This is a genomic window from Kineococcus sp. AC630, from assembly GCF_979255925.1.
This window is the reverse complement of record NZ_CEEDMJ010000017.1, coordinates 55,172-111,062: the sequence shown is the minus strand read 5'-3', so window position 1 is coordinate 111,062 and position 55,891 is coordinate 55,172. Positions and strand designations below refer to the sequence as shown.

Annotated in this window: 60 protein-coding genes (2 of these 60 cut by a window edge); 32 read left to right on the top strand and 28 right to left on the bottom strand. The window is 71.9% G+C overall.

What is annotated here, in order from left to right; all coding sequences use genetic code 11:
• From AC0I8G_RS18295 to AC0I8G_RS18275, 5 genes are all read left to right on the top strand, one after another.
• Positions 1-390, top strand: the 3' portion of a protein-coding gene (locus AC0I8G_RS18295; protein ID WP_471731215.1) for an Asp23/Gls24 family envelope stress response protein. The gene continues 24 nt to the left of window position 1, outside the view; only the last 390 of its 414 coding nucleotides appear in the window; the start codon falls outside the window, past its left edge; it ends in the stop codon at positions 388-390.
• A gap of 49 nt (positions 391-439) precedes the next feature.
• Positions 440-601 (top strand): hypothetical protein, encoded by a 162-nt coding sequence (locus tag AC0I8G_RS18290; protein WP_471731214.1) that lies wholly within the window; start codon positions 440-442, stop codon positions 599-601.
• An 83-nt stretch (positions 602-684) separates the two neighbouring features.
• Positions 685-1,398: an aquaporin Z gene (gene aqpZ / locus AC0I8G_RS18285; protein ID WP_471731213.1), complete on the top strand. Its 714-nt coding sequence runs from the start codon at positions 685-687 to the stop codon at positions 1,396-1,398.
• A 17-nt stretch (positions 1,399-1,415) separates the two neighbouring features.
• Positions 1,416-2,252, top strand: a complete 837-nt coding sequence (locus AC0I8G_RS18280) for a phosphotransferase (protein ID WP_471731212.1) — start codon at positions 1,416-1,418, stop codon at positions 2,250-2,252.
• Between the two features lie 4 nt (positions 2,253-2,256).
• On the top strand, positions 2,257-3,126 hold the full coding sequence (locus AC0I8G_RS18275) for a GNAT family N-acetyltransferase (RefSeq protein ID WP_471731211.1): 870 nt from the start codon (positions 2,257-2,259) through the stop codon (positions 3,124-3,126).
• Positions 3,127-3,151: 25 nt separating this feature from the next.
• Here AC0I8G_RS18275 and AC0I8G_RS18270 read toward each other — a convergent pair whose 3' ends face one another.
• Entirely contained in the window at positions 3,152-3,979 is an 828-nt protein-coding gene (locus tag AC0I8G_RS18270) for an alpha/beta fold hydrolase (RefSeq protein ID WP_471731210.1), read from the bottom strand.
• Between the two features lie 101 nt (positions 3,980-4,080).
• Between AC0I8G_RS18270 and AC0I8G_RS18265 the strand changes: the two genes are divergently transcribed.
• Positions 4,081-4,650 carry a TetR/AcrR family transcriptional regulator gene (locus AC0I8G_RS18265; protein WP_471731209.1) on the top strand — a complete coding sequence of 190 codons (570 nt, stop codon included), beginning with the start codon at positions 4,081-4,083 and terminating at the stop codon, positions 4,648-4,650.
• A 3-nt stretch (positions 4,651-4,653) separates the two neighbouring features.
• Positions 4,654-5,100 (top strand): Lrp/AsnC family transcriptional regulator, encoded by a 447-nt coding sequence (locus tag AC0I8G_RS18260; protein ID WP_471731208.1) that lies wholly within the window; start codon positions 4,654-4,656, stop codon positions 5,098-5,100.
• Positions 5,101-5,117: 17 nt separating this feature from the next.
• Here AC0I8G_RS18260 and AC0I8G_RS18255 read toward each other — a convergent pair whose 3' ends face one another.
• Together AC0I8G_RS18255 and AC0I8G_RS18250 are read right to left on the bottom strand one after the other, a co-directional pair.
• On the bottom strand, positions 5,118-6,695 hold the full coding sequence (locus AC0I8G_RS18255; RefSeq protein ID WP_471731207.1) for a GGDEF domain-containing protein: 1,578 nt from the start codon (positions 6,693-6,695) through the stop codon (positions 5,118-5,120).
• 39 nt (positions 6,696-6,734) lie between these two features.
• Positions 6,735-7,106 (bottom strand): hypothetical protein, encoded by a 372-nt coding sequence (locus AC0I8G_RS18250; protein WP_471731206.1) that lies wholly within the window; start codon positions 7,104-7,106, stop codon positions 6,735-6,737.
• A 220-nt stretch (positions 7,107-7,326) separates the two neighbouring features.
• On the opposite strand from AC0I8G_RS18250, the gene AC0I8G_RS18245 reads away from it, so the two are divergent.
• Together AC0I8G_RS18245 and AC0I8G_RS18240 are read left to right on the top strand one after the other, a co-directional pair.
• Positions 7,327-7,635 (top strand): hypothetical protein, encoded by a 309-nt coding sequence (locus AC0I8G_RS18245; protein WP_471731205.1) that lies wholly within the window; start codon positions 7,327-7,329, stop codon positions 7,633-7,635.
• 116 nt (positions 7,636-7,751) lie between these two features.
• Positions 7,752-8,024, top strand: a complete 273-nt coding sequence (locus AC0I8G_RS18240; RefSeq protein ID WP_471731204.1) for a MafI family immunity protein — start codon at positions 7,752-7,754, stop codon at positions 8,022-8,024.
• A gap of 117 nt (positions 8,025-8,141) precedes the next feature.
• Here the strand turns inward: AC0I8G_RS18240 and AC0I8G_RS18235 are convergent, their stop codons facing one another.
• Entirely contained in the window at positions 8,142-8,681 is a 540-nt protein-coding gene (locus AC0I8G_RS18235; protein ID WP_471731203.1) for a DUF7684 family protein, read from the bottom strand.
• 120 nt (positions 8,682-8,801) lie between these two features.
• Between AC0I8G_RS18235 and AC0I8G_RS18230 the strand changes: the two genes are divergently transcribed.
• The 9 genes from AC0I8G_RS18230 (at position 8,802) to AC0I8G_RS18190 (ending at position 14,072) form a co-directional block, all read left to right on the top strand.
• Positions 8,802-9,113, top strand: coding sequence for a hypothetical protein (locus AC0I8G_RS18230; RefSeq protein WP_471731202.1), 312 nt, complete (start codon positions 8,802-8,804; stop codon positions 9,111-9,113).
• Positions 9,114-9,364: 251 nt separating this feature from the next.
• Entirely contained in the window at positions 9,365-9,667 is a 303-nt protein-coding gene (locus AC0I8G_RS18225) for a hypothetical protein (RefSeq protein WP_471731201.1), read from the top strand.
• Between the two features lie 35 nt (positions 9,668-9,702).
• Positions 9,703-10,329 carry a hypothetical protein gene (locus AC0I8G_RS18220; protein ID WP_471731200.1) on the top strand — a complete coding sequence of 209 codons (627 nt, stop codon included), beginning with the start codon at positions 9,703-9,705 and terminating at the stop codon, positions 10,327-10,329.
• A gap of 65 nt (positions 10,330-10,394) precedes the next feature.
• Positions 10,395-10,613 carry a ribbon-helix-helix domain-containing protein gene (locus AC0I8G_RS18215; protein WP_471731199.1) on the top strand — a complete coding sequence of 73 codons (219 nt, stop codon included), beginning with the start codon at positions 10,395-10,397 and terminating at the stop codon, positions 10,611-10,613.
• A complete protein-coding gene (locus AC0I8G_RS18210) occupies positions 10,610-10,960 on the top strand; it encodes a type II toxin-antitoxin system PemK/MazF family toxin (RefSeq protein ID WP_471731238.1) in 351 nt (116 codons plus the stop codon). Before AC0I8G_RS18215 ends, AC0I8G_RS18210 begins: the two co-directional genes overlap by 4 nt.
• Positions 10,961-11,049: 89 nt before the next feature.
• On the top strand, positions 11,050-11,673 hold the full coding sequence (locus AC0I8G_RS18205; protein ID WP_471731198.1) for a hypothetical protein: 624 nt from the start codon (positions 11,050-11,052) through the stop codon (positions 11,671-11,673).
• A gap of 405 nt (positions 11,674-12,078) precedes the next feature.
• Positions 12,079-12,294 (top strand): hypothetical protein, encoded by a 216-nt coding sequence (locus tag AC0I8G_RS18200; protein WP_471731197.1) that lies wholly within the window; start codon positions 12,079-12,081, stop codon positions 12,292-12,294.
• Between the two features lie 675 nt (positions 12,295-12,969).
• On the top strand, positions 12,970-13,602 hold the full coding sequence (locus AC0I8G_RS18195) for a hypothetical protein (protein WP_471731196.1): 633 nt from the start codon (positions 12,970-12,972) through the stop codon (positions 13,600-13,602).
• Between the two features lie 176 nt (positions 13,603-13,778).
• Complete coding sequence (locus AC0I8G_RS18190) at positions 13,779-14,072, top strand: hypothetical protein (protein WP_471731195.1); 294 nt, start codon at positions 13,779-13,781, stop codon at positions 14,070-14,072.
• A 205-nt stretch (positions 14,073-14,277) separates the two neighbouring features.
• Here the strand turns inward: AC0I8G_RS18190 and AC0I8G_RS18185 are convergent, their stop codons facing one another.
• A complete protein-coding gene (locus AC0I8G_RS18185) occupies positions 14,278-14,958 on the bottom strand; it encodes an LGFP repeat-containing protein (protein WP_471731194.1) in 681 nt (226 codons plus the stop codon).
• A 424-nt stretch (positions 14,959-15,382) separates the two neighbouring features.
• Positions 15,383-16,291 (bottom strand): CARDB domain-containing protein, encoded by a 909-nt coding sequence (locus AC0I8G_RS18180; RefSeq protein WP_471731193.1) that lies wholly within the window; start codon positions 16,289-16,291, stop codon positions 15,383-15,385.
• A 364-nt stretch (positions 16,292-16,655) separates the two neighbouring features.
• Between AC0I8G_RS18180 and AC0I8G_RS18175 the strand changes: the two genes are divergently transcribed.
• Positions 16,656-17,174 carry a GNAT family N-acetyltransferase gene (locus tag AC0I8G_RS18175; protein ID WP_471731192.1) on the top strand — a complete coding sequence of 173 codons (519 nt, stop codon included), beginning with the start codon at positions 16,656-16,658 and terminating at the stop codon, positions 17,172-17,174.
• Between the two features lie 299 nt (positions 17,175-17,473).
• On the opposite strand, the gene AC0I8G_RS18170 is transcribed toward AC0I8G_RS18175, so the two are convergent.
• Positions 17,474-18,001, bottom strand: coding sequence for a MarR family winged helix-turn-helix transcriptional regulator (locus AC0I8G_RS18170; protein ID WP_471731191.1), 528 nt, complete (start codon positions 17,999-18,001; stop codon positions 17,474-17,476).
• Positions 18,002-18,079: 78 nt separating this feature from the next.
• On the opposite strand from AC0I8G_RS18170, the gene AC0I8G_RS18165 reads away from it, so the two are divergent.
• Together AC0I8G_RS18165 and AC0I8G_RS18160 are read left to right on the top strand one after the other, a co-directional pair.
• A complete protein-coding gene (locus AC0I8G_RS18165) occupies positions 18,080-19,369 on the top strand; it encodes an FAD-dependent monooxygenase (protein ID WP_471731190.1) in 1,290 nt (429 codons plus the stop codon).
• Positions 19,370-19,689: 320 nt separating this feature from the next.
• Positions 19,690-20,772 (top strand): DUF475 domain-containing protein, encoded by a 1,083-nt coding sequence (locus AC0I8G_RS18160; protein ID WP_471731189.1) that lies wholly within the window; start codon positions 19,690-19,692, stop codon positions 20,770-20,772.
• Here AC0I8G_RS18160 and AC0I8G_RS18155 read toward each other — a convergent pair.
• Complete coding sequence (locus AC0I8G_RS18155) at positions 20,729-21,253, bottom strand: VIT1/CCC1 transporter family protein (protein WP_471731188.1); 525 nt, start codon at positions 21,251-21,253, stop codon at positions 20,729-20,731. The two genes, AC0I8G_RS18160 and AC0I8G_RS18155, sit on opposite strands and share 44 nt — an antisense overlap.
• 17 nt (positions 21,254-21,270) lie before the next feature.
• On the opposite strand from AC0I8G_RS18155, the gene AC0I8G_RS18150 reads away from it, so the two are divergent.
• Complete coding sequence (locus AC0I8G_RS18150; protein ID WP_471731187.1) at positions 21,271-21,810, top strand: GyrI-like domain-containing protein; 540 nt, start codon at positions 21,271-21,273, stop codon at positions 21,808-21,810.
• Positions 21,811-22,129: 319 nt separating this feature from the next.
• Here AC0I8G_RS18150 and AC0I8G_RS18145 read toward each other — a convergent pair whose 3' ends face one another.
• The 12 genes from AC0I8G_RS18145 to melA form a co-directional block, all read right to left on the bottom strand.
• Positions 22,130-23,059, bottom strand: a complete 930-nt coding sequence (locus tag AC0I8G_RS18145) for an aldo/keto reductase (RefSeq protein ID WP_471731237.1) — start codon at positions 23,057-23,059, stop codon at positions 22,130-22,132.
• A 109-nt stretch (positions 23,060-23,168) separates the two neighbouring features.
• On the bottom strand, positions 23,169-24,431 hold the full coding sequence (locus AC0I8G_RS18140) for a flavin monoamine oxidase family protein (protein WP_471731186.1): 1,263 nt from the start codon (positions 24,429-24,431) through the stop codon (positions 23,169-23,171).
• Between the two features lie 11 nt (positions 24,432-24,442).
• The gene (locus tag AC0I8G_RS18135) at positions 24,443-25,624 is read right to left on the bottom strand and encodes an aminotransferase class V-fold PLP-dependent enzyme (RefSeq protein WP_471731185.1); all 1,182 of its coding nucleotides are present in this window, start codon (positions 25,622-25,624) and stop codon (positions 24,443-24,445) included.
• Positions 25,600-26,112, bottom strand: coding sequence for a hypothetical protein (locus tag AC0I8G_RS18130; RefSeq protein ID WP_471731184.1), 513 nt, complete (start codon positions 26,110-26,112; stop codon positions 25,600-25,602). Before AC0I8G_RS18130 ends, AC0I8G_RS18135 begins: the two co-directional genes overlap by 25 nt.
• A gap of 53 nt (positions 26,113-26,165) precedes the next feature.
• Positions 26,166-27,008 (bottom strand): class II fructose-bisphosphate aldolase, encoded by an 843-nt coding sequence (locus AC0I8G_RS18125; RefSeq protein ID WP_471731183.1) that lies wholly within the window; start codon positions 27,006-27,008, stop codon positions 26,166-26,168.
• The gene (locus AC0I8G_RS18120) at positions 27,005-27,913 is read right to left on the bottom strand and encodes a 1-phosphofructokinase family hexose kinase (protein ID WP_471731182.1); all 909 of its coding nucleotides are present in this window, start codon (positions 27,911-27,913) and stop codon (positions 27,005-27,007) included. The genes AC0I8G_RS18125 and AC0I8G_RS18120 overlap by 4 nt, the downstream gene beginning before the upstream one ends.
• Positions 27,910-28,857 (bottom strand): N-acetylglucosamine kinase, encoded by a 948-nt coding sequence (locus AC0I8G_RS18115; protein WP_471731181.1) that lies wholly within the window; start codon positions 28,855-28,857, stop codon positions 27,910-27,912. The genes AC0I8G_RS18120 and AC0I8G_RS18115 overlap by 4 nt, the downstream gene beginning before the upstream one ends.
• A complete protein-coding gene (locus AC0I8G_RS18110) occupies positions 28,854-29,990 on the bottom strand; it encodes an SIS domain-containing protein (RefSeq protein WP_471731180.1) in 1,137 nt (378 codons plus the stop codon). Before AC0I8G_RS18110 ends, AC0I8G_RS18115 begins: the two co-directional genes overlap by 4 nt.
• 55 nt (positions 29,991-30,045) lie before the next feature.
• Positions 30,046-30,909 carry a carbohydrate ABC transporter permease gene (locus tag AC0I8G_RS18105; protein ID WP_471731236.1) on the bottom strand — a complete coding sequence of 288 codons (864 nt, stop codon included), beginning with the start codon at positions 30,907-30,909 and terminating at the stop codon, positions 30,046-30,048.
• A gap of 5 nt (positions 30,910-30,914) precedes the next feature.
• Positions 30,915-31,853 (bottom strand): carbohydrate ABC transporter permease, encoded by a 939-nt coding sequence (locus AC0I8G_RS18100; RefSeq protein WP_471731179.1) that lies wholly within the window; start codon positions 31,851-31,853, stop codon positions 30,915-30,917.
• A gap of 9 nt (positions 31,854-31,862) precedes the next feature.
• Positions 31,863-33,155: an extracellular solute-binding protein gene (locus tag AC0I8G_RS18095; RefSeq protein WP_471731178.1), complete on the bottom strand. Its 1,293-nt coding sequence runs from the start codon at positions 33,153-33,155 to the stop codon at positions 31,863-31,865.
• Between the two features lie 23 nt (positions 33,156-33,178).
• Entirely contained in the window at positions 33,179-34,495 is a 1,317-nt protein-coding gene (melA, locus tag AC0I8G_RS18090) for an alpha-galactosidase (protein WP_471731177.1), read from the bottom strand.
• Positions 34,496-34,587: 92 nt separating this feature from the next.
• Between melA and AC0I8G_RS18085 the strand changes: the two genes are divergently transcribed.
• Positions 34,588-35,421 (top strand): DeoR/GlpR family DNA-binding transcription regulator, encoded by an 834-nt coding sequence (locus tag AC0I8G_RS18085; protein ID WP_471731176.1) that lies wholly within the window; start codon positions 34,588-34,590, stop codon positions 35,419-35,421.
• 219 nt (positions 35,422-35,640) lie between these two features.
• Positions 35,641-37,074: an HNH endonuclease signature motif containing protein gene (locus tag AC0I8G_RS18080; RefSeq protein ID WP_471731175.1), complete on the top strand. Its 1,434-nt coding sequence runs from the start codon at positions 35,641-35,643 to the stop codon at positions 37,072-37,074.
• Positions 37,075-37,104: 30 nt separating this feature from the next.
• Here the strand turns inward: AC0I8G_RS18080 and AC0I8G_RS18075 are convergent, their stop codons facing one another.
• Positions 37,105-39,666: a DEAD/DEAH box helicase gene (locus AC0I8G_RS18075; RefSeq protein ID WP_471731174.1), complete on the bottom strand. Its 2,562-nt coding sequence runs from the start codon at positions 39,664-39,666 to the stop codon at positions 37,105-37,107.
• A 138-nt stretch (positions 39,667-39,804) separates the two neighbouring features.
• Between AC0I8G_RS18075 and AC0I8G_RS18070 the strand changes: the two genes are divergently transcribed.
• The gene (locus AC0I8G_RS18070; protein WP_471731173.1) at positions 39,805-40,485 is read left to right on the top strand and encodes a PAS domain-containing protein; all 681 of its coding nucleotides are present in this window, start codon (positions 39,805-39,807) and stop codon (positions 40,483-40,485) included.
• A 9-nt stretch (positions 40,486-40,494) separates the two neighbouring features.
• On the opposite strand, the gene AC0I8G_RS18065 is transcribed toward AC0I8G_RS18070, so the two are convergent.
• The 5 genes from AC0I8G_RS18065 to AC0I8G_RS18045 form a co-directional block, all read right to left on the bottom strand.
• A complete protein-coding gene (locus tag AC0I8G_RS18065) occupies positions 40,495-40,896 on the bottom strand; it encodes a helix-turn-helix transcriptional regulator (protein ID WP_328294014.1) in 402 nt (133 codons plus the stop codon).
• Between the two features lie 174 nt (positions 40,897-41,070).
• Positions 41,071-42,540 (bottom strand): MptA/MptB family glycosyltransferase, encoded by a 1,470-nt coding sequence (locus AC0I8G_RS18060; protein ID WP_471731172.1) that lies wholly within the window; start codon positions 42,538-42,540, stop codon positions 41,071-41,073.
• On the bottom strand, positions 42,533-43,285 hold the full coding sequence (locus tag AC0I8G_RS18055; protein WP_380257315.1) for a glycosyltransferase family 2 protein: 753 nt from the start codon (positions 43,283-43,285) through the stop codon (positions 42,533-42,535). Before AC0I8G_RS18055 ends, AC0I8G_RS18060 begins: the two co-directional genes overlap by 8 nt.
• A gap of 9 nt (positions 43,286-43,294) precedes the next feature.
• Complete coding sequence (locus AC0I8G_RS18050) at positions 43,295-45,421, bottom strand: SpoIIE family protein phosphatase (protein WP_471731171.1); 2,127 nt, start codon at positions 45,419-45,421, stop codon at positions 43,295-43,297.
• A gap of 113 nt (positions 45,422-45,534) precedes the next feature.
• On the bottom strand, positions 45,535-45,963 hold the full coding sequence (locus AC0I8G_RS18045) for an ATP-binding protein (RefSeq protein ID WP_471731170.1): 429 nt from the start codon (positions 45,961-45,963) through the stop codon (positions 45,535-45,537).
• Between the two features lie 305 nt (positions 45,964-46,268).
• Between AC0I8G_RS18045 and AC0I8G_RS18040 the strand changes: the two genes are divergently transcribed.
• Complete coding sequence (locus AC0I8G_RS18040) at positions 46,269-47,216, top strand: glucosyl-3-phosphoglycerate synthase (protein ID WP_380257309.1); 948 nt, start codon at positions 46,269-46,271, stop codon at positions 47,214-47,216.
• A gap of 61 nt (positions 47,217-47,277) precedes the next feature.
• Positions 47,278-47,991: an alpha/beta fold hydrolase gene (locus AC0I8G_RS18035; protein WP_471731169.1), complete on the top strand. Its 714-nt coding sequence runs from the start codon at positions 47,278-47,280 to the stop codon at positions 47,989-47,991.
• Here AC0I8G_RS18035 and AC0I8G_RS18030 read toward each other — a convergent pair.
• Positions 47,970-48,317 (bottom strand): rhodanese-like domain-containing protein, encoded by a 348-nt coding sequence (locus tag AC0I8G_RS18030; RefSeq protein WP_471731168.1) that lies wholly within the window; start codon positions 48,315-48,317, stop codon positions 47,970-47,972. The two genes, AC0I8G_RS18035 and AC0I8G_RS18030, sit on opposite strands and share 22 nt — an antisense overlap.
• 61 nt (positions 48,318-48,378) lie before the next feature.
• Here AC0I8G_RS18030 and AC0I8G_RS18025 point away from each other — a divergent pair, with 61 nt between their 5' ends.
• Positions 48,379-49,317 carry a ribose-phosphate diphosphokinase gene (locus tag AC0I8G_RS18025; protein ID WP_471731235.1) on the top strand — a complete coding sequence of 313 codons (939 nt, stop codon included), beginning with the start codon at positions 48,379-48,381 and terminating at the stop codon, positions 49,315-49,317.
• 17 nt (positions 49,318-49,334) lie between these two features.
• Here AC0I8G_RS18025 and AC0I8G_RS18020 read toward each other — a convergent pair whose 3' ends face one another.
• Positions 49,335-51,377, bottom strand: a complete 2,043-nt coding sequence (locus AC0I8G_RS18020) for a HelD family protein (RefSeq protein ID WP_471731167.1) — start codon at positions 51,375-51,377, stop codon at positions 49,335-49,337.
• 230 nt (positions 51,378-51,607) lie between these two features.
• Between AC0I8G_RS18020 and AC0I8G_RS18015 the strand changes: the two genes are divergently transcribed.
• From AC0I8G_RS18015 to AC0I8G_RS18000, 4 genes are all read left to right on the top strand, one after another.
• Entirely contained in the window at positions 51,608-52,123 is a 516-nt protein-coding gene (locus tag AC0I8G_RS18015) for an SSI family serine proteinase inhibitor (RefSeq protein ID WP_471731166.1), read from the top strand.
• A gap of 192 nt (positions 52,124-52,315) precedes the next feature.
• Positions 52,316-53,251: a ferritin-like domain-containing protein gene (locus tag AC0I8G_RS18010; protein ID WP_471731165.1), complete on the top strand. Its 936-nt coding sequence runs from the start codon at positions 52,316-52,318 to the stop codon at positions 53,249-53,251.
• Between the two features lie 34 nt (positions 53,252-53,285).
• Positions 53,286-54,317: a cell wall-binding repeat-containing protein gene (locus AC0I8G_RS18005; RefSeq protein WP_471731164.1), complete on the top strand. Its 1,032-nt coding sequence runs from the start codon at positions 53,286-53,288 to the stop codon at positions 54,315-54,317.
• Between the two features lie 220 nt (positions 54,318-54,537).
• A protein-coding gene (locus AC0I8G_RS18000; RefSeq protein ID WP_471731163.1) for a hypothetical protein crosses the window boundary here: on the top strand, positions 54,538-55,891 show its 5' portion. The gene runs 29 nt beyond the window's last position; 1,354 of the gene's 1,383 nt are visible here — the first part of the coding sequence; its start codon is at positions 54,538-54,540; its stop codon lies beyond the right edge, outside the window.

The following is a 55,891-nucleotide window of genomic DNA, read 5'->3' as shown; positions in this document are numbered from 1 at the left end:
TGGGCCGCGACCCCTGAGGGGAGCACCACGATGGCCGACGACGTGGTCGCCACCATCGCCGGCATCGCCGCCCGCGAGGTGCCGGGGGTGTTCGCCCTGGGCGGCAGCGCGGCCCGCGCCGCCGCCGCCGTGCGCGAGCGCACCCCCCGCAGCCGGTCGGATCTGACGACGGGTGTCCACGCGACGGTCGGCGAGACGCAGGCCGTGGTCGACGTCGTCGTCGTCGTGGAGTACGGCAGCGACGTCGTCGACGTCGCCGCCGGGGTGCGGCGCGAGGTGGCCGCCGCCGTCCGGCGGATGACCGACCTGACGGTCACCGAGGTCAACGTCACCGTCCGCGACCTGCACCTGCCCGTCGGGGGCGAGGACCCCGCCGAACAGGTCCGCTGACGACCGCCCCGCCACCCCGGCGCTGCACCACCACACCGAGGAGAACTCCGTGCCCTTCCTGATCGACACCGTCCTGCGGCGGTGGCTGCTCACCACCGTCGCCGTACCCCTCGTGGCCTCCGGGGCCCACCGCCTCGCCCGCCGCCTCGAGGCGCGACGCGGCGGCGCCACGTCCGCGCGCCGTCAGGGTCTGCTGCGGGGCCGACGGTGAGCGCGACGGGTCGTCGCGGCGCCTCCGCGCGCGCACTCCGGGCGGCTGACACGCCGGGCGCGGCCGAGGAACCGAGGCCGGCCGTGAAGTTGGCGGCCGAGGTGATCGGGACCTTCGTCCTCGTCCTGGGCGGGTGCGGGGCCGCCGTCCTCGCCGCCTCGACGACGACCACGGACGGCGCCGCCGTGGGCATCGGCTACCTGGGGATCGCCCTGGCCTTCGGACTGACGGTGCTCGTCATGGCCGCCGCGCTCGGAGGAGTGTCCGGCGGGCACTTCAACCCGGCCGTCAGCCTCGGCCTCGCGGTGGCGGGTCGCCTCCCGTGGCGGGACCTCCCGGGGTACGCGCTGGCGCAGGTCGTCGGCGCCGTCACCGGGGCGGCGGTCCTGTTCACCGTCGCCTCCGGGCGCCCGGGTTTCGACGCGGCGGCCTCGGGGTTCGCCACCAACGGCTACGGCGAGCGTTCCCCGGCCGGCTACTCCCTGCTCGCGGCGCTCGTGGTCGAGGTCGTCCTCACCGCCGTCTTCGTGCTGGTCGTCCTCGGCGCCACCGCACCCCGCGCACCGAAGGCCCTCGCCCCCGTGGCGATCGGGCTGGCCCTGACGCTGATCCACCTGGTGTCGATCCCGGTCGACAACACTTCGGTGAACCCCGCGCGCTCCCTCGGCCCGGCCCTCTTCGCGGGAGGACCGGCATTGCAGCAGCTCTGGCTGTTCGTCCTCGCCCCGCTGGTGGGCGCGGCGCTCGCCGGTGCCCTGCACGTGGGACTCTTCCGAACCCCCGGGCACCGCGACTGACCTGGTGAGGAAACCGGGTGCGCGACGGCAGGGCCGTGCTGCACGGTGGGCCCGTGACCGGCACCCCGCCCGACGAGACCGTTCTCACCGGCGGTGGCCGCAGCACCGTCACCCGGCGGGGTGACGCCGTCCTGCGCCCGGCGCGTCCCTGGTCGCGCAGCGTCGCGGCCCTGCTGCGCCACCTGGAGGACGTCGGGTTCGAGGGTTCTCCCCGCCTCGTCGGTGACGGTTTCGCCGCCGACGGGCGCGAGGCGGTCGAGTTCGTCCCGGGCGGGTTCGTGCACCCGCACGCCTGGTCCGACGACGGGACCGCCGCGGTCGGCGAACTCCTCCGCCGGCTGCACGAGGCGACGGCGACGTTCGTCCCCCCGCACGACGCGGAGTGGCAGCCCTGGTTCGGCCGGGACCTCGGGCGGACTCCCCGCGTCCTGGGGCACTGCGACACCGGACCGTGGAACATCGTCGCGAGGGACGGCCTCCCGGTGGTGCTGATCGACTGGGAGACAGCGGGTCCGGTCGACCCCCTGCTCGAACTCGCGCAGGCGGCGTGGCTCAACGCGCACCTCGTGGGCGACCGGGTCGCCGAGCTCCAGGGTCTCGGGTCGGTCGACGACCGCGCCCGAGGGTTGCGGCTGCTCGTCGACGGCTACGGGCTGGCGCGCACGCACCGTGAGGCCCTGCTGGACCACGTGATCACCGTGATCGTCGCGGACGCCCACACCCAGGCCGTGGAGGCCGACGTCACGCCGACGAGCACCGATCCGGCGCCGTTGTGGGCGATGGCGTGGCGCACGGCCAGCGCGGACTGGGTGCTGCGTCACCGTCGCCGGCTGCTCGCGGCTCTGGTGGACTGAGCCCGTGACGACGTCCTGGCGCATCGCGACCCACGCGGAGGAACCACTCGACCCCTCCGCGGTGCTCGCCCTCTTCGCGGCCGAGGGGTGGTGGCCCGAGCGCACCCCGTCGGCCGTGCGTGACGTCCTGGACCGCGGGCCTGCCGTCGCGGCCCGGGCCGGCCGGCGGGTGGTGGGGTTCGCCCGGGCGGTCTCCGACGGGGCGTTCCGCGCGTACGTCGAGGACGTCGTCGTCGACCGGGAGTTCCGCGGCCGCGGTCTCGCCCGGGAACTCCTGGACGCGTTGCTCGCGGAGCTCCCGGACGGTGCGACGACGAGCCTGTTCTGCGACCCGGAACTCGTCGAGCTCTACCGAGGGGCGGGTTTCTCCGACACCGGCCAGGTCGTGCTGCACCGGCGTCCCCGGGTCGAGTTCGTGCTGACCCACCCCACCGAGGCGGACGACGTCCTCACGGCGTACTACGAGGACATCGTCACCCGCTGGTACGGGCGGCCCGCGACGCCCGCCGAGGTGAGCCGGGCGATGGCGGAAGGTCCCAGCCACGACCTCACGGGTTCGACGGGCGCGCTGTTCGTGGTCCGTGACGGCTCGCGGGAACTCGGCTGCGGCGGGCTCCGCCACGTGGACGCGGACGTCGCGGAACTCACCCGGGTCTGGATCACCCCCGCCGCCAGGGGACGGGGTCTCGGCAGCCGGCTCGTTCGGCGCCTCGAGGGTTTCGCCGCGGAGAGCGGACGGACGAGAATCCGCCTCGACACCCGCGACGACCTCGTCGAGGCCCGGGCGATGTACGCCCGGCTCGGTTACGTCGACGTCGAACCCTTCAACGACGACCCGTACGCCCACCACTGGCTGGCCCGCGACCTGCCCTGAACGTCAGGTCGGGTTCAGGCTGGGTTCAGGCCTGGACGAAGGGCAGCAGGATCGCGTTGAGCTCCTCGGCGTGGGTCCAGCCGAGCCCGTGCGGAGCACCGTCGATCTCGTGGTAGTCGGCCTCGGGGAACGCGGCGTGGAACGGACGACCGGTGGCCTCGATCGGCAGGATCCGGTCCGCGGTGCCGTGCACGATGAGGGCGGGCTTCCCGCTGGCGCGCACCGCGGCGACGTCGGCGGTGAAGTCCTCGATCCAGCTCGGGACGACGGCGTAGGCGGCGACCGGGGCACTGCCGGCGGCGGTGTTCCAGCTGGCGTCCACGGCCTGCTGGGAGATGCGCGACCCGAGGTTCTCGTCGAGGTTGTAGAAGTTCGCGTAGAAGTCGGAGAACCAGGCGAAGCGGTCCTTCTTCGCCGAGGCCGCGATGTCGTCGAACACCGACTGCGGAACCCCCTGGCCGAGCATGCCGGGTTCGACGGAGGCGAGGAACGCGAACTTCGCGACGCGGTCGGCGCCGAAGAGCTTGGTGTAGCGGGCGAGTTCACCGGTGCCCATGGAGAACCCGACGAGGATGACGTCGTTGAGGTCCAGCGTGGTGAGGACGGCGTTCAGGTCGGCTGCGAAGGTGTCGTAGTCGTAGCCGGTGCCCACCTTGGAGGACCGGCCGAAACCGCGGCGGTCGTAGGTGATGACGCGGTACCCGGCGGCGAGCAGTTCGCGGCTCTGACGTTCCCAGGAAGAGCCGTCGAGCGGGTAGCCGTGGATGAGGACGACCGGCTGCCCCGTGCCGTGGTCCTCGTAGTACAGCTCGATGGAGGTCGAGTTCTCCTGGCCGACGGTGATGGTGCCCATGGTCGTCTCCTGTGGTCGAGCCGTTGAGAACGGTCGTTCTCTGGCGATGGCCCTACAGTAGAGAACGACGGTTCTCAGCGCAACCCCCCAGGAGGCACGAGATGACGACCGACACCGCAGCAGACCGCGACCGCATCGTGCAGGCCGCCGACCGGCTGTTCAACCGCAGCGGCGTGCAGGCCGTCGGGATGGACGCCGTCCGCGCGGAGTCCGGGGTGCCGCTCAAGCGCATCTACGCCGCCTTCCCGTCGAAGGACGCCCTCCTCCTCGCCGTCCTGCACCACCGCAGCGGCAGCTGGGACGCCGGCCTCGCCGGGGCGGCCGCCACCGCGACGACCCCTCGCGAACGCCTGCTCGCCGTCTACGACTTCCTCGACGAGTGGTTCCGCGGCAACGACTTCCGCGGCTGCGGGTTCATCAACGCCTTCGGTGAGCTGGGCGGCGTCTCCCCGGAGGTCGTCGACCTGGTGCGGGCGCAGAAGGCGTCCTTCCAGGCCTACGTGGCCGACCTCGTCGACGAGCTGGGCGCACCGCAGCTGCTCGCACCGCAACTCGCCCTCCTCGCCGAGGGCGCGCAGACGACCGCGGCGATCAGCGGCGACCCGGTCGCCGCGGCACACGCCCGCTCGGCCGCGGAGACCCTCATCGACGTCGCGCTGACGGGACGCTGAGCGGTGCCCCTCGACCTCGACGCCACCGATCACCGCATCGTCGAGCAGCTGCAGCTCGACGGCCGGATCTCCGTCGCCGACCTGGCCCGGACGATCAACCTCTCCGCCAGCGCCACCGCCGAACGGCTGCGCCGCCTCACCGAGGGGGGCGTGGTCACGGGCTACAGCGCGGTCGTCGACCCGCAGGCCCTCGGGTACGCGATCACGGCGTTCGTGCGGCTGGCCTACCCGACCGGCAACTACAAACCCTTCCACGCCGTCGTCGACACGACCCCGGAGATCGTCGAGGCGCACCACGTGACGGGCGCGGACTGCTTCATCGTCAAGGTCGTGGCCCGCTCGATGCCGGACCTGGAACGGATCGCCGGTCGGTTGGCGACGCTCGGTGGCATCACGACGAACGTCGTGTACTCGAGCCCGCTCCCGAGGCGCCGCCTGCCACCGGCCTGAGACCTCCCGCGCCGGACTCAGCGACCGGAGCCCCGAGCGTGCGGTGCGGGTGGGCCCTGCGGACCGAGAACCCGGTTGCGTCCGGCGCGCTTGGCTTCGTAGAGGCGGGCGTCGGCACGGGCCACGAGGTCGGACCAGGTCGTCAGCGACTCGGCGACGGTCGCGGCGAAACCGACGCTGACCGTGATGGGAATCCCTGCTGCAGAGGGGAACCAGTCGTGTTGCTCGATCCCGGACCGCAGCGTCTCCGCCGAGAGTTCGACGGCGCTGACGGACCACCCCTCCCACACGACGACGAACTCCTCACCGCCGAGGCGCGCGCAGAACTTCCCCGGGGCACCGTCGACGTAGTGCCGCAACAGGATCCCCAGCTCACGCAGGACGGCGTCACCGGCGTCGTGGGAACGTTCGTCGTTGACGCGTTTGAAGTGGTCGAGGTCCACGATGGCGACGGTGACGGGGCCGGGCCCGTCGAGCACCTCGCGGACGTGCTCCTCGACCGCGCGACGGTTGGGCAGGCCCGTGAGGGAGTCCGTGAGCGCGAGAGTGCGGAACCTGTCCCGGTCGCGTCGGGCGGTGGAGGCGTCGAACTGCACCTGGGCGAGCAGGGCTCGTGCGGCGTTCTGACGGTCCTTCAAGCGCACGTGCTCCCGGTGGAAGCGGACGTGCGCGCGGTAGGCCCCCTCCCAGTCGCCCGTCGTGGCGCGGTAGGTCGCGTCCGCCTCCTCGACCTCGGCAAGCACCCCCGGGAGGTGCCGCTCGGTCGCCAGGGTGCGGGCGGTCTGGAGCTGCTCGAACGCCGCCTCGGTCCGCTCGAGACCGATGAGGATCCGGAACGCCGTGAGGCGCGCGATGGGTTCGTGGTCGGCGCCGTTGTCGGGACAGCCCGGCTGGAACGCCTCGGTGATGGCCGACCAGGCCTCCTCGAACCGCCCCGCCCGCAGTTCGACCGTGGCGACGGTGTCGAGGTCGGCCATGCGCAGCGGGATCCCCGAGGCGGTGGCGACGCGGCGCATGCGTGCGGCCAGCCGGACGGCCTCGTCGACGTGCCCGACGTCGGCGTGCTCCCAGGCGGTGTTGTTCAGCGCGAAGAGTTCCAGCGCCGGGTCGTCCTCGCTCGCGGCGATCGCCAGGACCTCCGCGATGACGGCCTCGTGGGAGTCGACCGCACGGTCGAGGACGACGGTGAGCGCGAGGAGGTGCTCGGCGCGCAGCCAGGCCGGGGCGGCCGCGGGGAGGACCTCGACGGCGCGGATGGCGTGCCAGCGGGACTCGGCGACGTCTCCCGCCTGCAGGTGCAGCTGGAACCGCAGGAAGTGGGTGCGGGCGAGGAGTTCGTCGTCGCCGGTCTCCTCGGCGACCCGGACGGCGCTCTGCACGATCAGGCCGGCGGTCTCCACGTCGCCCGTCGTGCCGATGACGTCGGCCCGCACGAGGGCGGCGCGGACGGCGGCGACGCGGTCCCCCGCGGCCTCGGCCGCGGCCTCGATCGCCGCGGCGGCCTCGCCCTGGCCCAGCAGTTCGTACCCGCGGGCGCGCTCGAGCGCACGCACCTGGTCCACCAGGGGCGTGACGCGCACCGCGGGGATCGCCACGTCGTGGACATCGGCGTGTCCGGCGGCGACCCTGAGCCTTCAGCCCTCGAGGAAGTAGCGCCGCGCCCCGCCGACGGGCTCCAGGGTCAGGAACCGCTGCGGCAGGCCGGCCCTGGTCCGCAGCGCGGCGTAGCGTCCCAACGGGCCGTCGCAGGGTTCCACGACCCAGTCGCGGTCGGGGTGCTCGCGTTCGAAGGCGTCGACGTCGTCGAGCAGGTAGACGCCGCCGGCGCCCAGTTCCAGCTCGACGTCGTGCACCTCGAGCAGGACCGCGGCCGTGCTCGTCCCGGGCGCGGCCAGCAGCACGGAATCCCGGTCCGGGTGCCACAGCACCGTGAACCCGGACCGTTCGAAGCCGGTCAGCGCCTGCTTGAGGTTCGTCACCGGGTGCTTCTCGAACCCCAGCCTCACCGCACCACCCCTTCGTCGTGTGCGGTCATCCTGCCGCAGCCGGGAGGTGGTGTCCCAGAACTCCGGCGACAGTCGATCTGTCAAGACGTCGGTGACGGTTGCGGAGTCATCAGGTGCGGCCGCCCCGACAGCACGCACTCCGCGGGATGACGGTGCGTTCCGAGACGGGTGATGCCGATGATCGTCTGACACCACCTCCTCGTATCGCTACGGTCCGAAGATGCACACAGCAGCGATGGTCCGAGCTCTGCAGGTGGGAAGTGCCATCGCCTTGGGAGGTGGTCTGATCTTCGGCGCCATGCCCCTCCCGCTGCACAACTACGGTTGCACCTCCGCTTTCGCTGGCAACGTCAACGACAGCACTGATCTCTGGCCGGCGTGCTCTCAGCAACGTGCGGACCGGCAGAACCTGGTGCTCGAGCTGATCGTCGTCTCCCTCGGTCTCGCTGCTGGGGCTGAGACGTACTTGCGACTCACGCAGCAGGAGGTCGCACGGCGGGCCGAGGAAACGGCCGCACCGGCAGAGTGAGGCGTCCGCGGACCTTCTCGGCGATCGCTCGATCATCGCCACGATCGCGACGTCGCCGACCACCGGTGACACGCACAACGCGGGATGACCGTGAAGTCACCTGGCAGCATCGAACCGTGGAGCCGGACTACCTCGTGCGGGTCGCCGCCGAGCTGCGCGAGCTAGCCAGCCGGCTGGGTGGGCGTCTATCGGACGATGAGGACAGGCTGGTGGAGGAGTACGTCAGCGTGAACGAGCTCGGCCTCGCCCTCGAGTCCCTGGTCGATGCACTTGCTGAGGCAGAGCAACCCGTCTCCGCCGATGAGCGAGCGACCATGTTGGCCCTGGCCGGTCCGATGGGCTTGGAGGACGAGGTCACCCGAGCCCTCGTCTTCTGTCCGTTGTCCTGAGGCTTGCTGGCTCCTGAAGACTGAGACTCGTTGCCCTGCAGGACAGCGCTATCGCGCGCATCGCGGGATGACCGTCAAGGGCCACCGGCATCGGAGGCGACGCAGCGACACCATCGCCTACGCCCTGCGCAGGCAGTCGATCGCGGCTCGGACCTCATCACCCGCGCGGGGCATGGCCATGGTGATGAGCAGGCGCAGACCGCTGTCCTCCTGCCCGCCCGCCGGCGATGCGCAGGTCCAGAAGAATTCCAACGTCTCGCTCAACGGCTCCTCGTCGTGCCAGGTGGTCATCACCAGGCCGCGGTCGGGGTTGAATTCAGGAGCGGACTCGGGCGCGCCGGCACGGTCTCGATCGTCGAGGTGGAGGTCCAGGTCGACGATGTCGGCGTCGACGATGTCGTGGACGCGTTCGCAGTCCGGGCCCCAGGCGCTGAAGTAGTGCATGCCGGTGCGCAACGCGGTCTTGGACAGGGCGCTGATGTCCTCAACGGGTAGGGACCGGGCGTCGCAGGCCAGGAGGAGGGCGTAGCTGGATCCGGTGGGGCTGAGCTCATGCAAGACCTCGGCCGCTGCGGTCAGGGTGTTCACCTCGGCCAGCACCAGTTCGGCGTCGATCCCAGTGCTGGTCGTGCCGGTGAGCACCTGCTGGGTGGGCATGGAGCGAAGGCTAAGCCTGCCCGGGTGGGGGTGGTCGCCGTGGCCGCGCTCATCGGCAGGATGACTGTGAGGTTCCTTGAGAGCCGATCCGCCCTGCTCACCACGTGCCAGCATGTCGACGTGACGATCGAGAACGGTCAGCTCGTCCTTGAGCGGCCGACGCCCGCTCACCGCGATCTCCTGCGCAGCTACGTCATCGAGGTGGACGGCCAGCGGCAGGGTCGGCTGCGACCAGGACGCGAGCTCCGCATCACCATGCCCGCAGGGCGACACCGCGTTCAGGCGCGGATCGACTGGTCCGGTAGCGATGTCACCGAGGTCGATGTCACAGCCGGCGCGGAGGTCCGGTTGGTCGTCGAACCGACTGGCACTGCTCTCGCGTTCTGGCAAGCCTTCACGCGATCTGGCTACCTGCGGCTTCGACAGGTCTGACAACAGCCACCACGGGATGTTCTGAGGGCGCCTTCACCCGGTGGCTCAACGGCAGTTGGATCAGTGTTCCGCTCATCCGCGCTTCGGCAAGACCGCGACGTCGCCGGCCCCAGCAACAGCGCGCACAACGCGGGATGACCGGACGTGTCCGAAGCGAAGGAGCTGTGCATGAGGGCAAGATCGCCGGTTGACGCGTGCTGCCCCTGCCATGGTGAGGACGTGCAGGTCGTGTCGGGGCAAGGGGCTGACCCGTGGGATTGATCAACACTGTCGGTCCGGGACTGGTGGCCCTGGGCGTTCTGGGGTTGCCGGTGCTAGCTGCCGTTCGATGGCGCTGCTGGAGCGTGTGGGCGGTAGGGCTGTACCTGCTCAGCGTGGGGTTGCTGGTGGTGTGGACGGCGAAGAGCGCGGTGATCGCGGACAGCAGCTACGACAACCCTCCGGCGTGGCCGGCTCTGCCGTGGATGCTGGCTGCGGTCGTGGCCGCGGGGGTCACCGGGGCGGTGCTGTGGGCTCGTCGGGGGCGTGGGCGGACGTCCTGGCCAGCGGGATGACCGTGACGTCGACCGGTCAAGGCACAGTGACGGTCATGAGCGAAGCGGTAGGGGTGGACTTCGGGACCCTGGACGCGCTGCCGCTGCCGCCTGGGCTGCAGGTCCTGCTGCAGTCCTTCCGCCCCGGCCGCGCGCACACTCCCTCCTATCCCGGCTCGCTGGCGCAGCTGTACCACCGTCACGAACGCGAACAGACGCAGCAGGTTCTGGGTTTTCCGCTGCCGAGGCTGTCCGCGTTGCTCGAAGCCGGGCAGGTGGAACTGGTAGCCACCGCAGGTGTCGCAGAGGTGGTCGCACCAGGTGCGCGGGGCGGGAGTGGTCCGGTCACGGTGCTGTACCTGCCGGACGAGGAAGTGCTGCAGTCGTCCCTTGAGGAAGCACAGGAGCGTGGGCTGAGCACGGTGGAAGTGGACTACGGGGTGCCCTGGCCGGAGACGCGGCCGGAGACGCTGCGTTCACCGGGCAGCGGAGACGCCACGATGATCGATGTGCGCGGGCAGCATGTGGGGGTCCAGCACGCGCGGAGAGGACGGACCCGCTTGGCCTGGCAGCAACGGTTGGGCGAGGTCGAGTGCAACGTCGCGGTGCATCTGCCGCACCCGCCTGTGCCGGCGGTCGAGCTTTTGGTGCGGTGCGACATCCCGAGCGCGTCACACCCGTGACTTCACCCGCAGCGCGGGATGACCGGATGGTGGCATCACCGGTACTACCCGGGTAGCATCGCTGCGTGAAGCTCAGCATCAGCCTCTCCGAAGCCGACGTCGCCGCCCTCGACGAACACGTCCGCGCGGCCGGTCTGCCGTCTCGATCCGCCGCGGTCCAGCGGGCCGTCCGGGCACTGACCCACCAGCAGTTGGAGCAGGACTACGCCGCCGCGTGGAAGGACTGGGACGACTCCGGGGACCGTGAGGTGTGGGAAGGCGCCGGTACCGACGGACTGCGCTGATGCGCCGCGGGGAGGTTCGCCTCGTCGATTTCGACCCGGTCCAGGGCAGCGAGGCGAACAAGCGCCGACCGGCGGTCGTGGTCAGCAACGACCGGGCCAACGCGGTCGCCGAGCGTTTGGGGCGAGGAGTGGTCACCGTGGTCCCGGTGACCAGCAACACGGCCAGGGTGTTTCCCTTCCAGGTGTTGCTCGCGGCAGAGGACACCGGACTGCACCTCGACTCCAAGGCTCAAGCCGAGCAGGTCCGCGCTGTGTCAGTCGATCGCCTGGGGCCGGCGCTGGGGCGGTTGCCGTTCGAGGCGTTGGACGCCCTCGACGACGCCTTGCGGCTGCACCTGGATCTCTGAGGCTGGCGACGAAGACGACCTCCATCACGGGATGACCGTGAACATGGCGGGCGTTGTGCAGCGCTCACCCCGACGGCAAGACTGCCCGGATGCCTCTCCCCACGAGCGTGGCCTCCGCCTTGGCCGCACTCGTTCCCCACGACGCGCTGAGCAACGCCTTCGGAGGAGGCAGCCGGAACCCAGGCAGCTTGTCCTGGCACCACGAACTCATCAACGAACCAGAAGCGGCGACGCTGCTGGGCGCTGCGGTGCCCACCCTGCCCATCCTGCGGGCGCCTGAGGTGGTGGAACGCATCTCCGTCCATCGGGGCCTACCCACCGAGTCGCTGCAGTCTCAGCTCGCCGCGGGGTTCCTGCTGCTGCACGTGCGCGTCACCTACCTTCCCGGGGAGCAGGCGTGGGAGCGGGCGCTCACGTGGCCGGTGCTGCGCCGGGGTGGCTCGGTCCTGGACATCCGCGAACAGGACCCCGATCCGCAGCGGCGCCGGCCCTGGCCGCAGCGGGTAGCCAGTAGCCGTGACGCCGGCAGTGGGGACTACACCGTGGTCACGGTGGAGGGGGTGGAGGTGGGGGTTCAGGTCGATACCTCTGGTGTGGTCCACCTGTCGTGGCTGGTCTCGCGTGGGGATCGGGTGCTGCTGGTGGGGTTGCTGACGCGTCGGGGTCCGCGGGCTGCGGTGGAGCTGGTCGCTGACGGTGGGTTGCTGGGCTGAGGGGTGATCGGGACCCGTCCGGATTGCGGGGATGTGCGGGTGTTCTTCGCGCTCGCTCTGCATCCGGTCATCGTCAAAGGCGTGACGTCGCCAGCCGACGGCGGGCGGCCGGACAGCGGGATGACCGTGAATTCGACTGAGGGTGTCCACGCGCAGCCGGCGATGTCGGAGCGGTCGTCTCTCGCCTCTGCACTCGCACGCGACGGTGTCCCACCTCAAGCGCGAGGCGGCAGCGGGCGACGCCCGATGACCACGGATCGCACGGGCTCAGGCCATGACCCCTCCAAGGAGGGACAGCCTTGCCCTGGCCCGGTCGGGCGGGGAGCCCTAACGTGATCACGCCCAGGAAATTTCGGGCCGGTGTGCCTGGGTAGCGGCCCGCACCCGTTGAGCATTGGAGACGCCATGCCCAGTGAACCCTCGATCGAGACCCAGCAGACCCCGCAGACCGCGCGGAGGACGCAGCGGGGGGTGGCGCTGGTCACCTTCGTGGTGGTGATGGCTGTGCTCACAGTCGTCTTCGGGATGCTCTTCGACAGCTATCTGCTGGGGATCGGCCCTGCGTTGATCATGGCGGGTGCGATCACGGGTGGCGGGGTGTTCGCCCGCCGGCGCCGCTAGGTAGGGCGACACCTCTCCGTTTCGGTTCGCTCGTCTTCCTGCACCCGCTTCGCGGGGATGTGCGGGTGATCTTCGCGCTCGACCTGCCCCCGAACATCGGCAAGAGCGCGACATCACCGACCGACGACGATCACCCGTATCGCGGGATGACCGTGACGTCGGTGCAGCGGGGCGACCCCCGTCGTGGGGGAAGACGTGGGTGCGCCGATCTGGTCGCCCGGGTGACCAGATCGGTTCACCCACGGGTGACCTCATGTGGTGACAGCGGTGGGTGCGACGGTCAGGGCTGAACGCCCGAACATCGGCATGTGCGGAAGATCGCTGGGCACGGTCGAGGGCTTCGACGTTCCGGTACTCGCGGGCTGGGGCATGGTTTCTGCGGGTGGTCACCTCCGGCTGGTGCTGAACGCAGGGCGGTGCGGGGGTGCACGCCCAGGTTCTGCCGGTGCAGGAATCGGCGGTGGGAGAACGTGCGCCGTGCGATGTGGTGACCGAGGCGGTTCTCGCTGGCAGGATCGTGCTGTGCCTCGTCGGTGGACGGTGTCCTGTGCGCGGCGGCTGGCCCGCGCCGGTGCACGGCCTGGTCCGCGATCTGGTCTGCGCCGACGTCGCGGGCGGGGCCGGGGGTTGGGGCGTGAGGTGGGTCGGCGGGCGCTGATCTTCACGATCGCCGCGGTGATCGCCTTCCCGGTCGCACTGGGGGGTTTGTTCTTCAGGGCACCGGGGCAGGAGCGGGTGCGAGCATCGCATCCGCCTGGCGTAGTGGTTCACGACTGTGAGGTCACTGAGGTCAGCGTGGTGCAACTCAGTGCCCGGCTGAGCCAGGTGCCGGCTGGGTCATCGCCGCAGTCGTCGACCACAGTGGTGACAGGACTGGCGGATGTGGTGCTCACAGCGCGGATCGCGGACGCGGACGCGGCTCTGCAGGTGGGGCCGCAGGTGGCGGTGCTGCTGCGTCCGTGTGAGGCGGCGGCGATCGGGGTGGGCCTTTCGGTGCCGCGCGGCGTTGGGGATGTGGACGGGAGCAGGCACGACCCGTCGGCCGCTGCGGGATTGGTGGTGCAGGGCCTGTCACGGCGGGTGCACGCTGGAGAGGCCAGTTTGTACCTCAGTGACCCCTCGCAGGTGCGGTGCCGGGACGGTGGTGTGTGCGGGACGTGGACGGGCTGGTGCCTGACGCTGGAGTCGGCCGGTTCTGGGCAGGTGAGTTTCTCGGTGCCAGTGCGGTGGGGCGCGCGAAGTCGTGACCTGACTGGTCCGGGTGGTTGGGGTGTCCTCGACGTGACCGTCTGGGTCAAGGGAGGGTGAGCACCGGTACGGGCGCCGGGGCTTCTGTCGGTGCCGTCGAGCCTGTGCAGGCGCACCTCCTCGCGGCATGAACCGCGACGTCGACATCACGGAACGATCATGGGGTCGCCAACCAAGATCGTGGTGGTTCCTTCGTTCCCTGCTCCGTGACGTGTAGTCGTTGCCATGATCTGGGCATGGCTGGTCTCAGCGCAGATCACCCGTGGTCCGATGCCGACGCGGGGAGGTTCTCCGAGGTGGAGCGGCGGGTCGCGCTGCTGCAGATGTCGGCCTCCATGACCCTTGGCCTAGCGGTGGTGGTCGCCTTCATCGGGGCACTTCTGTTGTCCCGAGCTGAGACGACGGTCGATACCTCGATCTGGCCCGGGGTGGTGACCTCGGCACTGGGTTTGGTGTTGGTCGTCTGGGCGGGTTTCTCGGCCACTGCCTACTGGGCATGCACAGCGTTGTCGGGATCGGAGTCGGAGTGAGTCAGGGCGCAGGTCTCGCCCGTAGTGAGTGTTCAGTGACGGAGTTGCAGGATGACCGTGACGTCACGTGCAGCGAGGGATGACCGTGACGTCGAGTGCGGAGCAGGACTGCCGTCGCTACGACGTAGCGGTAGGGCGGACCCACCGGACCTCGCGCACGCCGTTCTCGCTCTTGCTTCGCCCGTCGGGGCAGACCCATGCGCTGCTAGCCTGCGCCCAGCACCCCGAGCTGGCAGTAGCGGTGGCTGAGTCCGGCGTAGTCGCACTCCGGTGGGTAGTCGTCGAACCCCCGCAGGTCGCCCTCACCGGAGGCGAGGGCGACCGCATTCAGCACCGCGCCACTGATCGTCTCGCGGCCGGTGTTGGTGACCGTGAACTGCGACACGACCGCCTCCCCGGCACGCACCTCGGGACTGACACTCAGGTCCACCCGCAGTGGTGGCGCGATGACCCCCGTGCTCGGACTCCAGAGCAACGTCCCGCCTTGGAAGTCCTGCGCCACCTCACCGCTGAGCCCAGCTTCCTCGGTGATGGGGCGCTCCTCGCTGAGGGGGTAGCCCAGCCAGGAGCGCTCCCAGCCCTGACTGGCGTAGTAGGTGAAGAAGTCGCCGTGCACTGCGTGGGCGCCGGTGGTGGGGCTCCAGTAGATCGGGGCGCGCTCGAAGTGGTCGAAGGTCCCCGCCTTGGTGGGGGTGGGAAGTTCGTCGGTCAGTGGTGCACCGGGTTGGAAGGCGCCCAGGTCGGCGCGCAGGTGCAGCCACTCCTGTTCGATCGCCCCGTGCACATCGCGGGGGCCCTGCGGTCCTGGGTAGGTCGTGGCGTGCGCAGTTCCCGTTCCGCACGCGAACGCAGCAGCGGCCGCCACCGCTGCCAGGGTTGTGGTCACTGCCGTGCGCGGTGTTGTCGTCTGCATGTCGTCACTCCTTCAACCCGCTCGTTCGTCATCACCGTCCGGGTTTCTCACCCCGTCGATCTGGAGCGGCCGGGTCGATCTGGGGCGGAGAACCTGCACGAGGCGGCCAGCGAGAGAACACACGAGCCCTCCCTGCCCGGTTGAGGTGGGACACGAGCGGGAGCCACCGCCCCGGGCATCCCTTGCGGCGGGGTTCGGCGTCTCAGGAGCACATCGCCTCAACCGCCGCTCCTGCTGACCGCGAGGGGTGCCGCCCGCTCGTGCGTCCCGTCCAGCGGGGTGCATCGCGCCGCCGTCCGCTCATCGTGCGAGTGGACGGCGACGACGTCACGACACTGCCCGGATGCGCTGCTCCGAACGGACTGAGTTGCTGGTGGGCCGGTGTCCCCGTGCCGGCTCAGATCGCCAGGATCGTGTCCAACGGTTTCGTCACCTGCGCCAGTTTCGGCCCCGACGTTCCCAGTTCCCCGGGCCAGCGCGTCACCGTCACCGAGCCGGCGTGGAAACCCGTCCATCCCGGCGTGGTGCCGGCGGCGCAGCCCAGCACCCAGGGGTACTGGATCTGGTTGGCGTAGATCATCCGGGAGAAGTCGACGTCGACCTGCTGCCGCGTCACGCCCGCTGCGACCGAGCTCATCCCGTCGAAGAACTTGCCGCCGTAGTTCGGCACGTCGCGACCGACGGTGGAGGTCGTCACGAACCGTTCGCCGCCCTCCGTCAAGGACCCGTCAGCGGCGAAGCAACCGGCGTAGGCGTCGCCGGTGACGCTCGTCGTCAACAGCGTGGGACCGGGCGACTTCGCCATCTGCACCAGGAAACCCCCGGCGGGGGTCTGCACGCTCAACCCCGCCGCGACGTCGAAGGTGACGCTCCGGGTGTTGTTGTCCTCCCGGGCCTCCTTGATGCGGGCTGCGTCGTCGACGAAGGCCCGCAGGGTGTGTCGGCCGGCGGTGGCCTGCCAGGTGGGGGAGGCGGTCGGTCCGCTGTTGGCGGTGACCTTGACCGATTGCCCAGGCTGGATGGCGGAGGTCGTGGTGTCGGACCACGTCTGCAGCTTGCCGTCGACGGCGAAGGCCACTCCGTTGATGACACCTTCCGGGGTCGGGGACTTGCCCTTGTTCGTGATGGTCGCGGTGAAGCGGACCTGCTGTCCCGCCACCGCCTGCACCGGAGCCCACTGGGTGGAGGTGACGACCAGGTCGGGTCCGGTGGTCGCGGCATCAGCGGTCGCGGGGAGGGCCACGGCGGCCACGAACGCGGCCCTCACCACCACCGCCGCCACCGCCGCCTTCTTCCTCGTCCTCACCTGCACCGCCGCGGTGCGGTGGGTGACGCGGTCGCGTCCTCGTCCGTGTCCTCGCCGAGACGGTTCCGGCGGTGTGACGGCAGGCTGGAACTGGTCGTTCACGTGGTGTCCCCCACCGGTTCTCGGATCCCGCAAGCGCGTGACCACGGGACGAGGTAGCCCCGGTCCGCTCCCGGTGAGTGATCTTCGCGGAATCGACCCGTGACGACAGTTCAGCGGCGGAGCCCACACCGCGCGCAGGTTCTCCGGGCAACACCAGGCCCTTCGGACGGCAGCAGGACCGCAACGTCACGATGCTGCTGTGGATCGCCGCGTCTCGCGGGACGACCGTGCGTTCGTGGCGGTGACTTCGTAGGCTGGGCCGGTGCCTGAGCTGACGACGGAGCGGTTGGTGCTGCGCACCTTCACCGCGGAGGACTTCGAGGCGGTGCACGCCTACGCCGCTGATCCGGAGGTGTGCCGTCACGTGTCCTGGGGGCCGAACACCGTGGAGCAGACCCGCGCCTTCCTGGAGGAGATGGTCACCGCCGGCGGACTGGAGGACCGGTCCTCCTTCACCTGGGCGGTCACGGTCGCCGGCGCCGTCGTGGGTGCGTGTTCGGTGACGGTGAGCAGCGCCGAACACCGCCGTGGCGAGATGGGGTACGCCTTGGCGCGGACGGCGTGGGGTCACGGGTACGCCACCGAGGCGGCGGCCGTGGTGCTGGAGTTCGCGCAGACGAGGCTGGGTCTGGCGCGGGTGGAGGCGACGTGCCGGCCGGGCAACGCGGCCTCAGCCGGTGTGCTGCGCAAGATCGGCATGCAGCAGGAGGCGCTGATGCGCAGCCACCTGCTCATCCGCGGGCGGCGCGAGGACAGTCTGCTGTTCGCTGCAGTCAGCTGAGACGCCAGGAACCCCTCGTCCTCGAGGGGAAGCCGGGCCGGTCGGCGTCGAGGTGACCATGGTGCTGCAGAACCCCTGAGGCGTCGGTCCAGTCGATGAGGACGCGTTCCTCGTCGCCGGCGACGAGGAAGCCAGGACGACTGGGCTGCACCAGCGGAGGTGGAGGTTGCGGGGCCACTCCTGCAGGCGGGGGGTGGGCGCGGGGGGTCGGTGTGTGGTTCACCGGTGATCTCCTTGCCGTCCCGGTCCGGTCGGGCAGCGCGCGCACCGCGGGACGACCGGCGGACCGGGCTCGCACCTCAGGAACTGCGGCGTTCGCCGACGCCTGAGCCGGCTGAGCGCAGCCGCTCGTTGTGAGTCTCGGTCGCCGCGACCACTCCGGTCAGGAGACGTTCCACCTGCTCCAGGGCGACGTCGTCGTAGTCGTCCAGCACGTCGTCCAGCGCGTGGCCGGTGCGTTCGAAGAAGGCGGTGGTCGCAGCACGGGCGGCAGGGGTCAGGCGGAGTCGGATGATCCGGCGGTCGGTGTCCTCCCGGTTGCGGACCACCATCCCCGCGTCCTCGAGGCGGTTGAGCAAGCTGGCGGTGGCACCGGAGGTGAGCCCGATGCGCTCCGCCAACCGCGCCGGCGTCAAGGGCGTCCCACCGGCCTCTGCCCACAGCACCTCCGCCACGGCCACCGCGTCGCTGCCGTGGACCCCGAGCGCCCGCGCCAGGTGACGGGTCAGCTCGATGTGGGTGTCGGTGTAGGCGCGCAGCAACTGCAGCACCCGCGCACGTCGCCCCGGCGCGAACAGGGTGTCCGCCCGGTCGTTCGCGCGTGCCATGTCCCCGAGGTTACTCCGCCGTGCAGTACCTTGAGCGTGAAGGTACTTGATGGTCAAGCAATCGAGGAGATGATGGCGATGGGAACGGACGTCCAGACCCGAGTGCTGGTGACCGGAGGCAGCATCGCCGGGCCCGCGGTGGCCCACGAGCTGTGGCGGTCCGGCTTCACGCCGACCCTGCTGGAACGAGCACCACGACCCCGCACCGCCGGCCAGAACGTCGACGTTCGCGGTCCGGCGCGGGAGGTGCTGCGCCGGACGGGGTTGTACGAGGCGGTGGCCGCCGCGGGGACCAGAGAGGTCGGCACGCGGTTCCTGCGACCCGACGGCTCGGCCTACGCCTCCTTCCCCGTCCGCGATCACCCCCACCGCCCCGGGGTCGACCGCGCCGGGGACGGGCCCACCGCGGAACTGGAGATCCTGCGCGGCCGGCTCTCGCAGCTGCTGCTGGGAGCCACCGGCGGGGACGTCGAACACCGCTACGGCGAACACCTCGTCCACGTCGAGCACGACGCTCCCGGCGGGGGCGTCGACGTCGTCACCTCCCGTGGATCACGGGAGCACTACGACCTGCTCGTCGTCGCGGAAGGCAAACGCTCGGCGACCCGCGACCTCGTCTTCACCGACGGCGGGCGCAGCGAGGTCACCTGCACCGACCGGGGCCAGTACGTCGGCTACGGCAGGATCGAACCCAGCGGCGACGACGACCAGTGGTGGCGGTGGCTGACGGCTCCCGGTGGTCGCATCGTCTCCCTGCGCCCCGACGACGTCGGGACCACGCGCGCGACGCTGGCCTTCACGGCACCACCGATGGGCCTCCACCGCCTCGGTGTCGAGGCTCAGCTCACGGTGCTGCGCGAGCGGTTCGCCGACGTGGGCTGGCAGACGCAGCGCGTCCTCGACGGGTTCGCCGCCGCTCCGGAGGAGTTCTACCTCGAACGTGCCGAGCAGGTGCGCGCTCCGCGCTGGTCGCGCGGGCGGGTGGTCCTGCTCGGGGACACCGCGTGGGGCGGGCCGACAGGCATGGGGACCAGCCTGGCCCTGCTGGCCGCTCACGTGCTGGCCGGCGAGCTGGCGCTCGAGCGTGACCGGGCACTGTCCCGGGGAGCTTCGGTGGAGCCCGAACGAGCTCTCGCCGCCTACGAGCAGCGGCTCCGCTCCTACGTGGACGAGACCCAGCGGGTGAGGCCGGGGATCCCGGCACTGGCCTGCCCGAAGAGCCACTGGGGTCTGGCTCTCCTGCACGGGGCCCACCGCCTGGCCGCCACCCCCTTGCTGCGCGGAGCGGCCGAACGCGCCCTGCTCGCCTCCACCTCGGACACCGTCGAACTACCGGACTACCGATCAGCGACCAGCCGGGCATCGTGACGTCCGTGACCGTGGAGCGGGGGCAGAGGCGGGACGAGTCACCACCGAGGCGGCTGGAAGCACCACCGGTGTCCTGCGCCCCGACACGGCCGCAGCCAGGAAGGGCGTGCATCGTTCGAACACCTGTGCGAACATGGTCTCGGGTCGGCCGGACGGTGTGGGGAAGCTCCGCTCGGCCGACCCACCCTGTGGAGCGCCGGGTCACCCTCCCTCCGCCGGATCTTCACCCTCCGACGGCACCCGTGCACTCGCGGATCCGCACCCGGGCGTGCGACGGTTGAACCGTCCGAGACCCCGCCCCGCGAGATCCCGGGAGACCCGTGAGCTCCACCCTGAGCACGACCACCCCCCTGCGCCGGCGCGACGTCATCGGCCTACCCGTGGCCCTCGCGCTCCTCGGCGGAGCCGCCGCCTGGGTCCTCGAGGGACCCCACGCCGCCGCGGCCCTCGTGACGCTCGCCGCGTACGAGGTCGCCCTCAGCGTCGACAACGCGGTACCGATGGCCGGGGTCGCCGGCCGGCTGCACCCGAGGATGCGTCAGGTGTTCCTGACCGCCGGGCTGTTCGTCGGCGTCGTCGTCATGCGGTTGTTCGTCCCCCCGGTGGCGGTGGCGACGGCCGGGGGCGAGGACGTGGCGGAGACGACGACGGCGATGGTCGCAGACCCGTCGCACTACGCCGCCGACCTCGCCGGTGTCCGTCCGGGGCTCGCCGCCTTCGGCGGGGTGTTCCTGTGGATGGTGTTCACCGAGTACCTGTTCAACTGCGAACGCAAGGACCGGCCGTTGTGGATCGCGCCGCTGGAGCGGCCGTTCTTCCGCCTGGCCCGGCCGCGACTCGTGCAGTTCTGCACCGCGGCCGTCCTGGCCGGCGGCGCGATCGCCTGGGCCCCGACGGGGAACCGCACGACGGTGGCCGTCGCCGGCGCTCTCGGGATCGCCGGGTACGCCCTGGTGAAGGCCGGGGCGCGGCACGTGTGGACGCACGCGGCGGCCGTCGTCGTCGAGCGCGCGCTCGCGGTGTTCCTGCTGCTGGAGATCCTGGACGGGACGTACTCCTTCAGCGACACCGGAGCGGGGCTCCCGGCCTGGGAGCGGCTCGTGATCGCCGTCGTCGGGGTCAGCATCGGGGCGGTGTTCCTCGTGCGGCTGACGCGTCGCCTCGACTCCGGGGAGGCGCTGAAGCGCTACGAGCACCTCCCCGCCGGAGCCGCCTACGTGCTGGGCGTCCTCGGTGTGCTGCTGTGGGTCTCGCTGGTCGCGCCCATCCCGGGACTGCTCGCCGGCTGGTTCGGCGCGGTCGTCATCGGGACCTCGCTGCTCACCTCGCTGGTCCACAACCGGCGCCGCGGTCGCACGGTCAGTGGGTCAGCAGTGCCTTCGCCACGGCGACCCCGGCGCTGACCGCTGCGAGGACGATCCCGCCCCACAGCGCCGTGGCGGAGGGGTCGCGACCGCTGAGTCGCTCGGTCACCACCCCCGTGATCGCCAACCGCAGCACGACGAAGGCGATGCCGATCCACAGCGCCAGCTGGGCCGGGAGGATCTCGAGGGTCCCCAGCAGCACCAGGAGGACGGGGATCACCCCCGACGTCGCGATCGGGGTGGCGTCCCGCAGCTCCTCCGCGAGCTCCTCCCGGGGCCTGCCCGGGAGGTGGTCGGGGCGGACGCGTTCGGAGACGAGGTCCGCGGCGATGTGGGCGATGAACGTCGCGACCGCGGTCGCGGCGACGGCGATCGCCGCGTGCCCGGTCTCGACGGCACGGGAGTCCACGGCGACGAGCGCCCCGAGCACCGTGATGTTGCCGTAGACGAACGCCGAGGTGCGGTGCCGGGCGCGGACGACGTCGAGCCCACCGTCGCGACGGTGCCGGAAGCTGGCCATCGCGGCAGCCTAGGGCGATGAGTCCGCGGCCCCCGACGAGTCCCTCCACCGTGCACACCACGCTGACCCACGACCCTGTCGTCGTCGATCGCCCGGCGCAGCCCTACCTCGGGACCCGCCGCCCGGTGACCATGGCGACCATCCCTGAGATCGCCGACCGCCTCGGCGATCTCGTCGCGGCGGTCCTGGCCGCGGGGCGGGTGACCGCCGGGGCCCCGTTCCTGCGCTACCTGGTGATCGACATGGACGCGACCCTGCTCGTCGAGGCCGGGGTACCCCTCGACGAACCCCTCGGGGTGCAGGCCGGTGACGTCTACGACGGCGAACTCCCGGCCGGTCGCTTCGTCACCGTCACCCACGTCGGCCACCCCGACACCCTCGTCGGTGCCACGGGGGACCTGTTGCGCTGGGCCGACTCCCAGGATCTCACGTTCGACCGCCGACCGGGCCCGGACGGGGACGTGTGGGGGTGCCGGCTGGAGAACTACCTGACGAACCCCGCCCAGGAACCGGACACGGGCCGTTGGGAGACCGAGCTCGCCTTCCGGTTGGCCTGAGTCGAGGGTTCCGCGTGCGGTGGCGGTGACCACCGGCGGGCCGCAACGACGAGCGCCACCACAGCGGACGCGGTGGTGGCGGACGGACGACGTGGCTCGCTGCAGGCGACGGACGGGCCGCCGGCGACCCCTCCCCCGCAGGCGCGGCGTCTGGTGGTCAGCCCCCCGACCACCAGACGCGACACCGCGTTTCCCCCCTGAGACCAGACGTCGCTCGCAGGCCCCCCGGCCTCCGAGCCCCGCTCCCCCCGGACTCAGGGGCCTTATCGGCGTCACCCGTTCGGGCGTTACAGATCTGCCGGAGAAGTTTCCGGGCGCTTCACCAGCGGTCGTGCACGTGCTCGGCGACGAGGTCGCGGTAGACCTCCTGGACGGCGTCGAGCTGGGCGGCGGTGGGCGCCGCGACGTCGGCCGCCGCGGCGTTCGCGCGGGCCTGCTCGGGGTTGCGCGCACCGGGGATGACGACGCTGACCCCGGGCTGCTCGACGATCCAGCGCAGCGTGAAGGCGGCGAGGGGGACGTCCCCGGCGACCCCGGCCAGCCGCTTGGCCGCCTGGACCCCGGCCCCGAGCGGGACCCCGGCGAAGGTCTCCCCGACGTCGAAGGCCTCGCCGTTCCGGTTGAAGGTGCGGTGGTCGTCGGCGGCGAAGGTCGAGTTCTCGTCGATCTTGCCCGTCAGCAGGCCCGAAGCCAGCGGCACCCGGACGACGACGCCCACGCCGGCCTCGGCCGCGGCGGGCAGGAACTCGGCGACGGGCTTGAGCCGCAACGGGTTGAGGATGATCTGCACGCTCGCCACGTTGGGGCGGGCGACCGCGTCGAGACCCTCGGCGACGGTCTCGACGGAGACGCCGTAGGCGCGGGTGCGGCCCTCGGCCACGAGGGTGTCCAGCGCCTCGTAGACCGCGTCGGTCGTGAGGACGGGCGGCGGCGGGCAGTGCAGCTGGACGAGGTCGAGGGTGTCGACACCGAGGTTCTCGCGACTGCGGTCGTTCCAGGCCCGGAAGGCGTCCAGCGTGTAGGCGGAGGCGTCGTGCGGGTCGGCCCGCCGGCCCATCTTCGTGGCGACGAACACGCCCTCGGGTGCCGTCGGCAGGAAGCGGCCGAGCAGCTTCTCGCTGCGACCGTCCCCGTAGACGTCGGCGGTGTCGAAGAAGGTCACGCCGGCGTCCGCCGCGGCCTGCAGCGTCTCCAGCGCCGCGTCCTCGGCGACGTCGCCCCAGCTCCCGCCGATCTGCCAGCAACCCATCCCGATCGCCCCGACCCTGCGGCCGGTCCTGCCCAACACCCTGGTCAATCCCATCGTCTGCACAGCGTGAGACTACGAGCGGAGGACGCCGAGCACTCCCTGGAACGGCTCAGGGGCCGAGGGCTGCGGTGACCACGCCCAGGGCTGCTCGCGCGACGTCGTCGTCCTCCCCCGCCCACAGCTCCTCGACCCACGGCCCCGCGAACAACCCGACGAGGGTGGGCCGCCCGTCCGCCTCCGTGGCGTCGAGCCACTCGCTGACGGACCCGGCCCCCGGCCCGTGGACGCGGTAGTAGCCGGCCGCGTGCTCGGGCCAGAAGCGCCGGTCGAGGCGCAGCACCACCTTCTCCACCCGTCCGGTGGGCAACCGCGCCAGCGCGTCCCGGTGCCCGCCCGGCAACGGGGGGACGAACTCGACGGCGTCGGCCGCGAGCACCGCGAACGGCACCGTGACGATCACCGCGTCGGCGTGCACCTCGCCGTCGTGCACCCCTTCGTCGGCGCCGGCCACCAGCACCCCGTCGTCGCGGACCTCCACCCGGCGCACCGGCCGCCGCAGCCGGACGTCGACCCCGTCGGCGAGGTGGTCGAGCAGGCGGCGGTAGCTGCCGACGATCCACCGGTCCCCTTCGCCGACGCCGGCCTCGAACCCGTGCCGCGCGCTGAGGGAGGACAGCGGAACCCCGGTGTCCATGACGACCTCGGCGTCCACGAACCGGCGGACGACCTCCCCGGTCCACGGTCGCGGGTCCCGCAACCACCCCTCGACGACCTGCCCGATCGAGGTCCCCGGCGCCGCGGTGGCGAGCCGCTCCCGGAGTCCGCGCGCCAGGCCCTCCGGACGGGGCACCCCGCCCGTGGGTGACCCGAGGACGAGCGGATCGGTGAAGTCGGTCGCCACGGTCCGCAACCCCAGCGCCTCGGCCGTGCGCGCCAGGACGTTCTCGTCGAACTGCTGCAACCAGTTGGCCCCCAGGTCGAAGGTGGACCCGCCGACCTCCACCCCGACGGCCCGGCCCCCGACGCGGTCGCGCGCCTCCCACACCTGCACGTCCACACCGTGTCCGCGGAGTTCCTGCGCCGCGGCGAGACCGGCGATCCCGGCGCCCACCACGACGACCCGCCGGTGTCCGAGCGCCGCGGCCCACTCCCCCGCCTGCACGCCCTGTTCGTGGGCGCCGTGGGTCATCCCGGCCCGGGTGGGGTGGGTCCCCTCGCCCGCGATCCGCAGCCGCGTCCCGACGGGAGAACCCACGGTGGTCCGGTCCGCGGGCGTCCCGTCCACGCCGATGAGGCTCCACGCACCGCGGGACCACTCGTCCTCCCCCCACCGGGAGACCGCGGAGGCGAGCAACTGCACGGGTTCCGGCACGGAACGGGAAGCTACGCCGCGCGGGACCACGCGACCAGCGCGGGGACGCAGCGGCGCGCGAAGTCGTCGTAGTCGTCGGGGGTGTTGTAGGCGTGGGCCGAGAGCCGGACGAAACCCTGGTCGCCGAACGCGGTGAACGCGGCCTCGACCCCCAGTTCGGCCAGTGCGCGGTCCCGCACGGCGTTGCCGCCACCCTCCCCCAGCCCCAGCCGGCCGGGCAGCCTCACCAGCCGCAGCGGACCGGCCGGCATCCCGACCTCGACGTGGTGGTCCTCCCCCGTCAGCGCCGAGAACGCGTCGGCGACGACGTCCACGCCGTACCGGGCCAGTTCGGCGACCTGCACCCGGAGCGCGGCCCAGCCGATCTCCGACTCGACGGCGTCGAGGGCGTCGGGGGCCGCGAGCCAGCTCGTGAAGTCGAGGGTCCCCTGCTGGTCGAAGCTGGCGGGGAACTCCTGCTCGGCTCCCCAGGAGTCGATGAGCGGGTTGAGTTCCCGGCGGAGGTCATCGCGGGCGACGAGGACGCCGGAACCCCGCGGGGCGCACCCGAACTTGTGCAGGTTCCCGACCCAGAAGTCGCAGTCGACGCCCGCGAGGGGTTCGGCCAGTTGCAGCGGGACGTGCGCGCCGTCGACGAGGACAGGGATCCCGCGTTCGTGGGCGGCGGCGCTGATGAGGTCGACGGGCAGGAACCGCGCCGTCGGGGAGGTGATGTGGTCGAGGACGACGAGGGCGGTCCGTTCGGACAGTTCCGCGACGACGGCCGCGGCGGCCTCCTCCGGCCCCGCACCCAACGGGACGTGCGCGGTGCGGATCCGTCCGCCCCAGCGCCGGACGAGCCGACGCGCGCCCATCGTCACCGCGCCGTACCCGTGGTCGGTGACGACGACCTCGCACCCCGGCCGCACCGGGAGCGAGCTGAAGACCACGCTCGCCCCGGCGCTGGCGTTCGGCACGAACGCGAGGTCGTCGGCGGACACCCCGAGGTAGGGGGCCACGCGTTCCCGGGCCGCCGCGATGCGTTCCGGCACACCGACGAAGAACCGGACCGGCGCGCCCTCCATCTCCGCGCGGTAGGCCGCCTGCCGTTCCAGGGCGAGCGTCGGGACCGCGCCGAAGGAACCGTGGTTGAGATGGCGGAGGGTCGGGTCGAGGGAGAACGCGAGGGTCACCCCGGCAGTGAACCAGTCCACCGCCGCACCACGAGGACGGCCCCGCCGAGGAACGCCGCGGCCGCCAGGCCGGACGGCAACCCCGCCCGGAGCCCTTCGAGGAGCCACCCGTGGTGCAGGGAGTCCACCGGCAGCCCGAGGACGGAACGGTCGCGTGGATCGACGGCGACGTCGATGCGCTGGCCCTTCGCGGTGACGGGGGTCGGGCTCCAGGTCGCGTCGACGAAGAACTGCTCACCCTGGACCGGCGTGCGTCCGTCGGGGGCTTGCACCCCGTAGGAGGTCATGCTGCCGTCCGGACGGGTCAGGCCCTCCTCGACGACCAGGCCGGTGAACCGGGTCCCGTTCTCCCGCAACCAGTGCATTTCGTGCACCTGGCCCGCGACCCCGGCGAGGCGCCAGCCGCACCACACCGCCAGCAGGATCCCGCAGAGGGCCAGGACCCAGGCCGCGGCCACGCGCGCGTCGACGTTCCGAGAGGTGGACACCGACGTGTCCAGGGTCGTCATGGCGTGACGCTAGCGGAGGACCAGCGTGCGCCACCCGGTTTCCCTGGAGGTCGTCACGCGGTCCCCGCGAGCAACCGCAGCAGGCGCTCGGTCTCGTCCTCCAGCGCGGTGCGGCCCGCGGCGACGTACTTCCGCGGGTCGGTGAGGTCGGGCCGGTCGGTCAGCACGGCCCGCACGGCCCGGGTGAACACCCCGTTGAGGTGCGTCGAGATGTTGACCTTCGTCATGCCGACCTCGACGGCGGCGCGGAGTTCCTCGTCGGACAACCCCGACGAGCCGTGCAGGACCAGGGGGACGGGGACGCTCGCGGCGAGCCGGGCGATGAGGTCGCGGTCGACGCGGGCGACGCGGGTCTGCATCGCGTGCGACGTCCCCACGGCCACCGCGAGGGCGTCGACCCCCGTGGCGGCGACGAACTCGGCGGCCTCGTCGGGGTCGGTGCGCGCACCCGGGGCGTGGACGCCGTCCTTGCCGCCGACCTCGCCGAGTTCGGCCTCCAGCGCGATCCCCGCGGCGTGGGCCTCCTCGGCCAGGGCCCGGGTCGCGGCGACGTTCTCCGCGTAGGGCAGTTTCGACCCGTCGTACATGATCGAGTCGACGCCGAGGTCGATGCCGCGCCGGGCCAGCTCCGGGTCCTCCACGTGGTCCAGGTGCACCAGGACCTCGACGTCGACGGCGCGGGCGATCGCCTGGGTGGCGACGGTGAGGGGTTCCAGACCACCGTGGTACCTGATGCAGTTCTCGCTGATCTGCAGCACGACCGGCAGACCGGCGCGCGCGGCTCCGGCGGCCATGGCCTCGGCGTGCTCGAGCAGGACGACGTTGAAGGCCCCGACCCCGCGACCTGCCGCACGGGCGGCGCCGAGGAGTTCCACGAAGGGGGGACGAGTGCTCATGCGGGACTCCCGGTGGTGTCGAGGAAACGGGCGGCGGCGGCCCGGTCGATCTCACCGGCGACCGGGCGCAGGACGGCGGCGGCGCCGAACGCCGCGGCCCGGCGCAGGGCGTCGGGCAGCGGGGAACCGCCGGTGAGGGCGAGGACGAGACCGGCCGTCGCGGCGTCCCCGGCGCCGGTGGCGTTCCCGCTGACGCCCGGGACGGCGGGAACCTCGCACACCCCGTCGCGGGTGTGGGCGGCGATCCCGTGGACCCCGCGGGAGACCACCACCGCACCGGCCCCCCGGGCCAGCAGGTCCGCGGCGCCCTCGGCCTCGGAACCGGCACCGGTCGCGCCGAGGAGTTCCTCGACGTTGGGCTTGCAGACGGAGGCCGCGGCGTCGGCGGCCGCCAGCAGGGCCGGACCGGACAGGTCGGCGACGGTCAGGACCCCGGCGTCGCGGGCCGTGCGCACCCAGTCGCCGACCAGGCCGGGGTCGCTGCCGAGCGGGAGCGACCCCGCGACGACGAAGGCCGACGCCCCGCGGAACGCCCCGGCGAGGACGTCCCGCACGGCGGCCCACTCCGCGGGGGTCACCGCGGGGCCGGGTTCGCCGAACATCGTCGGGTGGGCCACGTCGTCGACGACGGTCACCGTCGTGCGGGTCTCACCGGCCAGGGGAACGGCCGCGGGTTCCAGCCCCAGGTCGCGCAGCGCCTCCTGCACCCACGTCCCGGCCGTCCCGCCCAGGGGCAGCACGCACCGGGTGGGAACCCCCTCGGCGTCCAGGACGCGGGCCACGTTGACGCCCTTGCCCCCGGGACGTCGGGAGACCCCCAGCACCCGCTGGGTGGTTCCGACCCGTTGCCGCTCGACGCGGTACGTCACGTCGAGCGCCGGGTTGGGGGTGAGGACGACGATCACGCGACCACCCCGCGGGCCCGTGCCGCCCGGACGGCGTAGAGGGCACCACCGAGTTCCGGACCGTGCTGCGGTGTCACGAGCTCGATCCGGAAGGGGCTGCGGCGCAACGCCTCCTCGAACTCCGACCGCACCACAGGGGCGTTGAACAGGCCCCCGGACCAGGACACCGCCACCTCGTCCTGCGGGCCGTGGCCCAGGGCGGTCGCCGTCGTCGTCACCAGGGCGGCCAGTTCCGCGGCCGCGGCGCGCACGATCCCCAGGGCCCGGGCGTCGCCCGCGGCGGCCGTGGCGGTGACGACGCGGGCGAGGCCCGCGATCCGGCTGCGGTCCCCCTGCCAGCGGTCCACGACGACACCGATGACGTCGAGGTCGTCCACGACCTCGAGGGCCTCCCGGACCGCGCCGTGCAACGCCGTCCGGGGTTCACGGCCGTCGGCCATGCGGGAGAACGCGTTCAGTCCCTGGACGGCCACCCAGTACGCGGACCCCTCGTCGCCGAAGAGTTCGCTCCAGCCGCCGGCCCGGTGGGCGCGGTCACCGCGTTCGCCGTAGGCCACCGAGCCGGTACCGGCGACGACGTTGATGCCGTCCCGGCCGGCGAGGGAACCCGCCCAGCCGCTGAGCATGTCGTTGCCGCAGCGGTAGCGGTCGTGCCCCAGGACGCGGGCGGGCATCGCGTCCAGGTGGGCGACGTCGGCGCTGGCCTCGCCGTAGCCGGGGATGGCCAGGAACGCGAAGGTGAGGTCCTCGACGTGGATCCCGGCCGCCTCGACGACGGCGCCGACCCCGGCGCGCAGGACCTGCTCGACGAGGTCGATCCCGCTCTCGCTCCCGAAGTAGTAGCTGGAGGGTTGCCGGTCCTCCGCGACCACCGTCCCGTTCCCGTCGAGCAGGACGAAGGCGGTCTTCGTCCCGCCCCCGTCCATGCCGAGGAAGTACGTCACGGCTGCTCGCTCCGGCCCGGGAGGTCGTGGATCGAGACCCCCTGGACGACCCGGTTGACGGTGCCGCCCGGGAAGGGGTTGTCGGGGGTGCAGCCGCGCCGGACCGACGCGCCCAGCGCGAGCAGCTGGGCGAAGGCGACGAGGGCGACGCTGCGCAACCCGTCGTCGAGACCGTCGAGCTGCGGGAGGGCGAGGTCCAGCGCAGAACCGTCCGCCCCGCCGACGTGCACGACCTGCGCGGGGCGGTCACGACGGAGTTCGGTGACGATGTCGGCGTCGTAGTGGGCGGTGTAGGGGTCGGCGGAGGCGTACACGACGACGAGGGTGCGGTCGTCGACCACCGACTTCGGGCCGTGGCGGAACCCGAGCGGGGAGTCGTGGAAACCCGCGACTCCCCCCGCCGTCAGTTCGAGCAGCTTCAGCGCGGACTCCTGGGCGAGGCCCTGCAGCGGGCCGGAGCCGAGGTACACGACGCGTTCGGGGTCGGCGTCCAGCAGGGCCTCGACCTGCCCGCTCCGTTCGATCAGCGACGACGCGGCGGCGCTCAGGGCCTCGACGTGTCGGGCCTGGTCGGGCCGGAACACCAGGAGCGCGGCGAGCAGCATCGTGGAGAAGCTCGACGTCATGGCGAAGCCGGTGTCGTTGGTCTGTTCCGGCATCACCAGCACGAACGAGTTCGCCGCACCGCGGTGCTCCCGGGCCAGGGCCCCCTCGGCGTCGCAGGTGATGACGAGGTGGTGCGCCCGCGGGGCGAGGTCGTCCACGATCCGGGTCGCCGCGACGCTCTCGGGGCTGTTCCCGGACCGCGCGAAGGACACCAGCAGGACGGAGCCGCCCTCCGCCAGCAGGCCGAAGGGGTCGGCGACGAGGTCGGTCGTGGCGAGGGCGTCGACCCGGCGGCCCAGGTGGCGGCGCAGCGACGCGCTCGCGATGTCACCGGCGAAGGCGGAGGTCCCCGCGCCGGTGAGGACGATGCGCAGGTCGTCCTGCGCCAGGACCGGGGCGAGGAAGTCGTCCAGCGCGTCCCGGTGCCCGGCGAGCAGGGTGACCAGGTCGCGCCACGCGCCCGGCTGCTGCCGGATCTCGTGGTGGGTCGCGGACCCGCTCGTGGGAGCGGCGACGTCGGTGTTCACGGGAGGTACCTCCGGTCGGTGGTGCGGGTGGTGGTCGCTTCGGTGCGCACGGGGCTCAGCCTTTCAGCCCGGCCGAGGCCATGGTCGCGACGAACTGCCGCTGGGCCAGGAGGAAGAGCAGCATGAGCGGGAGGGTGGCGACGACGTTGCCGGCCATGAGCAGCGACCAGTCGGTCCGGCGGGCGCCCTGGAAGTTCGTCAGCCCCAGCTGCAGCGTGAAGTTGTGCTCGTCGTTGATGGCCACCAGGGGCCACACGAGGTCGTTCCACGAGCCGAGCAGGGTGAAGATCGCCAACGTCGCCAGGGCCGGCCGGGCGAGCGGCAGCACGATCCGGAAGAACACCTGCAGGCGGGAGCACCCGTCGATCCTGCCCGCCTCCTCCAGCTCGGTCGGCAGCGACAGGAAGAACTGGCGCATGAGGAAGATGCCGAACGCCGAGGCCAGCCAGGGGACGATCGCGGCCCCGAGGTGGTCGACGAGGCCGAGCCGGGCGAACATGACGTAGGTCGGGATCATGAGCAGCTGCGAGGGGACCATGATGGTCGCGAGGATCGCCAGGAACCCGAACGTCCGGCCCGGGAAGCGCAGCCGGGCGAACCCGTAGCCGGCCAGCGAGCAGAGCACCAGGTGCGAGACGATCGCCGACGCGGACACGACGGCCGTGTTCAGCAGCCACCGCAGGATCGAGGAGTCGGCGAACAACCGGGTGTACCCGCTGAGGGTGAAGTGCGTCGGGACGAAGGCGGGCGGGAACTTGTTGATCTCCGAGGCCGGCTCCAGGGACGTGAGGAACATCTCGAGGAACGGCAGCAGGAAGAGGAACGAGACCGGCACCAGCAGCAGGTGCCACGGACTGAACGGCAACCCGCGACGGCGCGGCGCGGTCGAGGTGCGGGAGACGGTCGGGGTCGGGGTCACGGTCGTCACGGGTTCCTCCCGGCGCGGCGCTGGCTGATGGTGACGACGATCGTCACGACCAGGGTGGCGAAGAACAACGCGTAGGCGACGGCCGATCCGTAGCCGAACTGCAACCGCTGGAACGCGAGGTGCCAGACGTAGTAGACGATCGTCTGGGTGGCGTCGAGCGGCCCGCCGCGCGTGGTGGCGTAGACGAGGTCGAACAGCTGGACGGCCTCCAGGGTCTGGTAGACCGCGACGAACGACGTCACCGCCCCCAGCTGCGGCCATACGACCCGCCAGAAGACCTGCCGCGAGTTCGCCCCGTCCATCCGGGCGGCCTCGATGGTGTCACCGGGGATGTCCTGCAGCGCCGCGAGGTAGATGACCGTGGTGAAGGCGGCCTGTCCCCACAGCGACATGATGGTGATGACCACCATGGCCTGGTTGGCGTCCTCCAGCCAACCCTGCTGGGGCAGGTGCAGGACGCGCAGCACGTTGTTGACCAGCCCGAACTGCGGGCTGAAGAGGTAGGTCGTGAGGATGCCCGTCGCGGCGGCGGAGGCGACGAACGGCACGAACACCGCGGTGCGGTACAGGCCGATGAACCGGATCCGGCGGTTCAGCGCGACGGCCAGGAACAGTCCCAGCAGCACCGACGCCGGCACGAACAGCACCGTGTAGAGCGCGGTGTGCAGCGCGGCGCTGCCGAGCGCCGGGTCGACGACGAGGTCCCGGTAGTTCTGGGTCCCCACCCCCCTCGGCGGGCTGAACCCGTCCCACGTCCGGAAGGACAGCACGAGAGCCCAGATCCCCGGGAAGAGGGTGAGCCCCCCGACCACGATCAGGGCCGGGGCGACGAAACCCCAACCGGCCAGCGCCTCCCCCACGGCACGGCGGGGCCGGGAGGCACCCGTTCCCGAAGTACCCCGGCGCTGCGGCTTGCGCATCTCAACGGTCGTCACGTCACGTCCTCAGCTCTGGCGCAGTGCCTTGTCGGCAGCGGTGGCGGCGTCGGCGAGGGCGCCCTGCGGCGACCCCTCGCCCTGCAGCACGTGGGCGGTGGCGCTCCCGACGGCCTCGGAGAGGCCGTTGTAGCCGGGGACGGTCGGGCGGGGCTTCTTCGCGTTCGCGGCGTTGGCCTGCATCACGTCGAGCCCGGGGAGTTCGGCGGAGGCGGTCAGGAACGCCTCGCTGGTGGCCTCGCTGGCCCGCAGCGGGAGGTTGCCGAGAGCCACGTTGAACTGCTCGTCCTGCTCGGCCGAGGTCAGCCACTCGGTGAACTGCGTCGCCCAGTGGGCGCGGTTGACGTCGTGGTTGTCGAACAACGTCCACAGGTCGGGGCCGGAGACCGTCTGGTGGTCGCCGTCCGTCCCCGGGAGCTGCACGACGCCGTAGGAGGTCCCCGCCGTCTTCAGCGCCGACAGTTCCCAGGGTCCGGAGGTGATCATGGCGATGCGGTCGCTCTCGAACAGCTGGGCGAACTTGGTGTCCGTCTGGTCGAGGTAGACGCTCCGGTCGTCGACGGCCATGCCCCGCAGGAAGGTGAGGGCGTCGACGCCGGCCCGGGAGTCGAAGGCCGCCTCCTGCCCGGTGGGGTCCAGGATGTCGCCGCCGTTCTGCCACAGGTGCGGCCACAACTGCCACGTCGTCTCCTCGCTGCCCGAGACGGAGTACCCGTACCCGTAGACGTGGTCGTCGGGATTCGTGAGCTGCTCCGCCGCGGCCCGGAAGTCCTGCCAGGTCCAGTCGGGCGTGGGGTACGCGACGCCGGCCCGGTCGAAGAGGGTCTTGTTGTAGAGGAGGGCGATGTTGTCGACGACGGCGGGGAACCCGATGGTGCGGTGGCCGGTCGGCTGCGCCGTCGCCCGCGCCGCCGCGGTGAAGTCCTCCCAGTCCACCCCCGGTCCCTGCACCGCGGAGGTGATGTCGAGGGTCCGGTTCGAGCGTTCCAGCTGGCTCGACCACGACCCGAACGTGTAGGAGATGTCCGGGGAGTCGTTGCCCGCAAACGAGGCGGCGAGCTTCTGCAGCAGTTCCTCGGTGGAGGAGGCTCCGGGCGTGACGTCGATGCTGACGTTGGGGTGCTGCTGCTCGAACTCCGCGGCGAGGCGTTCCAGCGCCTGCTCGGCCTCGTCGCTCTGCCCCGACCACATCGTCAGGTGCACCTGGGCGGAGGGGTCGAGCGTGGTGACGGGTTTCGTCCCGCACCCCGTCGCGACGAGCGCGACGAGGGTGAGGGCGGCGGCGAGTCGTGGGACGTGCACCAGGAACTCCTCTCGGGACGGGACTACAGGGCGTCGACCGGCAACTGCACGCGCAGTTCGGGTGGCAGCAGGTCGCCGTGGGCGGCCACGAGGTCGTTGCACAGCGCCCAGATCCGCTCGGGCGTGAGCGTCGAGCTCGCGTTCGGGTCGAGCAGCACCGCCTGTCGCACGAGGCGCGGATCCCCGGTCCGGGCGGCCTCGATCGTCAGTTCGGCGACCGAGACGTAGGGGCGGTTCACCGCCGCGGCCTGCACCGGCAGGGAACCCATCGGGACCGGGGAGATCCCACCGGGGCCGACGGTCGTCGGCACCTCGACGACGCACCCGGGGGGCAGGTTGTCGATCAGTCCCCGGTTGACGACGTTGGCGTGGATCTCGCGTTCGGTGCCGGTGACGAGGGAGTGGATGACCTGCGGCGCGTACTCGGCCGTCTCCTCCTCGAGCGCCAGGGGTTCACCCGCGGCGAGGGCGCGTTCGGCCGCGTGGAACTCGCGGACGTTGTTCTCGGAGATCTCCAGGTACTCCATCGGCCGCAGCCGGAACCTCTCGACCTGCTCCTGGTCACGGAGGAACCACGGCAGGTACTCCGAGGAGTGCTCGCTCGTCTCGGTCGGGTAGTAGCCGATCCGGCGGAAGACCTCGACGCGGACGCGGCGCAGCAGTTCTGGGTCCGCGGCGATGCGCTCGCGCAGCACCGGGTAGAGGTCACGACCCTCATGGGTCCACTCGAGCAACCACGCCTGGTGGTTCACGCCGGCCGCCCGGAACCTGGTCTGCTCGACGGACAACCCGACGAGCTCCGCGAGGTCGTGGGCGGTCCAGTAGACGCTGTGGCACAACCCCAGAGTGGTGAGTTCCGGGGCCACGAGGCTGGTCCACCAGACGTTCATCGCCATCGGGTTGGTGTAGTTCAGGAAGACCGCGTCCGGCGCCACCTCGCGGATGTCCGCGGTGAGGGCGGTGAGGAAGGGGAACGTGCGCAGTGCCCTGAACACCCCGCCCACCCCGGTGGTGTCGCCGATCGTCTGGCGCAACCCGTAGCGGGCCGGGATCTCCAGGTCGTGGCGGGTGGCCTCGATGCCGCCGATCTGCGCCATGTCGACGACGAAGTCGGCGTCGGCGAGGGCGCGGCGCCGGTCGGTCGTCGCGGTGGTGGTCAGGGGCCGGTTCAGGCGTTCGCCGACCTGCCGGGCGGTGCCCTCGGCCACGGCGAGGCGGCGCTCGTCGACGTCGAAGAGCCGCAGGTCGAGCGGGCCGAGGTCGTCGAACCTCAGGAGGTCCCCCACCAGCTGGCGGGTGAACTCGACGCTCCCAGCCCCGACGAAGGTGACTCGTGTCATGCCAGGATGGTGTTCCGACTGCGCGAGGGACGCAATATTCTGAGCGAAACGCTCATCCTGGTTGATCGGTTCGAGTGATTGGTGCAGTGGAGATGCCTGGTGCCCACGCCCTCGGCGGCTCGGAGGCCCTCCCGCGCGCGGGTTCCGGCAAGCGCGCCGACCGGCTGGTGGCGATCCTCGGCGTGCTCAACGAGCGCGGTGACGTGAGCCTGCAGGACCTCGTCACCGAACTCGGCGTGTCGGTCGCGACCGTCCGCCGCGACCTCGCCGACCTCGAGGGACAAGGGCTGCTGTCGCGGACGCACGGCGGCGCGCGGGTCCTCGCCCCGGCGCTGGAACTGCCGGTGCGGTTGCGCGCGGGCCAGTCGCACCAGGTCAAGCAGCTCATCGCCCGCCGCGCCGCCACCTTCCTGCCCGAGGGGCCGTTCGCGATCGCCATCGGGGGCGGCACGACGGCTGCGGGTGTCGCGCGGGCGCTGATCTTCCGCACCGACCTCACGATCGTCACGAACTCGCTGACGACGGCCACCGAGATCGGGTCCCGGCCGAACCTGCGGGTGATGATGACCGGTGGCCTGATCCGCGCGAACTCCTTCGAGCTGGTGGGGGCGCTCGCCGAGAACTCCTTCGCCTCCATCAACGTGGGCATGGCGATCCTCGGCGTGGACGGGGTGAGCGCCGAGGGCGGGATCACGACGCACGACGAGACCGAGGCGCGGACGAACGCGGCCATGATCCGTCACGCCCAGCGGACGGTCGTCGTCGCGGACTCCTCCAAGATCGGGCGGATCACCCTCGCGAAGGTCGCGGGGCTCGAGAGCGTCGGCGACCTCGTCACCGACAGCGCCGCCTCCGCCGAGGAACTCCAGCGGATCCGGGTCCTCGGGACCCGGGTCCACGTCGTCGCGGTCCAGGGCGGGACCTAGCACTGCCAGATGGCCAGCGGTGCCAGATTCGATCTGCCACGACGGACACCACGAGGGAGTCGGGGACGATGACCGCGCGTACCACGCCTCGACGTAGCTCGGAAGCGCGCCGACTCCGAAGAGCGGGGTGACGTCACGAGTCGACAAGAATGTTCATGCACCTTGCGTCGCAACAGATCTGGTCTTGTTCGACGGCTTCGAACAGGGTAGACTCAGAACATGACGGCAGCGCTCGCGGAGCGAACGGAAGAGGCCCCCACCGGGGTCGCCTTCGGCCTCCCCGGCAAGTACCGCCGCTTCGCCGACGCCGCCCACGCCATGTTCTACCTCGGCGTCGCCGACGCCGTCACCATGGTCCACGACTCCCCCCACCCCGACCTCGACCAGCTCCAAGACCGCGGCGTCACCATCACCGGAACCGGCTTCGACCGCTTCGAGGCTGCCGTCGACCTCGTCGCCGAGGAGTACTCCCGCGACGAAGGCATGGACTTCGACCGTGCCCGCGCCACCATCCACAACGCCTGGCGCAAAGGCCACGACCACGCCACCCTCTGGCAAGCCGTCGCCGACGCCACCGTCACCCGCTACCAAGCCCGCACCATCGAAGACCACGCCGAACGCCTCAGCGCACGCACCGCCACCCTCACCGACCACCTCGACCCCGACGGACGAGTCACCTCCGTCCACGCCGAGGAGGACGAGAAGCTCCTCCAAGGAGAGGACTACACCGCGGCCCTGCAGGACTACCTCACCGACGCCGTCCACCACGCACAGGCAGGTCTGACCGGACGGAAACTGGGCATCAAGTGCTCCCGGAAAGTCCGAGCTCTCACCCCTGGCTACGAATCCGTCGTCCTGGAGAAGAACGACGACCCCCGCGGACTGGGACACACCCCGTGTGAGGACGGCCTGAACAGCCACCTCGGGTTCATCGCCCCCACCGCCTTCGCCCTGCGACTGGTCGCCCACACCAACGCCGCCGCCGACCACGCCGCCGACGCTGCGAAGCGCGCCGGCCTCCTCGACACCCGCAGCCACGGGCAGCGCGTTCGCGACGTGATCGTCGACATGCTCACCGACGCCATGGACCGCGCCGTTCCCGCCCTCTCGGATCCCACCACACCTGCCACCGCTGATTCACCCGCGGTGATCGGACGCACCCACCGCCCCGCGACCTCCGTCCAGGTCCACGTCCGCATCGACGCCACCACCCTCCTCGGCCTCGACGACGACGAAGCCACCGTCGACGGCCTCGGACCCGTCCCCGCCCACGTCGCCCGCGAACTCGCCACCACCACCGGCGCGATGTGGCGCAAGGTCATCGAATCCCCCGGCACCCGCGACGTCATCGACGTGGGAGCCACGGCCTACGCCATCACCGACGCCATGCGCCGCTTCATCACCGCACGCGACGAGTACTGCACCGCGCCCGGCTGCCACGTCCCCGCCGTCAACTGCGACCTCGACCACGCCATCCCCTGGCCGCAAGGCCAGACCACCGCAGGAAACCTCCGCGCCTACTGCCGAGGCCATCACCGCTTCAAGACCCAGTACGTCTTCGAAGCCACCAAGGCCCACCACGCCAGGATCGCCGCGCGGCTCGGGAGACCCACCGAACTCTGGCCGAGCCTCCCCGAGCACCCGCCGTTCTGAGAGACTCCACCCTCGCCGTCGTGAACCGCGTCAGAGCCGCAGGAGACCCGCGACCTTCAGCACGGCGGCCCCGGCCTCGTCGGAGGCGTCGAGGTCCACCTCGGCGACGATCCCCCAGTCCCGGTCGCCCGCCGGGTCCTCGAGGACCTGGCGCACGTACCAGTTCCGCTTCGAGCCCTTCGCGTCCGGCCCGGAACCGTCGTCGACCTGCAGCAGGTGCGGACCGCGGGCGTCGGGACCGGTGCCGATGGTGTCGTGGTCGTCGTAGTACGCGTCGAGCTGGTCGCCCCAGGTGCCTTCATCGGGGGACCCCTCCAGCTCCGCCAGCGCCGCGGGCCGGTCGAGGGCGCAGAGTTCGACGAACCGGAACATCGCGTTGCGCACCAGGACGCGGAAGGCGCGGGAGTTCGCGGTGACGGGCGGGGTCTCCTCCTCCTGCGGGGCGACGACGTTTTCGACGTCGGCCGGGTCGACGCCGTCGCGCAGCGCCTCCCACTCCGCCAGCAGCGAGGAGTCGGTCTGGCGCACGACCTCCCCGAGCCACTCGACGAGGTCGATGAGTTCCTCGGTGCGGGCGTCGTCGGGGACGGTCTGCTTGAGGGCCTTGTAGGCGTCGGAGAGGTAGCGCAGGACGAGACCCTCGGAGCGGGCCAGCTGGTAGTACTGGACGTAGTCCCCGAAGGTCATCGCGCGTTCGTACATGTCGCGGACGACGGACTTGGGTTTCACCTCGTAGTCGCCGACCCAGGGGTTCCCGGTGCGGTAGGTCTCGTAGGCACCGCGCAGTTCCTCGGCCAGCGGTCGCGGCCACTCGACGTCCTCGAGGAGTTCCATGCGTTCCTCGTACTCGATGCCGTCGGCCTTCATCCGTTGCACCGCCTCACCCTTGGCCTTGGAGCGTTGGGCGAGCAGGATCTTCATGGGTTCGTCGAGGGTCGCCTCGATGACGGAGACGACGTCGAGGGCGTAGGTGAGGGAATCGGGGTCGAGGAGTTCGTCGATGACGGCCAGCGCGTACGGCGACAGCGGCTGGTTGAGCGCGAAGTCGAGCTGCAGGTCGCCCACGAGGCGGACCTGACGTCCGTCGGCGAGGGGCTCGGGCAGCGTCTCGATGATCCCGGCGTCGAGCAGGGCGCGGGCCAGTTCGACGGCACGTCGGACGTGCTTGATCTGGTTCTTGCGGGGTTCGTGGTTGTCCAGCAGCAGGTGCCGCATGGCCTCCACGGGGTTCCCCGGGCGCTGCAGGACGTTCAGCAGCATCGACGTGGTGACCCGGAAGTGCGACGTCAGCTGTTCGGGTTCACCGGCGACGAGCTTGTCCATGGTCGCCTGCGACCAGGAGATGAACCCCTCGGGGGCCTTGACCCGCTGGACGCGTTTGAGCTTCTTGGGGTCGTCCCCGGCGCGGGCGACGCGACGGGCGTTCTCGACCTCGTGCTCGGGAGCCTGGACGACGACGGTGCCCGCGGTGTCGAAACCGGCCCGGCCGGCCCGGCCGGCGATCTGGTGGAACTCCCGGACGCGGTAGTGGCGGTTGCGGCGGCCGTCGAACTTGGTCAGCCCACCGAAGAGGACGGTGCGGATGGGGACGTTGATGCCGACGCCGAGGGTGTCCGTGCCGCAGATGACCTTGAGGAGTCCGGCCTGGGCGAGGGTCTCGACGAGGCGCCGGTACTTCGGCAGCATCCCGGCGTGGTGGACGCCGACGCCCATCCGCAGCAGCCGGTTGAGGACCTTGCCGAAGCCGGCGGCGAAGCGGAACCCGCCGATGGCGTCGGCGATGGCGTCGCGCTGCTCGCGGGTGGCGATCTTCGCGCTGGTCAGCGACTGCGCCTGCTCCACGGCGGCGGCCTGGGTGGAGTGCACGACGTAGACGGGGGCCCGGTCGGTGTGCAGGAGTTCCTCGACGGTCTCCTGCAGCGGGGTCGTCGCGTAGGAGTAGTGCAGCGGGACGGGTCGTTCCACCGAGGTGACGCTGGCGGTGGGCCGCCCGGTCCGCCGGGTCAGGTCCTCGCGCAGAGCCGTGGTGTCGCCCAGCGTCGCCGACATGAGCAGGAACTGCACCTGCGGGAGCTCGACGATCGGGACCTGCCAGGCCCAGCCGCGGTCCGGGTCGGCGTAGAAGTGGAACTCGTCCATGACGACCTGGCCGACGTCGGCGAAGGCGCCGGAGCGCAGCGCGACGTTGGCGAGGATCTCGGCGGTGCAGCAGATGATCGGTGCGCCGGGGTTCACCGAGGCGTCGCCCGTCATCATCCCGACGCGTTCGGCGCCGAAGACCTCGACGAGGGAGAAGAACTTCTCGCTCACGAGGGCCTTGAGCGGCGCGGTGTAGAAGGACCGGATCCCGGCGCTCAGCGCGGCGGCGTGGGCCCCGGCGGCGACGAGGGACTTGCCGGAACCGGTCGGGGTGGCGAGCACGACGTTGGAGCCGGCGACCACCTCGATGAGCGCCTCCTGCTGCGCGGGGTACAGCTCGATGCCGCGTGAGGTCACCCACGTCGAGAACGCCTCGTAGACGAGGTCGGGGTCGTCGTTGCCCGGGGCCGGCAGCAGGTCGGTGAGCTGGGGGGTGTCTGTGGTCGCAGTCATGGCGCGCCCATCGTCGCACCGGGAGACCCCGGTCCGCTGGACGAGTACCCGTGGGCGTCGCGACGACGCGCTGGTGATCGCTCCTGGTGCTCACAGGGTCCGTGCAGCATCCTTGCCCCGAGCAGCACGACGTGAGGGGTGAGCACGATCGACGAGAGCCTGTCCCGGGAGCACCACGTCCGGCGACGCGCGGAGCAGGTGCGCGCGGACCTGGAGGCGCTCTGGGGTGACGACCTCCCCCCGGGCCCCGATCCGCGCACCACCGAGCTGGTGGACTCCCTGGCCCTCGACGACGACCACGGCCGGACCGCCGGCCTGCTGGTGCAGGGGGACGTCGTCCCCTTCCACCTGCTCGTCCGCCTGCTCGCGACGAGCAGCGTGGGCGAGGCGGTCCTGGCGGAGCTCCCCCCCGAGCTGCGGGCCCGGGTCGACCTGGCGCTGGCGACGGTGGACCCGCTGGCGATGGCGGCGTGGGCGGCGACGCGGGGGCTGCCGCAGACCCCGTCGGGGGCGTTCGCGATGCACGTCGATCCCCCGGTCGTCGACCTCGACGAGCGGGTGAGCGGGTTGCTGGGGTTCGCCGCGCGGCAGCACCGTTTGCCCTGGGCGGAGTCGATGCGCAACGTGCACCCCGCGGACCTGGGGCTGGTGGTCGACGCGACGCGTCAGGCCTGCGAGAAGCAGGCCTCGCTGAGCATGCGGTTCCGGGTCCTGCACGAGGACGGCAGCGTGCTGTGGGTCTCGACCGTGGGCCACGCCCTGACCGGTGAGGACGGGGGGACGGAGCAGGTCGTGGGCTTCACGATGCCCAGCCCCTGACCCGGGGCGTCAGGAGATGAGACCGTCCTGGCGGGCGACCGCGGCGGCGGCGGCGGAGGAGCGCACGCCGTACTTGCGACGCACCGAGGCGAGGTGCTGGGCGACGGTGTTGGGGGCGAGGCCGAGGCGCTCGGCCACGACGGAGCCGGGGCACCCGTCGGCGATCATCTGCAGGATCTCCTGCTCACGGGCGGTGAGGCTGACCCCGGGGCGGGCGGGGGCGGTTCCACGCCCGGCCTCCTCGAGGGCGCGGTAGCGGGCCTCGGAGACGACGACGAAGCGGTTGCCCGCCGCGTCCTCGACGATCATCCGGCGGTCGCCGTCCGCGACGGTCCGCAGGACGTCGCCCCACCAGTCGTTGGGGACCTGGACCCGGTTGCCGTCGACGACCGCCACGTTGTTCTGCTCCATCCTGGTGTTCTACCTCTCCACGCCGCTGGTCCACTGGTCCTGGCTCGCTGTGGTGCCGGTGTCGCACGGGAGCGGCTCACTTCGTCCTGAAACGTTCGGGGTGTGACCGACCGTTCTGAACCCCGCTGTCAAAACACCACCCGACCGGATGAACCGTCGAGGACCCCGGAGGAGTCACGGTGAGCCTTCGACCCAATGTCCCACAGTGTCGCCTCGCCCGATCCTCCGGCGCAGGAGGAGTCCCACGACGAGGACGACGACCAGCGCGCTCCACGAGACCCACGGACCCACCTCCTTGCGGTAGCCCAGGGTGAGCGCCTCGACGGACGGGCTCATCCCGTCCACCAGCCCCGGCACGTAGGCCAGCGCGAGCAGCGTCAACCTCCCCGTCAGCACACCCGTCAGGACCCCGGTCCGCACCCCCGCCGAGGACGGAGCCGCGACGGCCAGGGCCAGCGGCCCCCACAGCAGCAGGTCGTACCAGGGCAGCTCGTAGGCCGTCCCCAGCAGGTACCCGGCGGCGAGGACCGTGCCCACCCCCGCCGCCCGCGTCAGGGCGTCACCGCGCACCAGCAGGCGCCACCAGGCGAACGCCACCGCCGCCATCACCAGCACCATCCCCGGCAGCAGCCACCCGCGCGGCATCCCCGCCTCGACCAGCGGGCGCCAGACCGTGGCCAGCGAGACGTAGCGGCTCGCGGTGCGGGTCTGGTCGTAGGCGTGCGGCCCCGCCCAGACGTGCGCGGGGACCAGCAGCAGCAACGCCCCCGCCGCACCCCGCAGCAGCCACCCGCGGGTCAGGTACCCGCCCGCCCGCGCGGCGAGCAGCACCCCGAGAGCCACCGCGCCGTAGGGCAGCTTCGTCCCGACGGCCACCGCGAGCGCCACCCCCGCCCAGAACGGGTGGCGACGCGCCGCGAGCAGGGTCGCGAGCGCCGCGGTCCCGGCGAGGACGTCGGCGTGGGCGCCGCTGAGCCCGACGGTCAGCAGCAGCGGGTTCGCGGTCCACAGCAGCTGGGCCCGGGCCCGCCGCTGCGGGTCGCGCACCGCGACCCGCAGCGCCAGGGCGCTCGCGAGCCACGCGAGCAGCAGCAGGACCTGCCAGCACGAGACCGTCGTGCGCACGGAGTCCCCGCCCCCGAGGGAGGCCAGCGCCATGAGCAGCGCACCGACGGGGCCGTAGACGGAGGTGGTGGAGCGCCACGGGTCGCGCACCGCCGAGGTCACCGGGTCGTGACCGCCGGCGAAGGTGTCCGGCGGCTGGCTGTAGGGGTCGCCGCCGAGCGCCGCGATCCGTCCGTAGGCGGCGTAGCTGAGGTGGTCGGCGGAACCGACGGGGGGCAGCAGCGTGAACAGCACCGCGCCCAGGAGCGCGACGAGCACGAACCGGCGCGGGTGCCACCCCCGGGCCACGGCCCGCCAGCCGGCGAGCAGCGCACCACCACCGGACAGCACGGACACGGCCAGCAACGCCGTCACCAGCCCCGACGACGGCCGCAGGCCCAGGTCGAAGGACCCGGCGCCGCCCCCGAGCGGGGGGACGGCGGCGGAGGGTCCGGCGAGCGCGACGACGGCCCAGCAGAGCAGGGACAGGACCAGACACCCGCCGGCCAGCCGCACCGGGGTCAGCGGTCGCTCAGACACCGGTGACGCGACGGAGCACGTCGGCGAGGCGGCGCCGTCCGAGGGCGCGGGCGACGTCGCGGTACTGCGCCGCGCGGTGCAGCTGCGAGCGCCAGTCGGAGCCGGTGACCCGGTGGTGCAGGTCGCAGGGCACCTCGCGCACCCGGAACCCCGCGCGCAGCAGGTCGATCGTCAGCGCGGTCTCGACGCCCCAGCCCGGGGCCAGCGGCAACGCCGCCTCGAACGCGGCCCGGGTCAGGCAGCGCATCCCCGACAGCGGCTGCTCCGGCGACCAGCCCGCGGCGGCCACGGTCCCCTTGCGGGACAGGCCGACGACGAACCCGTGCCCGCCACCGGCGGTGGCCTGGCGGGGCAGCACCGCGATCGTCATGTCCGCGGCCCCGGCCAGCACGGGCAGCGCCAACGGCCAGGTCTGCACGGCGCTGTCGGCGAGGTCGGCGTCGACGAAGAGGAGCGGACGGGCGCGCAGTCCCTCGCGCGGGCGGGCCGCCTCGAACTCCGCGACGGCGCGGGCGCCGGTCTGCATCGCCGCGGCCTTGCCGCGGTTGCGGGCGTGGGCGACGACGAGTGCCCCCGCGTCGCGCGCGGCCTTCGACGTGGAGTCGCGCGAGCCGTCGTCCACGACCACGACGAGGTCGACGTCGGGCAGCGAACGGACGGCGCGCACGGTGGCGGCGATCCGGTCCTGCTCGTCCTTGGCCGGGATCACGACCGCGACGGTCGGGGACGGGCTCAGGGGTGGCACCCGGCGAAACTAGCGCAGCCGCAGGCCGAGCACCGTGACGTCGTCGTCCGCGGCCCCACCGGTGTCGCCGGTGTCGCCGGTCTCGACCATCTGCGCGACCAACGCCTCGACGATCTCGGCCGGCGTCCCGTACGCCTGGTCGTGGAAGTGCCCCAGCACCTCCGCCAGCCCCTCGGTCAGCGACCGCGTGCGGGTCTCGACCAGCCCGTCGGAGAACACGACCAGCGCACTGCCCGGCGCCAGCCGCACGTCGAGGACGTCGCTGCGCGGGTCGCCCTCCACCCCGATCGGCACCCCCGGGGGGACGTCGAGGTAGTGCGGGCCCTCGCTGCACGTCAACGGGGGCAGGTGCCCGGCGCTGGCCGCCGACAACCGGCCGTCGCGGTGCAGCACGCCGTAGAAGATCGTCACGAGGTCCTCGCCGCCGCCCGCAGCCGCGCAGGCGTCGAGGCCGCGCAGCACCGCCGTGGGGTGCGGGTCGATGAGGGCCAGGGTGCGGACCTGGGTGCGGACCTCACCCATCACCGTCGCCGCGCGCACCCCCCGGCCCATGACGTCACCGAGCACGACGGCGACCCGGTCACCGCTCAACGGGATGATCTCCGCCCAGTCGCCGCCGACCTCGACCCCCGCGCTCGTCGTCGCCGAGCGGTGCGTCGCGAGCCAGTCCACGTCCGGCAACGGGCCGGGCCGCAACGCCTCCTGCAGCACGGTGGCCTGGTCGCGTTCGGCCTCCAGCAGCTGCATCCGTTCCAGGGCGCTGGAGACCTGCCCCGCGAAGGCGAGCAGGAACTCCCGCTCCTCCTCGTCGTCGACCCCCGGTTCGGTGAAACCGAGGGTCAGCGTCCCGAGGCGACGACGACGGGTGGCCAGCGGCAGCACCGCCCACGCGGTCTCGCCGGCGGCGTGGGCGGCCTCGAAGTTCCCGCGGACCGCGTCGGAGAGGCCCGCGATCCCGCGCGCCCCGACGAGGTAGCGCCCGCTGGCCCCCGCGAAGGCGGTGAGCTGCTCGAGGGTCACCTCGGGCACCTGCCCGGTGCGGCGCTCACGGTCGGCGAGCATGCGGTGCAGGCTCAGGGCGGACCCCTCGCCGTCGGCGAGGACGACGGTGGCGCGGACGGCGCCCGGGCCGTCGAGGCAGACGCGCAGGACGGCGTCGAGCAGGTCCGGGTAGGTCGTGGCGCTCGCCAGCGCGGCGGTCAGCGCCTGCAGCGTGCGGGTGCGCCGGGTGGCGCGGGCCCGGTCGGTGACGTCGTCGAGGGACCCGACCCACTCCAGGACCTCGGAGTCGGGGTCGGTGGGGTCGCTGAGCACGGGGACGGCGACGGCGGCGAGGGTCCGCCAGCCGTCGGGTGTCGCGATCCGGAACCGGAAGCGGGCCCCGGAGCGCGCGGCGACGGCGTCGTCGAAGGTCCGCAGGACGGTGGGCAGGTCGTCGGGGTGGACGTCGTCCTGCCAGGCCCGGCCGCTGACGTCGGCGCGGCCGGTGAGCGCGGTCCACCCGGGCATGGTCCCGGTGACGCCGTGACCCGGTCGTGCGGTGAACACGTCGAGCGCCCCCGCCTCGGCGAGGGTCCGGTAGCGACGTTCGGAGATCCGGGTCTCGCGCAGCAGGCTGGCCCGTTCGACGGCGAGGGCGCACTGCCCGGCGAGGGTGGCCGCGAAGACCTGCTGCTCCCCGTCGAGGGACCCCTCACGGGTGAAGCCGAACCGGAGGACGCCGACGAGCCGGCCGCGGGCCAGCAGCGGGTACATCGCCCAGGAGTGCTCGCCCTGGGCCAGGACGCTGTCGTTGAGCCCGCCGGGTCCGCCTCCGAAGCGGGCCGCCAGCTCGCCACGGTCGTGCAGCAGCACCGGACGCGACGTGCGGGCCGCTTCGGCGCTGGGCGTGGCGGAGGCCAACGGGACGGGCCGTCCGAGGCCGAGACCGGTGAGGTCGCCCTCGGCGGGTAGTTGCGGGACCAGGACGGTGCCCGTCTCGTCGAGCAGGGAGACGCCGCAGGTGCTGGTGGCGAGGACGTCGCGCCCGGTGCGCAGCACGGCGGTGACGGCTTCGCGGACGTCGAGCGCGGCGGCGAGTTCGGTGGCGGTGCGGTGCAGTCGCTCGAGGGCAGGGATGACCGCCGACGAGTCCACGCAGTCGCCTCCGGTCCGGGTCATCGATCCGGCCGGTGCCTGATCGTGACCGAAACCGTAGCCGAACCATCCGCGCTGAGTGGTCGATCAGCGGCAGGGAGTGACCGAACGGGTCAGTGCGGGTGATGCCTCGTCGGGCCGCCGAAGGAGGCCCAGACCGTGCGGCTGAGGTTCTCGACGTTCTCCACGACACCCCACTCGTCGGCGAGGCCGTCGACGATGAACAACCCCCGGCCGCTGGTGTCGGACTCCTCCGCGACGCGCTGGAGGACCATCCGACCGGGCGAGCCCCCGTCGGTCACGGCGATCTCGACGTGCGGCTGCACCTCGACGGTGATCTCGCACTGCACGTGGATGGCGCCGTCGCCGAGGGGCCGGGCGTGCCGGATGGCGTTGCCCACGATCTCGGAGAGGACGATCTCGATCTCGGCCGTGGCCATCTCGTCGAGACCCGCCCCGTCGAGGACACCCCGGACGACGTGTCGTGCCCGTGGCACCGACGCCGCGTCGTGGGCGAAGGTCGCCCAGTGCGTGGCCGGCACGGGTCGTGCTCCCGTCGGCATGGTTCCCTCTCGTCGCGTCCCTGTCTGACCGAGCCACGGGTACCCGGGGTCCGGGGAAGTCAAACCTGGGACTCCGCGGCCGCAGGCGTCCGGCACCGCACCCCGTCGTCCCGCAGAGCGGGACACCCGGAGACCTGCCGGACTCCCCGCCGCAACGTGGCCGAAACGTCACCGGGTCTGCGGGGGCCCCGTGTGACGCCCAGGTGAACTTCCCCGTCGGCGGGTGTCCTTCCCGGACGACCTCGTGCGACGGTGAGATCCGTTGCTGCCCACTGGAGGTCGTCGTGAAGCTGCCCGTGCAGACCTGGTTCGACAGGTCGACGTCCCGCGCGCGGGACTGGCCCATCGACCGCCTCCGCGCCCAGAAGGCCGGGACCCGGGTCAGCGTGGTGCTGCCCGCCCTCGACGAGGAGGCCACCGTCGGGCGGGTCGTCCGGATGGTCCACCGGCTGGCCCACGACACGGGTCTCGTCGACGAGATCGTCGTCATGGACTCCGGCTCCACCGACGACACCGCGCGGGTCGCCACCGAGGCCGGCGCGACCGTCCACCACCGCGACGAGGTCCTGCCCGAGGTCGGGTCCCGCCCCGGCAAGGGCGAGGTCCTGTGGAAGTCCCTCGCGGTCACCACCGGCGACGTCGTCGTCTTCGTCGACGCCGACCTCGTGGACCCCCAGCCGCAGCTCGTCACCGGCCTGCTCGGCCCGTTGCTCACCGATCCCACGGTCGAGCTGGTCAAGGGCTGCTACGACCGCCCGCTCGAGGGCGCCGGGTCCACCTCGGGCGGCCGGGTCACCGAACTCGTCGCCCGACCGCTGATCAGCCGCTTCTACCCGGACCTGGCGGGGATGGTCCAGCCCCTGGCCGGGGAGTACGCCGGCCGCCGCCGCCTGCTCGAGGCGATCCCCTTCTGCGGCGGCTACGGCGTCGAGATCGCCATGCTCATCGACACCCTGGAACTGCGCGGCCTCCCGGCGATCGCCCAGGTCGACCTCGGCCGCCGCCAGCACAGCCACCAGGACACCGCGGCCCTGGGCCGGATGGCCACCCAGATCACCCACGTCGTGCACCAGCGCGCCTCCGGGGAGCGCTCCGACGTACCTTCGATCACCCAGTTCGCCCGCGACGGCTACGGCCACTACGCCCCCGTCACCCACGTCCTCGACATCGCGGAACGCCCCCCGATGAACACCGTCGCGGGCTACGCCCAGCGCACCGCGAAGGTCTCCTGACCCTCCTCCGCGGGAAAGGGTCCTTGCGGGGGACCGGTCCTCCGGTCCTAGGGTCTCTCCCGTGCCACCGCTCGACCGCGTGACCCTCGTCTGCGTCCCGGGGACGTTGTGCCCCCCGGCGGCCTACGCGGAGTGCACGCGGGACCTGGGGGTCGACGTCCGCACCGTGGGCTGGCTGGAGGACCCACCCCCGCACGACCTGCGCACCGTCGCGTCGCGCGTCGCCGCCCTCGTCCCCGGTCCCGTCGTGCTGTTCGGCCACTCCACCGGCGGAGTCGTCGCGGCGCTCGCGGGGCAGGTCCTCGGCGAGCGGCTGCGCGGGATCGCGCTCTGCGACACCGGCGCGCACATGCGCACGCACGGTGACGTCAGCGGGGTCATCGACCGGGTCCTCACCGGGTGGGGCCCGGAGTTCTTCGCGAGCTTCCTGGCCCGTTCGGTGGCGAAGCCGCCCGACGAACCGCTGCGCTCGCTGCTGCTCGGGTACCCCGCCCGCATCGAGCCCGAGCACGCCGTGCAGGCGCTGCGCAGCCAGCAGGTCCTCGACGTCAGCCAGGCACTGCGCGGCCTCGACGTCCCGGCGCTGGTGGTGCACGGCCTGCACGACGTCGCCCGCCCGGTGGCGGACGCCGAACGGGCGACGCGGCTGCTGCCCGACGCCGAGCTGCACGTGCTGGACTGCGGGCACTCCCCGCCGTTCGAGCGGCCCGCGGAGGTCAACGACCTGCTGCGGGGCCTGCTCGAGCGGGTGGCTCAGCGGACGAACGGCTCCTGACCGGAGCTCGACTCCATGCCGCGACCGGCCTCGGCCCACGCCGACATCCCACCGTCGACGTTGACGGCGTCGTAACCGTTGCGCTGCAACCACTCCGTCGTCCGGCGCGAGCGACCGCCGGAGCGGCAGACGATGTGGAGCTCACCGTCGGGCAGCTCCCCCAGGCGCTGCGGCACCTGACCCATCGGGATGTGCACGGCGGAGGGGATGTGGCCCGCCTCCCACTCGTCGTCCTCACGGACGTCGATGATCACGGCGTCGTCGGCCAGGTCCGTCACCGTGGTGGTGCGCACCCCGTCGACGTCGAAGGTGTTCGAGTCGCTCATGTCCCGACCCTACGTCCCCCGGGGACGACGGGGGCTAGCGTGGCGCCTCGTGCGTGACAGCCTGCGAGACATCGCCCTCTTCAGTGGTTCGGCCCATCCCGAGCTGGCCCGGTCGGTGGCGGCGGAGATGGGCATCGCCCTCTCCCCCACCCGGGTGAGCCGCTTCTCCAACGACTGCCTCGAGGTCCAGCTCGAGGCCAACTGCCGCCAGCGCGACGTCTACATCATCCAGCCGCTGGTCCCCCCGGTGCAGGAGGCGCTGGTCGAGCTGCTGCTCATGCTCGACGCCGCCAAGCACGCCTCCGCCGGACGCGTCACCGCCGTCATGCCGCACTACGCCTACGCGCGCTCGGACAAGAAGGACGCCGGCCGCATCTCGATCGGCGGTCGCCTCGTGGCGGACCTGCTCGAGACCGCCGGCGCCGACCACGTGCTCGCGATGACCCTGCACTCCCCGCAGGTCCACGGGTTCTTCCGGATCCCCGTCGACCACCTGCACGCGCTGCACCAGCTCGCGACGCACTTCGACGGCGACGACCTCTCCAACACCGTCGTGGTCTCCCCGGACCTCGGCTACGCGAAACCCGCGGCCGCCTTCGCGCGGATGCTCGGCTGCGGGGTCGCCGCCGGCGCCAAGCAGCGCTTCCCCGACGACCGGGTCGTCATCGCCAACGTCATCGGCGAGGTCACCGGCAAGGACGTCATCGTCCTCGACGACGAGATCGCCAAGGGCAGCACCGTCTTCGAGCTCGTCGCCCGCCTGAAGGAGCTGAAGGTCCGCAGCATCCGGGTGGCCTGCACCCACGGGATCTTCGCCGGTGACGCCCTCGACCGCCTCATCAAGCACCCCGACATCGACGAGGTCGTCTGCACCGACACCGTGCCGCTGCGCGGCGGCCCGCGCCCCGGGCTGTCCGTCATCTCGGTGGCCCCGGCGCTGGCGACCGCGATCCGCCACATCCACGAAGGCGAGTCCGTCAGCGCCCTCTTCCAGCACTGACCACCCGGGGTCGCCGGTCAGACGAGTTCCGGCGGGAGTTCCCGGGAGTGCAGCACCACCATCGCGGTGACCGCGCGGGTGAGGCTCACGTAGAGGCGGCGCAGGCCGGTGCGTTCGTCGGGTTCTCCGTCGACGATGTCGGCGGGTTCCACGACGAGCACCCGGTCGAACTCCAGACCCTTCACGAGGCTCGCCGGGACCAGCGAGACCCGTTGCTGCACATCGCCTTCGACGACCTCGTCGAGCCGGGAGAACTCGACTCCCGCCGTCGTCAGCGCCGCGGCGACGGCCTCGAGCGAGTTCGCGGCCACGACCACTCCGACGGAACCCTCCTCGGCCAGCAGTTCCGAGGTGGCCGTCGCGACCCGGCTCACCGGGTCGGCGACCTCGACGACGTCGAGGCGGCCCGGGTCGTCACGCACCGACGTCGGGACGGAGAGGTCGGGAGCGATGCGGGGCAGCAGTCTCGCCGCGTAGTCGATGACGGCCGAGGGGACGCGGAAACCCCGGTCGAGGACCTCGAGGCTGCCGTCGGGTTTCCCGAGGTGGCCGAGCACGTCGTCCCAGCTGCTCGCCGACCACGGCGTCGTCCCCTGGGCGATGTCGCCGAGGACCGTCGCCGCACCCGTGCTGCAGCGCCGGCCGACGGCGCGCAACTGCATGGCCGAGAGGTCCTGCGCCTCGTCGAGGACGACGTGGGCGCGGGACCGGGTGCGCTGCAGCTGGTCACCGATCTCGTCGAGGAGCACGCTGTCGGCGGCCGTCCACTTCGCGGTCCCCGCGGTGCGCGGGGGTCTCGGCCACAGCAGCAGGTCGCGTTCGGCCCCGGTCAGCAGGTCCTGCGAGTTCGCGACGAGGAACTCGCGGTCGGACAGCAACCGCCACAGCACCTTCGCCGCGTCCTGGGCCGGCATCAGCAGCTTCACGGCCTTCCTCACCTCGGCGCTGCGGGCGACGGCGTCCTGCACCACGTCGTCCGGGGAGTCCCCCGCCGCTTCGAACAACTGCAGGACGGCGTGCGAGAGCCGTTGCGGCAGCAGGGCGCGCGCGGCCTCGTAGCGGATCCCGCGGTGGGTCAGCTCGTGCAGGAGGTCCTTGACGAGGTAGCCGGGGACCCGCCACCGCCGGGACCCGCGGGTGACGACGACGGCCCCGCTCTCGAGGACCTGCGCCGGGTCGCCCACCGCCGACCACACCGCACGGCGCACCACCTCGGCCATCCGCCCGTCCCCCTTGAGCGTGGCCACCGAGGAGGGTTCCTCGCCGCGCAACCGCACCTCCTTGCGCCCGTCGCCCGCGACGGTCAGGAGTTCGGTGACGGTGCGCTGCTCGACCTCGACCTCGCCCAGCGCGGGCAGCACGGCCGAGATGTGCGACAGGAACGCCCGGTTCGGCCCGATGACCAGCACGCCCTGCCGGGTCAGGCGCTCGCGGTGGGCGTACAGCAGCCAGGCCGCGCGGTGCAGCCCGACGGCGGTCTTCCCGGTGCCGGGAGCGCCCTGGACGCAGACCGTGGTCTGGGCGTCGGCGCGCACCAGGGCGTCCTGCTCGGGCTGGATGGTGGCGACGATGTCGCGCATGGGGCCGGAGCGCGGGCGCTCGATCTCGCGGGCCAGGATGGCGCTGGAGTGGTCCTGCTCGTCCCGGTCGACGAGGTGCTCGTCCTCGTAGGCCGTCAGCCGGCCCTCCTCGACCCCGAACCGGCGGCGCAGTCGCACCCCCGCGCGGTCGTCGCGGGTGGCCCGGTAGAAACCGCGCGAGACGTCGGCGCGCCAGTCGATGACGACGGGGTCGCCGTGGGAGTCGGTGACGTGGCGGCGCCCGATGTGCAGGTGCTGGCCGTCGTCGTGGTCGGTGCGACCGAAGAACAGCGTCGTCGACGGGTCGTCGACGAGGCTGAGCGCGCGGCGGTGCAGGGCCCAGGCGAGGGCCTCGTCGGCGATGGCGTCCCCACCGTCGGGGACGAGGGACAGCGTGTGCTCACGCATGCGGGCGAGTTCCGCACGGGCGTGGTCGAGGTGGGACTGCTCGGCGGCGAGGACGCCGTCGTGGTCGGACACGGTTCCTCCTGGAGCTCGACCCGGTTCGTGAGAGCCGACTGATTCTGCCGGAATCGCTGCGGGACAACAACGTTGTGATCTCGACACCGTTCGCGGGATGATGGACGTGGTGGTTCTGAGAATTCCCGGAAGTGGTCAAAAGCCCCAGCGTACGGTGGTGGTGCGGCCCTGTCACCGCCTGCGTGTCGCACCGGCGGGAACCGGCTCCGGCCACGCCGCGTCGTACCCGGGTGACCGCACGAACGAAGGCCCACGGGGCCGTCCCGGCAGCACGGGGCGGTCTCGCCGCGATCGCCCTGGCCGGTCTCGCGGTCCTCGGCGGTTGCGGACAGGAACAGGCAGGGAGTCCCACGATGAGCAGTTCGAGCCCCTCCGGTCCGTCGGCGACGACGACCCCCGCCGAGCGGTCGCTGACCGTCGCCCTCGACGACGGGAACGGCACCCGGCAGACCTGGCAGCTGGCCTGCGACGTCGACGGGACCGTCTCGGGCGACCACCCCGACGCCGCGAACGCCTGCGCGGCGATCACCGCGGCGAAGGACCCGTGGGCGCCGGTCGACAAGGACATGGCCTGCACGATGATCTACGGCGGTCCGCAGGTCGCGACCGTCCAGGGGACCTGGGACGGCGTGAGCGTCGACGCCCGCTTCGTGCGGACCGACGGGTGCGAGATCGCCCGCTGGGACCGCCTCGCCCCGCTCCTCCAGCCAGGATCGGTACCCGGTAGCTCCCGTGGCGCGATGTAGGCAATTGATCACAAGGAGTAGCGAAAAGAGCGCGGTCAGGGCAAGGTGTGTTGAGGCGACCTCAGAACGTGTTGAGCCGTACCCATCCAGGGCGCGACCGGCACCGAACGTCTGACGTCCTACGACGACGACGTGACACCTGCCGCGTCGAGCACTGGTGCCAAGGACGGCGCCCTGACTCTAAGGCTGCCCATGTTCAAGAAGTCTCTCATCGTCGACATGATCAACCGCAGTTCCGAGACCCCCGCCGACCGCAGGAACTTCCTGCGCGGCATGGGCCTGCTCTCGGCCGGCACCGTCGGCGCCGGTCTTGTCGGTGCTTCCATCGCCGCCCCCGCGGAGGCCGCCCCGGGCGACCCCATCAGTGACGGCACAGTTCTCAACTTCGCCCTGAACCTCGAGTACCTCGAGGCCGAGTTCTACTGCTTCGCCGCCTACGGCCACGGCTTGTCCGAGGCCATGGCCACCGGTACCGGCACCATGGGTCGCGTCACCGGCGGGCACCGCGTCCCGTTCAAGAGCAAGTCGATGCGGTACTACGCCGAAGAGATCGCCAACGACGAGATCGCCCACGTGAAGTTCCTGCGTGCGAACCTCGGGGCTGCCGCCGTTGCACGGCCGACGATCGACCTGCAGAACTCCTTCACCGGTGCGGCCGTCGCCGCCGGGGTCATCAAGCAGGGCGAGACGTTCGACCCGTTCTCCTCCGAGGCGTTCTTCCTGCTCGGGGCGTTCCTCTTCGAGGACGTCGGGGTCACCGCCTACAAGGGCGCAGCACCGCTCATCCAGAACAAGGGCTACCTCGAGGCCGCCGCCGGCATCCTCGCCGTCGAGGCGTACCACGCGGGCATCGTGCGCACCCTGCTGTACGAGAACGGCCTCTCCACCCCCACCAACGCCATCTCCGACGCCCGCGACGCCCTCGACGGGGCCGGTGCGGACAAGGACCAGGGCATCACCACCGGTGCGTCCGGCCGCGCGAACCTCGTCCCGACCAACACGGACTCGATCGCGTTCAGCCGTTCGCCGCAGGAAGTCCTCAACATCGTGTACCTGACCCCGGGCACCGGCGTCAGCAAGGGCGGGTTCTACCCCGACGGTCTCAACGGCGACCTCAAGACCACCTGATCCTGCCCCCTCGACCTCCGGAAAGAAGAACACCGTGAAGAGATCCGTCATCACCGCCGGCGTGGCCGTCCTCGTCGGCCTCGGCACCACCGTCTCCGTCGCCCTGCCCGCGCAGGCGGCGACCGGTTTCAAGTTCGACCACCGCATCTCGGGCGCGGACCGCTTCGCGACGGCCGTGGCCGCCTCGAAGCTCCTCTACCCCACCGACGACACGGCGAGCGACATCGTCATCGTCAACGGGTACGCCACCGTCGACGGCCTCACCGCGTCCTACCTCGCGGGCCTGAAGAGCGCCCCGATCCTCTACACCGACACGAACGCCGTACCGGCCTCCACCGCGACCGAGATCGCGCGTCTCGGGGCCACCGACGTCTGGATCGTCGGCGGCACCAACCGGGTCTCGCAGGCCCAGGAGGACGCCTGGAAGGCGGCCGGCAAGACCGTGCACCGCCTCGCCGGCGCGGACCGCTACGAGACCTCCGCCCTGGTCGCGGAGGCCGACGACTCCGGCGACGCACCGGAACAGGTGTTCATCGCCAGCGGGCTCTCCACCGCCGACGCCCTCGCCGCCGGACCGGTCGCCTGGGCCCGGAACTACCCGATCCTGCTGACCGACCCGAACAGCGTCCCGGCCGCGACCGCGGACGCCCTGAAGGAACTCGGGACGACGAACCGCGTCGTGCTGGGGAGTTCGACGTCGGTCTCCGACGCCGTCTACACCCAGGTCGCGGGGACCCAGCGCCTCGGCGGTGCCAACCGCCAGGAGACGGCCACCAAGATCGCCGACGACGTCATCGCGAACGACAACTTCGACCCGCAGAGCGTGGCCCTCGTCGGCGGGACGGACGCCACCGCGGCCGACGCGCTCGCTGCGGCCCCGGTCGCGGGTTCCTACGGGGTGTCGCTCGTCTTCACCGGCTTCGACGGCTCCCTGGGCGACAGCACGAAGGCCTACCTGGTCGCGAAGAAGGGCAACTACGTCCTCCCGGGCACCGGGTGGATCTTCGGCGGTCTGCCCTCTGTGCCGCAGGCCACCGTGGACGCGGCGACCGCAGCCGTCCAGTAGTCCCACCCGCTCCGCGAACACCCAGTCAGTCGCCCCCCTCGTCCACCGCCTCCGCGCGGACGAGGGGGGCGATCTGCGTCCGGTCGGTCGGCAGCCGTGAAGCGTGTCTCGTCGAGCCTCGAGAGCGTCTCGCTGTTGCAGCGAACGTCGGTGCCCGCGGGTAGCGTTCCTCTGGAGGCACCCGCGGGGTGACAGCATCCGCGTAGGCGGTAGGAGAGCGATGAGCAGCGAGCTTGAACTGATCAACGACGGCAGCGGCCTCGCAGTCATCGGCACGGCGAGCGATGTCGAGCGGTTCTTCCTGTCATCAGGGCTCGACGAGCTCCCGTCGAAGCCCCTCGACCTCCGTCGAGTTCGAGCCGCGGCGAACATCGGCGGCGGAGTCGCCGAAGCAGGCGAGAGTGTCGCCACGAGCGCCGGACGATGGGTGAAGCTGACCGAGGAGTCGGCACGGGCCTACGAGCACTCGCAGCTGATGAAGGGGTCCGGCAAGGGCGTCTCGCGGGCCATCGCCGTGAACGACAAGGGAAGCACCCAGCACATCCTCCAGATCGTCACGAGACCGGGAACGATCCTCACCAACCCCGCAGTCCTGGCTGGGGTCGGGGCAGTCATGTCGCAGTACGCGATGCAGCAGCAGATGAACGAGATCGTCGACTACCTCGAACTGATCGACGAGAAGGTCACTGACATCCTCCGTGGACAGAAGGATGCCGTGCTCGCCGACATGATCGGCGTCGACTTGACGATCGAAGACGCGCTGATCGTCCGCGACGAGGTCGGCCGCGTCTCACACATCACGTGGTCGAAGGTGCAGGCAACCTCACAGACCCTCGCTCGAACGCAGGCGTACGCGCTGCACGAGTTGGACGCGATCGCCGAGAAGGTCAGGAGGAAGGCCGATGTCGGCAAGCTCGCGAAGGCGACGCAGGAGGCCGAGCCGAAGGTGCGGGAGTGGCTCGTGGTCCTCGCGCACACGTTTCAGCTCCAGGAGGGCGTATCGGTGCTCGAACTCGACCGCGTGCTCGACACATCGCCCGAAGAACTCGACAGTCACCACGCAGGCCTGCTGAAGGCACGCCAGAACCGCCTCGAGCGGATCGGGCGGAGTACCGCCACGCTGCTGGCGCAGATGGACGCGACCGGACGCAAGGCCAACGCCAAGGTGCTCACCCACCCCTTCGACTCCCCTGCCGCCGTCGAGGCGAGCAACCGGATCGCCGCCGAGATCCACAGTCTCCGTGAACGGCTTGGAATCGAGTCCGACGCCGAGTCCGCGACGGCGAAGCGCTGGGGCCAGGCTGCGGGCGAGGTACTGGACAGGGTTCGTGTCGGGACGGCCGGAGGAGCCATGGCAGCCAAGCGATTCGGCGACCAGACCTTCGACCGCGCCACGGAGGTCTTCCGTGTCGGCGACCTCGACGACGACGGCGCCCCAGATCAGCCGAGGGCAGCGGCAGCAGCGAAGTCTGCAGGAGCGGCGATCAAGGTGGCTGCCACTGGCGCCGCAGGAACTGTCGGCAGTGTGTTCCGGCGCAAGCGCGGAGCCGACGAAGATGTCGACGAGCCTGGTC

Bases quoted from the DNA above. Each gene is read 5' to 3' on its own strand.
- AC0I8G_RS18270 (WP_471731210.1), bottom strand. From the start codon at position 3,979: ATGGGCACCATCACCGTCGGCCAGGAGAACTCGACCTCCATCGAGCTG.
- AC0I8G_RS18265 (WP_471731209.1), top strand. From the start codon at position 4,081: ATGACGACCGACACCGCAGCAGACCGCGACCGCATCGTGCAGGCCGCC.
- AC0I8G_RS18245 (WP_471731205.1), top strand. From the start codon at position 7,327: ATGCACACAGCAGCGATGGTCCGAGCTCTGCAGGTGGGAAGTGCCATC.
- AC0I8G_RS18235 (WP_471731203.1), bottom strand. From the start codon at position 8,681: ATGCCCACCCAGCAGGTGCTCACCGGCACGACCAGCACTGGGATCGAC.
- AC0I8G_RS18220 (WP_471731200.1), top strand. From the start codon at position 9,703: ATGAGCGAAGCGGTAGGGGTGGACTTCGGGACCCTGGACGCGCTGCCG.
- AC0I8G_RS18205 (WP_471731198.1), top strand. From the start codon at position 11,050: ATGCCTCTCCCCACGAGCGTGGCCTCCGCCTTGGCCGCACTCGTTCCC.
- AC0I8G_RS18200 (WP_471731197.1), top strand. From the start codon at position 12,079: ATGCCCAGTGAACCCTCGATCGAGACCCAGCAGACCCCGCAGACCGCG.
- AC0I8G_RS18190 (WP_471731195.1), top strand. From the start codon at position 13,779: ATGGCTGGTCTCAGCGCAGATCACCCGTGGTCCGATGCCGACGCGGGG.
- AC0I8G_RS18170 (WP_471731191.1), bottom strand. From the start codon at position 18,001: ATGGCACGCGCGAACGACCGGGCGGACACCCTGTTCGCGCCGGGGCGA.
- AC0I8G_RS18165 (WP_471731190.1), top strand. From the start codon at position 18,080: ATGGGAACGGACGTCCAGACCCGAGTGCTGGTGACCGGAGGCAGCATC.
- AC0I8G_RS18155 (WP_471731188.1), bottom strand. From the start codon at position 21,253: ATGGCCAGCTTCCGGCACCGTCGCGACGGTGGGCTCGACGTCGTCCGC.
- AC0I8G_RS18150 (WP_471731187.1), top strand. From the start codon at position 21,271: ATGAGTCCGCGGCCCCCGACGAGTCCCTCCACCGTGCACACCACGCTG.
- AC0I8G_RS18145 (WP_471731237.1), bottom strand. From the start codon at position 23,059: ATGGGTTGCTGGCAGATCGGCGGGAGCTGGGGCGACGTCGCCGAGGAC.
- AC0I8G_RS18130 (WP_471731184.1), bottom strand. From the start codon at position 26,112: ATGACGACCCTGGACACGTCGGTGTCCACCTCTCGGAACGTCGACGCG.
- AC0I8G_RS18125 (WP_471731183.1), bottom strand. From the start codon at position 27,008: ATGAGCACTCGTCCCCCCTTCGTGGAACTCCTCGGCGCCGCCCGTGCG.
- melA (WP_471731177.1), bottom strand. From the start codon at position 34,495: ATGACACGAGTCACCTTCGTCGGGGCTGGGAGCGTCGAGTTCACCCGC.
- AC0I8G_RS18085 (WP_471731176.1), top strand. From the start codon at position 34,588: ATGCCTGGTGCCCACGCCCTCGGCGGCTCGGAGGCCCTCCCGCGCGCG.
- AC0I8G_RS18080 (WP_471731175.1), top strand. From the start codon at position 35,641: ATGACGGCAGCGCTCGCGGAGCGAACGGAAGAGGCCCCCACCGGGGTC.
- AC0I8G_RS18075 (WP_471731174.1), bottom strand. From the start codon at position 39,666: ATGACTGCGACCACAGACACCCCCCAGCTCACCGACCTGCTGCCGGCC.
- AC0I8G_RS18065 (WP_328294014.1), bottom strand. From the start codon at position 40,896: ATGGAGCAGAACAACGTGGCGGTCGTCGACGGCAACCGGGTCCAGGTC.
- AC0I8G_RS18030 (WP_471731168.1), bottom strand. From the start codon at position 48,317: ATGAGCGACTCGAACACCTTCGACGTCGACGGGGTGCGCACCACCACG.
- AC0I8G_RS18010 (WP_471731165.1), top strand. From the start codon at position 52,316: ATGTTCAAGAAGTCTCTCATCGTCGACATGATCAACCGCAGTTCCGAG.